Source organism: Paenibacillus glycanilyticus (genome assembly GCF_023715145.1).
Taxonomy (GTDB): domain Bacteria; phylum Bacillota; class Bacilli; order Paenibacillales; family Paenibacillaceae; genus Pristimantibacillus; species Pristimantibacillus glycanilyticus_A.
The window spans coordinates 229,531-287,201 of sequence record NZ_JAMBNP010000007.1 but is presented as its reverse complement, the minus strand read 5'-3'; the positions used below and the strand labels follow the sequence as shown (position 1 = coordinate 287,201).

56 protein-coding genes (2 of these 56 only partly in view) are annotated in these 57,671 nt (G+C 50.3%); 43 read left to right on the top strand and 13 right to left on the bottom strand.

Annotated features, from left to right (window positions below; genetic code table 11):
• The 4 genes from M3194_RS20580 to M3194_RS20565 form a co-directional block, all read left to right on the top strand.
• A protein-coding gene (locus tag M3194_RS20580; protein ID WP_251655961.1) for a molybdopterin-dependent oxidoreductase crosses the window boundary here: on the top strand, positions 1-561 show its 3' portion. Its footprint begins 690 nt before the window's first position; 561 of the gene's 1,251 nt are visible here — the last part of the coding sequence; the start codon falls outside the window, past its left edge; its stop codon occupies positions 559-561.
• Positions 562-788: 227 nt separating this feature from the next.
• Positions 789-1,580 (top strand): hypothetical protein, encoded by a 792-nt coding sequence (locus tag M3194_RS20575; RefSeq protein WP_251655960.1) that lies wholly within the window; start codon positions 789-791, stop codon positions 1,578-1,580.
• 50 nt (positions 1,581-1,630) lie between these two features.
• The gene (locus M3194_RS20570) at positions 1,631-2,209 is read left to right on the top strand and encodes a hypothetical protein (protein WP_251655959.1); all 579 of its coding nucleotides are present in this window, start codon (positions 1,631-1,633) and stop codon (positions 2,207-2,209) included.
• A 250-nt stretch (positions 2,210-2,459) separates the two neighbouring features.
• Positions 2,460-3,473, top strand: a complete 1,014-nt coding sequence (locus M3194_RS20565) for a hypothetical protein (RefSeq protein ID WP_251655958.1) — start codon at positions 2,460-2,462, stop codon at positions 3,471-3,473.
• A 52-nt stretch (positions 3,474-3,525) separates the two neighbouring features.
• Here the strand turns inward: M3194_RS20565 and M3194_RS20560 are convergent, their stop codons facing one another.
• The 4 genes from M3194_RS20560 to M3194_RS20545 form a co-directional block, all read right to left on the bottom strand.
• Positions 3,526-4,206: a DUF4386 domain-containing protein gene (locus tag M3194_RS20560; RefSeq protein WP_251655957.1), complete on the bottom strand. Its 681-nt coding sequence runs from the start codon at positions 4,204-4,206 to the stop codon at positions 3,526-3,528.
• Between the two features lie 17 nt (positions 4,207-4,223).
• Positions 4,224-4,448 carry a helix-turn-helix transcriptional regulator gene (locus tag M3194_RS20555; protein WP_251655956.1) on the bottom strand — a complete coding sequence of 75 codons (225 nt, stop codon included), beginning with the start codon at positions 4,446-4,448 and terminating at the stop codon, positions 4,224-4,226.
• A 3-nt stretch (positions 4,449-4,451) separates the two neighbouring features.
• Positions 4,452-4,898 carry a hypothetical protein gene (locus tag M3194_RS20550; RefSeq protein WP_251655955.1) on the bottom strand — a complete coding sequence of 149 codons (447 nt, stop codon included), beginning with the start codon at positions 4,896-4,898 and terminating at the stop codon, positions 4,452-4,454.
• Positions 4,899-5,069: 171 nt separating this feature from the next.
• Complete coding sequence (locus tag M3194_RS20545; protein ID WP_251655954.1) at positions 5,070-5,933, bottom strand: hypothetical protein; 864 nt, start codon at positions 5,931-5,933, stop codon at positions 5,070-5,072.
• Positions 5,934-6,118: 185 nt separating this feature from the next.
• Between M3194_RS20545 and M3194_RS20540 the strand changes: the two genes are divergently transcribed.
• The 5 genes from M3194_RS20540 (at position 6,119) to M3194_RS20520 (ending at position 11,878) form a co-directional block, all read left to right on the top strand.
• On the top strand, positions 6,119-6,955 hold the full coding sequence (locus M3194_RS20540) for a sulfurtransferase (RefSeq protein WP_251655953.1): 837 nt from the start codon (positions 6,119-6,121) through the stop codon (positions 6,953-6,955).
• A gap of 312 nt (positions 6,956-7,267) precedes the next feature.
• Positions 7,268-8,152 (top strand): GNAT family N-acetyltransferase, encoded by an 885-nt coding sequence (locus M3194_RS20535; RefSeq protein WP_251655952.1) that lies wholly within the window; start codon positions 7,268-7,270, stop codon positions 8,150-8,152.
• Positions 8,153-8,566: 414 nt separating this feature from the next.
• On the top strand, positions 8,567-9,418 hold the full coding sequence (locus tag M3194_RS20530; protein WP_251655951.1) for an SDR family NAD(P)-dependent oxidoreductase: 852 nt from the start codon (positions 8,567-8,569) through the stop codon (positions 9,416-9,418).
• The gene (locus M3194_RS20525; RefSeq protein WP_251655950.1) at positions 9,415-10,938 is read left to right on the top strand and encodes an AMP-binding protein; all 1,524 of its coding nucleotides are present in this window, start codon (positions 9,415-9,417) and stop codon (positions 10,936-10,938) included. The genes M3194_RS20530 and M3194_RS20525 overlap by 4 nt, the downstream gene beginning before the upstream one ends.
• A gap of 91 nt (positions 10,939-11,029) precedes the next feature.
• Positions 11,030-11,878 carry an AraC family transcriptional regulator gene (locus M3194_RS20520; protein WP_251655949.1) on the top strand — a complete coding sequence of 283 codons (849 nt, stop codon included), beginning with the start codon at positions 11,030-11,032 and terminating at the stop codon, positions 11,876-11,878.
• Positions 11,879-12,012: 134 nt separating this feature from the next.
• Here M3194_RS20520 and M3194_RS20515 read toward each other — a convergent pair whose 3' ends face one another.
• Complete coding sequence (locus M3194_RS20515; RefSeq protein ID WP_251655948.1) at positions 12,013-13,077, bottom strand: YheC/YheD family endospore coat-associated protein; 1,065 nt, start codon at positions 13,075-13,077, stop codon at positions 12,013-12,015.
• Positions 13,078-13,230: 153 nt separating this feature from the next.
• Here M3194_RS20515 and M3194_RS20510 point away from each other — a divergent pair, with 153 nt between their 5' ends.
• The 5 genes from M3194_RS20510 to M3194_RS20490 all read left to right on the top strand — a co-directional run bounded on the left by M3194_RS20510 (position 13,231) and on the right by M3194_RS20490 (position 21,423).
• Positions 13,231-14,568, top strand: a complete 1,338-nt coding sequence (locus M3194_RS20510) for a YheC/YheD family endospore coat-associated protein (protein ID WP_251655947.1) — start codon at positions 13,231-13,233, stop codon at positions 14,566-14,568.
• A 2-nt stretch (positions 14,569-14,570) separates the two neighbouring features.
• A complete protein-coding gene (locus tag M3194_RS20505) occupies positions 14,571-15,929 on the top strand; it encodes a YheC/YheD family endospore coat-associated protein (protein ID WP_251655946.1) in 1,359 nt (452 codons plus the stop codon).
• A 318-nt stretch (positions 15,930-16,247) separates the two neighbouring features.
• Complete coding sequence (locus M3194_RS20500) at positions 16,248-17,288, top strand: NADH:flavin oxidoreductase (RefSeq protein ID WP_251655945.1); 1,041 nt, start codon at positions 16,248-16,250, stop codon at positions 17,286-17,288.
• A gap of 153 nt (positions 17,289-17,441) precedes the next feature.
• The gene (locus tag M3194_RS20495) at positions 17,442-18,821 is read left to right on the top strand and encodes an MATE family efflux transporter (protein ID WP_251655944.1); all 1,380 of its coding nucleotides are present in this window, start codon (positions 17,442-17,444) and stop codon (positions 18,819-18,821) included.
• 496 nt (positions 18,822-19,317) lie between these two features.
• A complete protein-coding gene (locus M3194_RS20490) occupies positions 19,318-21,423 on the top strand; it encodes a GMC family oxidoreductase (protein ID WP_251655943.1) in 2,106 nt (701 codons plus the stop codon).
• Between the two features lie 116 nt (positions 21,424-21,539).
• Here the strand turns inward: M3194_RS20490 and M3194_RS20485 are convergent, their stop codons facing one another.
• A complete protein-coding gene (locus M3194_RS20485; protein WP_251655942.1) occupies positions 21,540-22,346 on the bottom strand; it encodes a helix-turn-helix domain-containing protein in 807 nt (268 codons plus the stop codon).
• A 121-nt stretch (positions 22,347-22,467) separates the two neighbouring features.
• On the opposite strand from M3194_RS20485, the gene M3194_RS20480 reads away from it, so the two are divergent.
• The 8 genes from M3194_RS20480 to M3194_RS20445 all read left to right on the top strand — a co-directional run bounded on the left by M3194_RS20480 (position 22,468) and on the right by M3194_RS20445 (position 30,863).
• Positions 22,468-23,295 (top strand): phytanoyl-CoA dioxygenase family protein, encoded by an 828-nt coding sequence (locus tag M3194_RS20480; RefSeq protein WP_251655941.1) that lies wholly within the window; start codon positions 22,468-22,470, stop codon positions 23,293-23,295.
• A 363-nt stretch (positions 23,296-23,658) separates the two neighbouring features.
• Positions 23,659-24,840 (top strand): ROK family transcriptional regulator, encoded by a 1,182-nt coding sequence (locus M3194_RS20475; RefSeq protein ID WP_251655940.1) that lies wholly within the window; start codon positions 23,659-23,661, stop codon positions 24,838-24,840.
• Between the two features lie 21 nt (positions 24,841-24,861).
• Complete coding sequence (locus tag M3194_RS20470) at positions 24,862-25,869, top strand: asparaginase (protein ID WP_251655939.1); 1,008 nt, start codon at positions 24,862-24,864, stop codon at positions 25,867-25,869.
• A gap of 73 nt (positions 25,870-25,942) precedes the next feature.
• A complete protein-coding gene (locus M3194_RS20465; RefSeq protein WP_251655938.1) occupies positions 25,943-27,280 on the top strand; it encodes an ABC transporter substrate-binding protein in 1,338 nt (445 codons plus the stop codon).
• A 78-nt stretch (positions 27,281-27,358) separates the two neighbouring features.
• Entirely contained in the window at positions 27,359-28,288 is a 930-nt protein-coding gene (locus M3194_RS20460; RefSeq protein WP_251655937.1) for a carbohydrate ABC transporter permease, read from the top strand.
• Entirely contained in the window at positions 28,288-29,127 is an 840-nt protein-coding gene (locus M3194_RS20455) for a carbohydrate ABC transporter permease (RefSeq protein ID WP_251655936.1), read from the top strand. Before M3194_RS20460 ends, M3194_RS20455 begins: the two co-directional genes overlap by 1 nt.
• A gap of 40 nt (positions 29,128-29,167) precedes the next feature.
• Positions 29,168-29,851, top strand: a complete 684-nt coding sequence (locus M3194_RS20450; RefSeq protein WP_251655935.1) for a copper homeostasis protein CutC — start codon at positions 29,168-29,170, stop codon at positions 29,849-29,851.
• Between the two features lie 13 nt (positions 29,852-29,864).
• Positions 29,865-30,863 (top strand): ROK family protein, encoded by a 999-nt coding sequence (locus tag M3194_RS20445; RefSeq protein ID WP_251655934.1) that lies wholly within the window; start codon positions 29,865-29,867, stop codon positions 30,861-30,863.
• Positions 30,864-30,944: 81 nt separating this feature from the next.
• On the opposite strand, the gene M3194_RS20440 is transcribed toward M3194_RS20445, so the two are convergent.
• Together M3194_RS20440 and M3194_RS20435 are read right to left on the bottom strand one after the other, a co-directional pair.
• The gene (locus tag M3194_RS20440) at positions 30,945-34,058 is read right to left on the bottom strand and encodes an amidase family protein (protein ID WP_251655933.1); all 3,114 of its coding nucleotides are present in this window, start codon (positions 34,056-34,058) and stop codon (positions 30,945-30,947) included.
• Positions 34,059-34,436: 378 nt separating this feature from the next.
• Positions 34,437-35,264, bottom strand: a complete 828-nt coding sequence (locus tag M3194_RS20435; protein ID WP_251655932.1) for an AraC family transcriptional regulator — start codon at positions 35,262-35,264, stop codon at positions 34,437-34,439.
• 201 nt (positions 35,265-35,465) lie between these two features.
• On the opposite strand from M3194_RS20435, the gene M3194_RS20430 reads away from it, so the two are divergent.
• The gene (locus M3194_RS20430) at positions 35,466-35,702 is read left to right on the top strand and encodes a hypothetical protein (protein ID WP_251655931.1); all 237 of its coding nucleotides are present in this window, start codon (positions 35,466-35,468) and stop codon (positions 35,700-35,702) included.
• A 32-nt stretch (positions 35,703-35,734) separates the two neighbouring features.
• Here M3194_RS20430 and M3194_RS20425 read toward each other — a convergent pair whose 3' ends face one another.
• The gene (locus tag M3194_RS20425; protein ID WP_251655930.1) at positions 35,735-36,097 is read right to left on the bottom strand and encodes a DUF1304 domain-containing protein; all 363 of its coding nucleotides are present in this window, start codon (positions 36,095-36,097) and stop codon (positions 35,735-35,737) included.
• A 175-nt stretch (positions 36,098-36,272) separates the two neighbouring features.
• Between M3194_RS20425 and M3194_RS20420 the strand changes: the two genes are divergently transcribed.
• Positions 36,273-36,479 carry a YiaA/YiaB family inner membrane protein gene (locus M3194_RS20420; protein WP_251655929.1) on the top strand — a complete coding sequence of 69 codons (207 nt, stop codon included), beginning with the start codon at positions 36,273-36,275 and terminating at the stop codon, positions 36,477-36,479.
• A gap of 4 nt (positions 36,480-36,483) precedes the next feature.
• On the top strand, positions 36,484-36,747 hold the full coding sequence (locus M3194_RS20415) for a YiaA/YiaB family inner membrane protein (protein WP_251655928.1): 264 nt from the start codon (positions 36,484-36,486) through the stop codon (positions 36,745-36,747).
• A 72-nt stretch (positions 36,748-36,819) separates the two neighbouring features.
• Here the strand turns inward: M3194_RS20415 and M3194_RS20410 are convergent, their stop codons facing one another.
• A complete protein-coding gene (locus tag M3194_RS20410) occupies positions 36,820-37,512 on the bottom strand; it encodes a Dph6-related ATP pyrophosphatase (protein ID WP_251655927.1) in 693 nt (230 codons plus the stop codon).
• Between the two features lie 128 nt (positions 37,513-37,640).
• Here M3194_RS20410 and M3194_RS20405 point away from each other — a divergent pair, with 128 nt between their 5' ends.
• The 4 genes from M3194_RS20405 to M3194_RS20390 all read left to right on the top strand — a co-directional run bounded on the left by M3194_RS20405 (position 37,641) and on the right by M3194_RS20390 (position 41,424).
• Complete coding sequence (locus tag M3194_RS20405) at positions 37,641-38,615, top strand: MraY family glycosyltransferase (RefSeq protein ID WP_251655926.1); 975 nt, start codon at positions 37,641-37,643, stop codon at positions 38,613-38,615.
• A 117-nt stretch (positions 38,616-38,732) separates the two neighbouring features.
• Complete coding sequence (locus tag M3194_RS20400; protein WP_251655925.1) at positions 38,733-39,503, top strand: DeoR/GlpR family DNA-binding transcription regulator; 771 nt, start codon at positions 38,733-38,735, stop codon at positions 39,501-39,503.
• Between the two features lie 171 nt (positions 39,504-39,674).
• On the top strand, positions 39,675-40,517 hold the full coding sequence (locus tag M3194_RS20395) for an SMR family transporter (RefSeq protein WP_397334369.1): 843 nt from the start codon (positions 39,675-39,677) through the stop codon (positions 40,515-40,517).
• Between the two features lie 40 nt (positions 40,518-40,557).
• Positions 40,558-41,424, top strand: a complete 867-nt coding sequence (locus tag M3194_RS20390; protein WP_251655923.1) for a metallophosphoesterase family protein — start codon at positions 40,558-40,560, stop codon at positions 41,422-41,424.
• 74 nt (positions 41,425-41,498) lie between these two features.
• Here the strand turns inward: M3194_RS20390 and M3194_RS20385 are convergent, their stop codons facing one another.
• The gene (locus M3194_RS20385; protein ID WP_251655922.1) at positions 41,499-41,951 is read right to left on the bottom strand and encodes a VOC family protein; all 453 of its coding nucleotides are present in this window, start codon (positions 41,949-41,951) and stop codon (positions 41,499-41,501) included.
• Positions 41,952-42,177: 226 nt separating this feature from the next.
• Between M3194_RS20385 and M3194_RS20380 the strand changes: the two genes are divergently transcribed.
• A complete protein-coding gene (locus M3194_RS20380) occupies positions 42,178-42,318 on the top strand; it encodes a hypothetical protein (RefSeq protein WP_251655921.1) in 141 nt (46 codons plus the stop codon).
• A 74-nt stretch (positions 42,319-42,392) separates the two neighbouring features.
• On the opposite strand, the gene M3194_RS20375 is transcribed toward M3194_RS20380, so the two are convergent.
• Complete coding sequence (locus M3194_RS20375; protein ID WP_251655920.1) at positions 42,393-43,637, bottom strand: mechanosensitive ion channel family protein; 1,245 nt, start codon at positions 43,635-43,637, stop codon at positions 42,393-42,395.
• A gap of 260 nt (positions 43,638-43,897) precedes the next feature.
• Here M3194_RS20375 and M3194_RS20370 point away from each other — a divergent pair, with 260 nt between their 5' ends.
• Complete coding sequence (locus M3194_RS20370) at positions 43,898-45,049, top strand: enolase C-terminal domain-like protein (RefSeq protein ID WP_251655919.1); 1,152 nt, start codon at positions 43,898-43,900, stop codon at positions 45,047-45,049.
• A gap of 233 nt (positions 45,050-45,282) precedes the next feature.
• Here the strand turns inward: M3194_RS20370 and M3194_RS20365 are convergent, their stop codons facing one another.
• The gene (locus tag M3194_RS20365; RefSeq protein WP_251655918.1) at positions 45,283-46,101 is read right to left on the bottom strand and encodes a serine hydrolase domain-containing protein; all 819 of its coding nucleotides are present in this window, start codon (positions 46,099-46,101) and stop codon (positions 45,283-45,285) included.
• A gap of 146 nt (positions 46,102-46,247) precedes the next feature.
• Here M3194_RS20365 and M3194_RS20360 point away from each other — a divergent pair, with 146 nt between their 5' ends.
• The 12 genes from M3194_RS20360 to M3194_RS20305 form a co-directional block, all read left to right on the top strand.
• Positions 46,248-47,159 (top strand): helix-turn-helix transcriptional regulator, encoded by a 912-nt coding sequence (locus M3194_RS20360; protein WP_251655917.1) that lies wholly within the window; start codon positions 46,248-46,250, stop codon positions 47,157-47,159.
• 70 nt (positions 47,160-47,229) lie between these two features.
• Entirely contained in the window at positions 47,230-47,748 is a 519-nt protein-coding gene (locus M3194_RS20355) for a DinB family protein (protein ID WP_251655916.1), read from the top strand.
• 151 nt (positions 47,749-47,899) lie between these two features.
• A complete protein-coding gene (locus M3194_RS20350; RefSeq protein ID WP_251655915.1) occupies positions 47,900-49,141 on the top strand; it encodes an MFS transporter in 1,242 nt (413 codons plus the stop codon).
• A 344-nt stretch (positions 49,142-49,485) separates the two neighbouring features.
• Positions 49,486-50,736 carry an urea ABC transporter substrate-binding protein gene (urtA, locus tag M3194_RS20345; protein WP_251655914.1) on the top strand — a complete coding sequence of 417 codons (1,251 nt, stop codon included), beginning with the start codon at positions 49,486-49,488 and terminating at the stop codon, positions 50,734-50,736.
• A 103-nt stretch (positions 50,737-50,839) separates the two neighbouring features.
• Complete coding sequence (urtB, locus tag M3194_RS20340) at positions 50,840-51,745, top strand: urea ABC transporter permease subunit UrtB (protein ID WP_251655913.1); 906 nt, start codon at positions 50,840-50,842, stop codon at positions 51,743-51,745.
• Between the two features lie 18 nt (positions 51,746-51,763).
• Positions 51,764-52,858 (top strand): urea ABC transporter permease subunit UrtC, encoded by a 1,095-nt coding sequence (urtC, locus tag M3194_RS20335; RefSeq protein ID WP_251655912.1) that lies wholly within the window; start codon positions 51,764-51,766, stop codon positions 52,856-52,858.
• The gene (gene urtD / locus M3194_RS20330; RefSeq protein WP_251655911.1) at positions 52,830-53,606 is read left to right on the top strand and encodes an urea ABC transporter ATP-binding protein UrtD; all 777 of its coding nucleotides are present in this window, start codon (positions 52,830-52,832) and stop codon (positions 53,604-53,606) included. The genes urtC and urtD overlap by 29 nt, the downstream gene beginning before the upstream one ends.
• Positions 53,584-54,285: an urea ABC transporter ATP-binding subunit UrtE gene (urtE, locus tag M3194_RS20325; protein WP_251655910.1), complete on the top strand. Its 702-nt coding sequence runs from the start codon at positions 53,584-53,586 to the stop codon at positions 54,283-54,285. The genes urtD and urtE overlap by 23 nt, the downstream gene beginning before the upstream one ends.
• 379 nt (positions 54,286-54,664) lie before the next feature.
• A complete protein-coding gene (locus tag M3194_RS20320) occupies positions 54,665-55,147 on the top strand; it encodes a GIY-YIG nuclease family protein (protein WP_251655909.1) in 483 nt (160 codons plus the stop codon).
• Between the two features lie 261 nt (positions 55,148-55,408).
• A complete protein-coding gene (locus M3194_RS20315; RefSeq protein ID WP_251655908.1) occupies positions 55,409-56,038 on the top strand; it encodes a 2OG-Fe(II) oxygenase in 630 nt (209 codons plus the stop codon).
• A 195-nt stretch (positions 56,039-56,233) separates the two neighbouring features.
• On the top strand, positions 56,234-56,680 hold the full coding sequence (locus M3194_RS20310) for a hypothetical protein (RefSeq protein WP_251655907.1): 447 nt from the start codon (positions 56,234-56,236) through the stop codon (positions 56,678-56,680).
• Between the two features lie 248 nt (positions 56,681-56,928).
• Positions 56,929-57,671, top strand: the 5' end (the start) of a protein-coding gene (locus M3194_RS20305; RefSeq protein ID WP_251655906.1) for an ABC-F family ATP-binding cassette domain-containing protein. The gene runs 814 nt beyond the window's last position; the window shows 743 of its 1,557 coding nt (coding positions 1-743); its start codon is at positions 56,929-56,931; its stop codon lies off the right edge, out of view.

Sequence of the window (57,671 nt, the reverse complement as noted above, 5' to 3'; positions counted from 1 at the left end):
GTGCCGTTGCCGCAGCCTATGGCCGCGTCTGCCCCTCCGATGGGCGGGGGAGCTAAGGGGGATTTCCGGATCTATTCGGTAACGCCGATCCCGTCGTTCTCGAATGCGACATGGTCCTTCAAGATCGATGGGCTGGTCGACAGGCCGATGACCTGGAATTGGGAACAGTTCGTGAAGCTGACCCGCAAGGTTCAGGTGAGTGATTTTCACTGCGTGACGGGCTGGTCGGTGTACAGCAACACCTGGGAAGGCATTCCGCTGAAGCAGTTTCTGAAGGAAGCGGGGGTTAAAGCAAACGCGAAGACCGTGAAGTTCTATTCGGGAGACGGCGTATATACGGACTCGCTCACTCTCGAGCAGGCAGAGATGGACGATATTATGGTCGCCGTGCTGCATGACGGCAATCTGATCCCGAACGATCTCGGCGGCCCGGTCCGTCTGATCGTGCCGAAGATGTACGCCTACAAGTCGGTGAAGTGGCTGAACCGGATCGAGCTCATCGATACGGATTATGTGGGCTACTGGGAAGAGCGCGGTTATGATATAGATGGTTGGGTGTAGGGTGACAGCACTAGAAATCTTAGTATTAATATTTAGTATTAATATGATAGGGACCACGTAATACGTGGTTCTTTTATTTTGAGTAGAATGTCGAAATTTGTATGTTTATCTGTGACAAAATAAAATATATGTGATATATTCTAAAATAATACAGTGTAATATATACCAATTTTAATAGATAATATTTACTACTGTTTTTATTAATTTGATAAAGGAAGTGTAAAAAAATGGAGGATATAATAAACAACATCTTAAGTAAGCTAGGGATACCTTCAATGCTTATTTCTCTTGTGTTATTTGTAATTAGAATTAGGCTAGTCACTTTGATAACTTCAAATTCAATTGAACGAAAAATGTTTTCGAAAGAAAAGCAATTAGTGATAAAGGTCATGAAGCTTTTCTTTGAAATTATGATGACTGTACTTTTTCTTTTTATAATAACGGATAACCTATTTAAGTATAAATCAATTTATAATAGTAGCTTAGCTATAATCGCGGTAGTATCACTATTAATAATATTTATAGTAGTTTTAACATTAAAAGAAGTCATGAACAAAAACTTTAAAAAACTACTTGGTAAATCAAGGAATTGGATAAGAATCCCCGCTTTTGTTTTATGTTCACTTATAATTGTATGTTATTACCTATTACCTGCCTACTATGTAGGAACCCAGATTTATTCAGAATTCTATCTTAAAGGAACTACAACTTCGGAAAAAAATATCATACTAATTGCTGTGTTTATTCTTTATTTTATTATTACAATTTGTGTTTTAGTTCCAATATCAAGAATCATGTATCAATTTATGGGCTTTGATGAATTAAATCCGAATAAGTTGAATGATAAGCCAGTTTATATTGAATACGAAGGTGAAAGATGGTATTTATACCATCCTGTTAACAATACTTTATACTATTTAGCAAATGAAACTCATTTAACTGAGAGTACTAAGTTTAGGTATCTTCAACGGGAAGAACTTATTAAACAAATTTTAAGGATTGATAAGCCCGTTAACTAAATTAGGCGTAGTTATTCGCGGCTCTAACTCTGTTATTAGGTAGGTGAATTATGTCCGGAAAATCATCTTCTAAAGCTATAACGATCGTAGGAATATTAGCTGTTTTTATTATTCTAAGTGGGGCTATATTATTGGTTGTATCTTTGATTAATCTTTTTTCTTCTCTTCAGAAAGAGGTGTTTGCCGCTATAGTAGCGGCGACCGGAACGATTTTAGTATCTGTTTTTTCAGTGATATTTACAAAATATCTTGAAAGAAAAAGAAGTATTGAACAGGAATTAAGAGATAAAAAGATCCCAATGTATGAATCCTTTGTAGAATTCTGGTTTGATATACTTTATAAAAAGAAGATAACAGGGGAAGCAATGACTGAGAAGGAAATGTTGGATTTTTATAAAGAATTTACACAAAAAATTTTAGTCTGGGGATCAGACGGAGTGATTAAAAAATGGTCTCAATATAGAAGTAAAACTGTAAATATAGAGCATAAGGGACTTGATCGTGAGTTGCTTTTTGAGTTTGAAGAGCTGTTGCTTGAAATTAGGAAAGATACAGGCCATAAAAATAAAAGTATTAATAAAGGTGATTTATTGGGGCTGTTTATTAATGATATTAAAGAACACCTTTAATCTCGAGGTGAAAATCAAGTCACTAAAAAATATTAGAGTAGAGTCAATCTCTTTTAGTCGGAGGAATGATTCACTCTTTTTTAATTTAGTTTTTTATTAATTGCGTTCAACTCTTAATTCATACATGAAAGAGTTTTATGATTGAAAAAATAGACGTTTGGCTCAGGAACAAACATCGTGCCGTGACAGGTTCCCACCCAATACACTGTTAACCATATACAAGATCATGCTGCAGGAAGGGATGGAGACATTGCCAAGAGCAAAAAGGCTTACCATTGCACAGCGGGTCAGCAGATTGGAGCGGCCCATTACGGCTCAAAGAATTGCTCCTAGAGCCATAACGACAACCAAGCTGGCAAGAAATGCGGTCACTTCGGGCAAAATCTCTTCAAACGCCATTCCGGCCTTAATTGCCCGTCCGGAATTTAGCCGAACAATCGTTCAGGCATTGCCGCAAGTATTAGCGACTCCCGCATTCGACAGAGTTGTCCGTACGGTGCTGCCGCAGGTGATTGCCCATCCCGTATTTGATAACGCGGTGCGTTCCGTATTGCCCGGGCTTGTAACAACCCCGGCTTTCGTGGAAGCCATACAGGCGGCAAATATCCGGGGAGCTGAAGTCACGATAACGCCGGATGTCGCTGGACTGCAAAGAGAAGCGATACAGCGTGAGGTGCAAAGTCCACAAGGAGCGCAAGGAGCGCAAGGAGCGCAAGGTGCGCAAGGTGCTCAAGGGGTTCAAGGTGTACAGGGAGTTCAGGGTTCGGTTGGAGCCGAGGGGGCAGCAGGTGTTGAGGGACAACAGGGAATGCAGGGTCCATCGGGACCTCCAGGTATCGTAGATATCCGGTTCTCCGGGAGCAATGAACAGGTTCCTCTAGTGAATAATCAAGTGACGGCAGAGTTAACCCTAACGCCAATCGTTCTTCAAGCCAACCAGGTCGTAAAGCTGGATGCTTTTGCAAATGTGGATTTTACGGTTATTCAGAGCTATACGGTTAACAGCATCCTGTCCAGAAATCCGGCGGATGTTATCACTATGAATAACGAAGCTATTGTGCAGCAGGCGAACCAAACGGATCTCTCTCAAGCAACCGCAACAACGAGTCTCACTTGGGTAGACAATCCGGGACCGGGAACATATATTTATTCGTTTACCGTAACGGGTTCTGTCACCTCACAAGTGCAAGCCGCCGGAGGCTCCATTCATACCCGGGGGTTAACGGCTACGGTTATTAATATTAGCGCAAGTGGAACGCTCTAAGTTGTAGAGGCCGGGATTCCTCGTTGGAATCCCGGCATTCGTGGCGTGGGTGCTAAAGTGCTGCTTTATTAAATCCCTTTACGATCAGCCAAACGGCGAGAATCATTTCATTCGCAGCTACCGGCAGCGACAGGAGAGCACCCCATACCGACAGCTGAGGGAATACGCCGAACATTTCGAACAGGGAGGCACTGAATACGAGCACGGCACCCGTCATGCCAAGGATCGGGATGAACCGCGGGACAAGCCCGGACTTGTAAAAGATATAGCTGTACAGCATTGTATTGATGCCAAGCAAAAAGTTAGGACCAAGCATAAACGTCCACTCATGTACTCCCAGGAACAAAGTGCCGGCAGCTTCATAAGCAGTTGGATCTGGAGCGCCAGCGGAGACATATTGCCTGCTCAGGGTTACGAGCGACAGCATGCCAATGACACCAACCGTGATGACAACGGCCTCTAACAGGCGGAAGCAGACATGACCAAGGGCGATGCTTTCGTTGTATTTTTTCAGGAAGGGATACATCGTGACCGCAGTTCCGACGGCTGAAGCAACAAGGATCAGCTCCATGAGCGCACCAAGAATGATCTGGTTGTCATGCCCGGAGCCATTCGTCAGGTAATTCGAGCTGTTAAGGATAGGATCATACAACAAAAGACCAAATACGGATGATACGGCTGCAAGTATAAACAGGATGCCTGTTATTTTTGGAGTTCGGATAACGGAAATCATATATTTCCTCCTCTTGGTTATTGGCTCGTATCATCCCCGTAAAAGAATACCTCTTCGAGCGGCAGGCCGAAAGCGTGAGCAATGCGGAAGGCCAGTTCGAGAGACGGGGAGTAGTTGCCCTTTTCCAACGCGACAATCGTTTGTCTTGTTACGCCAACCTTGTCAGCCAATTGCTGTTGCGTCATTTCATTATGATTGAACCGTAATTTGCGGATGTGATTGCCGACAAGTATTTTGCTCATTGCTTAGACTCCTCTCCGGTAGTGATACAGCTTCGTGACGGAACCGGTCACGTCGGACAAGAAGCCGGAGGCGATCAGAATCACGAACATGACGGTAAACGGCTGATCCGTGGCCAGAGATCCCATTGCCAGAAGAAATCCAAGGACAAACAGGAGGAATGAATTTCGGTGAGCCTTCAGTTCAATGAGTTTATCCAGCTCGTCGGCAAAAGCCGGTTCCTTCTCCCCGGTGGTCATCCGGAAGATAATATTGAAGATAATACTGATTACGATATGGGCGACGATGGATACCACCGTCAGAATGAGCACGAATGAGCCCCAATACCGGAAGCTTTCTTCGAGCTCCAGCCCTTCCTCGGGGTACTGCACATACATGTACAAGCAATAGGATGCAAAAATGAGTACGGCGCTAATTAACGTGGTAATGCTTTTCTTTTCCTGATAGGTCAAGCTAACACCTCCCTGATTGGAAAATAATAGTTAAGTTTTATATACATAATGTAATTCAAACTATACTTAGTGTCAAGTTTACTTTACATAATGGACAAGCCTATTTTTAGCTAAAAAAGCTCTCCAGCGAATGAAGACCTGCGCGGAAGAGCTTTTGGGTAAATTATTGATTTAGTAACGATCCATAATTAATTGCGTTTTCAGCGAGTCTTGGGCGAGGAACCAGCCTTTGCTTTGCAGGTAAGTAACCAGTTCATCGTGCTTGGCGGAAGCCGTAGTTGCGCTGTTGGTTTTGAAGGAAGCCTCAACGACATATTCCGTGCCTGTGCCGGCAGCGTTCTTGATTGGCCATACTTCGATGTAGATTTCCATGCCGCTCCATTTGCCAATCGAACGTTTGGCGAGTACGGGGCCGAAGTAACGGGAAGCTTGAAGCTTGTTCGTGCCCCAGTCATTGGACAGCCAGTCGTTGAATTTATCCGGTGCGTTGTTGACCATCAGACTGCGTGCGTCGCTGATCGACGGGAGATCCATGCCGCTGTAGCCGGACTTGCTGCCGCTTTTGGTGCGGGTGATGCTGAGCGTTTTCTTCTGGTAGCCCCATTCGACCTGTGCTTCGTAATTGGAATCGCCGGAGTTAAAGCCCTCATTGTTCGCTTGCGTCAAGGCCGCAGTAATATCGTTATTCGTAATCGTGTAACGCTTCTTGTAGGATAATTCGAAGTCGTCTTCGCCTTCCGTCTTGCGGATACGGGTGCTCCAACCGTTGTTGTAGATGTCTTTGGCATTGGTGTCGAGGAAAGCGACGTTCATCTTCGTTACCGTCGTTGGCATCGAGAAAGCGCTAAGCACGGCGCTGGTCAGCTTGAAATCCGAGCCTAGCGTCGTGCTTGGATTCATCAGCAGCTTAACCTCGTAATCCGGAACCATGTTGCTTGCCGCATGGGCCGGTGAAGGCGCGATTCCGGCTTCGGTAACGAGCGCCGCACCTAAGGCGATAATGACGGCTGCCGTACCGATGACGCGTTTAAACATAAATTCATCTCCTTTGATAAAATGTTGGAATAATCCTTCCGAAGAAGATAATATCTATGAAGTATTTCTGCATCATTATGGAAATATGCGATCTTTGTAAACGGGAAGCTCCTTGGTTAGAAGATAGGGGCTTGAATCATGTATAATGCAGATATACATAGACAAGAGAGAGGCGGTAATTCTACATGAATAATATCGTATCGTTGAAATGGCTTCTTGCCCGCTTATATGAGACAGACATCGTTATCGTTGACTGCAGGTTCCAGCTTGGCAAGCCGGACTTCGGCCGCGAGGCTTATGAAGCCTCCCACATTGCAGGCGCCGTATATTTGGATCTGGAGAAGGATCTGTCCGCTCCGGTGGACGAGCATGGCGGACGCCATCCGTTGCCGGACATTACGGATCTGACCATTGCGCTCAGCAAGGTTGGCATCAGCAATGAAACCCGCGTTATCGCTTATGACGACCAAGGCGGCGCATTCGCTTCCCGTCTGTGGTGGCTGCTGAAATACCTGGGCCATGAGCAAGTATTCGTGCTGGACGAAGGGTTCACCGCTTGGCAAAACGCCGGCTTCCCGGTGAATGCCGAGCAGAAGGTGCTTATTCCTTCGCGTTACCTGGCGACGGTGCAGCATAACATGCTGGTTGAGATGGATGAGGTGAAAGAAAAGCTTAACGATGAGAACGTAACGCTGATCGATTCCCGCGACGGCGCGCGCTACCGCGGCGAGGTTGAGCCGCTAGACAAGAAGGCCGGCCATATCCCAGGCGCCATTAATCGTCTTTGGTCGGAAGCCAAGGGTGAAGAAGGCAAGTGGAAAAGCGCGGACGAGCAGGCTGCAAGATTCGCGGATCTGCCGAAGGATCAAGAGACGATCGTGTACTGCGGTTCGGGCGTAACGGCTTGTCCGAACGTGATCGCGCTGCAGGAAGCGGGCTTTACGAAGGTACGGCTGTATGCGGGTAGTTGGAGTGATTGGATTTCGTATGAGGGGAATCCGATTGCGGTTGGGGAAGAGTAAGAGCATAGCAGTATGCAGAAAACATCGCCAAGTGGCTTATAGGCCCAGGCGATGTTTTTTATGCCTCGAAACTAACACGAAGCAAATAATTGGCTTTAGGAAAATTTTACTTCATAAACGTACAAAATATATCCTCATATTTTTTGGTTTATAACATTGCTTGGATTGCTAAGTTCTGTTATCTGGACTATAGTTTTGATTAACGATTAAGGGGGCGGTATCATTGGTAACCATGAATATGAGGACAGATATTAGAAGGATAGCGCCTACTCGTCCATAAACTGCGTGTTTCCTACTCAATGAGGGCACAAGATGCAAGATTATCAATTTATTAAAATGAAAGATTTTTCAAATCATCAGATTGATCAAATCCGAAATTTAGAACAGCTGTGCAAGACATTCGACAGGTCCAGTTTGAGGGTAGGCATAGAATGCCTTAAGGAGATCGATGGAGATGAGGCATACCTGTGCAACAATGATGATAATCAGTTAATTGGTTTTCTCAGTTGGCATACCTCGGATGGTATTGAAGCTAATATTAACGGTATGGTTCACCCGGACTTTCGTCGACAAGGCATATTTCATGGCTTACTGAAACGAGCAGCATCGGACATACAAACATATGGCATTCAAACCTGCTGCTTTAGAATACCATCGGATTCTGAACAAGGGAGCGACTGTATTCGGCATTTAGGGGCTAGCTTAACTTTGTCGCAGTTTTCTATGCTTCTGAATCAGTTGCAAACTACTGGTTCGTCATCTCACCCTGACTTAGTGTTGCGAGTAGGAGATGATCAGGACTTTGAGTTTATGGTAACATGTTTCTCGCAGACCTTTGGTAATTCGGAGTCTTGGTCCGGAAATTATTTGATTCGTACACAAGGGCCCGAACGGGTTACTTACGTAGCTTTGGACGGTATGACCAAGGTTGGGATGATCAGAGTCAATTATGTTAGCGCAGAGACTGCTTTTATTCATGACTTTTGTGTGCTTCCATCATGTCAAGGCAGAGGATACGGCCGTGAAATTCTTTCGGGGACAGTAAGATTTATTTTAGATCAGAAGTGTTCGCAGGTTCGCCTTGGAGTGGTCACTCAAAACAGACGTGCGTTAAACCTCTATCAATCGATAGGCTTTGAGGTGTCCGCTGAATTTAATTATTATAATATGCCTCTCCATACATTTCTAAGGGAATAGGTACAATTTATGCGTCTTTTTCAACATGCCGTTAAAGACAGCGTGAAGACCGTGCCATAAGTTATTCTACAGTTGGAGCGATTGGATCTCCTATAAGGAGAACCTGATTACGGTTGGGGAAGAGTAAGGCGAAGAAATGAATATTAGTATGTGAGGATGAATACAGAGCACGGTGTGAGGGATGCCGTTGCTCTGTATTTTTTTATGTACTTGAAATCAACGTGGAATTCATCAATTGAATGCAGAAGCTGGTTGATTCAGCCTGGGCAGGCAAAATCCGCGAAGGCAATAAATCGCGTGAGTCAAATACTCAGCAACCAGATTTGAACGCTCAAAAGGAATTCCCTCTTCAACTCGCGAAGAACTTGAAAACAGGTTTTTCACCACCGTCCAACAGGGAAGAGAGGAGCTCTTATGCATACCTACAGCCTTTTCGAACGCCTTATATTCCCGCAAACGCATTTAAATAAACGGAGGCTGGGACGTGAACTTAAGGGCAAGACCGTTCTGATTACGGGCGCAAGCTCTGGAATTGGAGAGGAGCTTGCCTATCTGCTGGCCGATATTGAGGTTCACTTGATACTAGTGGCTAGACGAGCGGACAAGCTTGCAGCGATGAAAACGCTAATCGAATTGAAAGCCGCCCAAGTCAGCGTGTTCCCGGCCGATCTTCGAATTGAGAAGGAAATGATCGAGCTACTCGCCTTTCTCCAGCAGCTTCCGGATGGGCTGGATGTTGTCGTGAGCAATGCTGGGCATTCCATTAAGCGATCGATTATGCAGTCTTTGGACCGCTATCATGATTTTACTCGTACGATGGCAATCAATTATATGGCACCTGTTCAACTGCTCTTGTCTGCCATTCCTTTGCTGACCCAGAAACAAGGTCATATTATCAACATCTCGACGGTCAACGTTTTGTTGCTTCCGACTCCTAATTGGTCCGCTTACCAGGCATCCAAGGCTGCCTTCGACTTCTGGTTCCGGTCCGCCGCTCCCGAGTTGAATGCGAAGGGGGTCTTCACGACATCGATTTATCTTCCGCTAGTTCGAACGCCCATGATTGAGCCGACTACCGCTTATCGCAAAATGCCGGCAATGTCGCCGCAGCATGTTGCGAGGATCATTGGCCATTCCATGTATAGCAAAATGAAAATATACAAACCCTGGTGGCTGATTTTCGGGCAGTTGGCTTCCATCCTATTCAGAAGGTATTGGGAGCATTCTACCGCGAGAAAGTTGCGGCAAAAGGGGAGGCGCCCATGAAGCTTCTGAAATTGATCTACGTGTTGTATAAAATTCGGCTGCTGTCTCCTGTCGTTTTGTTTCGGTTAAGCGCTGCTATCTACCAATATGGAATTAATCTGATGGCGCTGCTCCGTTTTTCTGCTAGAATGCACGGAGGAAGAACAGCGATAGTGGATGAACGGGAAACTTTAACCTATCAAGAGCTGCTTGTACAATCCGAAGCGTTATCGGCTGTTTTGAGGGACAAGTACCGGCTTGCGAGTGGCACAAAGGCAGGGGTATGGTGCAAAAACCACGTTTCGTTGGTGAAAGCGATTTTTGCGATTTCTGGGGCGGGTGCGGACCTGTACCTGTTGAATGCGGAAATGAGCGGGGAACAGTTGAAAAACATCCTGGAACAGAATGATTTTGACCTTCTGATCTATGATGAGGAACGAAGCGATTTGCTAGAGCCGTTCATCTATCCCAAAACGAAAATGCTGAGCGATAGAGAAGCGTTGTCGATAATCAGAAACGAGCAGCATACAAAGCCAAAAAGACACCGGTCTTCCTCGGGGAGACTGGTGCTTCTAACCGGCGGAACGACCGGAAAAGCCAAAAAGGCTTCTCACAAGCCGTCCTTATTTAACTATTTGGATCCTTTCTTCGCCTTTCTTACTCGATTGCAAATTCTAAACTATCGCAATGCGTATATTGCTACTCCGATCTATCACGGTTACGGAATCGCGGTTCTGCTCTTGTTCTGCGCTTTAGGCAAGAAAGTAATCCTGCACCGGGGATTCGATCCGGAGAAAGCCTGCCAAATCATTCGCGAGCATCAGGTGGAAGTGGTAACGGTTGTCCCTTTAATGCTGCATAAAATGCTCAAAGCCAATGCGGAAGATTTGAAGTCCTTGTCTTGTATTGCTTCAGGCGGTGCGGAGCTTAGTCCCAAACTGGCAAAAGAGTCTTTAGAGAAATTGGGCGAGGTACTCTACAATTTGTACGGCACCTCGGAAACGGGATTAAATATGATTGCCACGGCACGGGATTTAACGCTGTTCCCCAATACGATTGGCAAAAACATAAATGGCGGCCGCATTAAAATCATGGATGATCAGAAGAGGGAAGTCGCAATCGGCAGCGTAGGCCAGTTGTGCGTCAAAAACAGATGGTCGATGAGAAACCGTGCTGAAGCATGGATGGAGACCGGCGATCTGGGCTATCGCAATGAGCAGGGCTATTATTTTCTAAGCGGAAGAACGGACAGCATGATTGTCTCGGGGGGCGAGAATGTCTATCCTTACGAAGTGGAGCAAGCTCTGCTCAGCCACCCTCAAGTAGAGGATGCGGCGGTGATAGTAATAAAGGACGAGTATTTCGGGCAGCGCCTAAAAGCCATTGTTGTATTGGTCCCGCAAACGGAAATGTCAAAAGAGGAGCTGCAGCAGTGGCTGCAAGCTAGACTCGCACGGTTTCAGATGCCGAAAGAGATTGTTTTCGTCAATCATTTGCCTTATACCCACCTGGGCAAGTTGGACAGAAAGCTGCTTACATGAAGAGCTATGGCATACTGACTTTTTCGTGCAGCAGATGCACGGCATTCGATATGTATCTCTTATAAGATTGAAATCGAAAGGAGGGAACGCGATGGATTGGCTGGACAGAATGAACAGCGCCATGGATTACATCGAAGAAAACTTAACGGACATTATCTCCTATGATGAAATTGCGCGTAAAGCCTATTGCTCGACGTATCATTTTCAAAGAATGTTTCCTTTTATAACAGGTGTGCAGCTATCGGAGTATATTCGGCGCCGGCGTCTAACGTTGGCGGCGTTCGAGCTTCAGACCACGGATGCGAAGGTTATTGATGTAGCCATGAAATATGGATATGATTCGCCGGAAGCGTTTGCGCGTGCTTTCAAGAATCTACATGGAATTATCCCGATGTCCGCACGCGACCAAGGCGTTACGCTAAAAGCCTATCCTCGCATGTCCTTCCATATTTCAATAAGAGGAGATGTCGAAATGAATTACCGCATTGAACAAAGAGGTCCTTTCGAGATGTTTGGAGTCTACGGTCTCATCAACTCAGACCAGAAAACGGCATTCTCGGAAGTCCCTATGTTCCGAAAACATTGTGATGAAGACGGTAGCGTTGATCTGAAGAACGAATTATTGGGGCGATTTGGAGATACCGTGTTGCATGCGGCCTTATTTGATCACACGAGGGAAAATTTCAAATACATGGTGTGCTACAACTTGCCGAAGGGACTTGAGGTTCCGGAGAGATTTACAAAGCTTTCTGTTCCGGCATTAACGTGGGCGATCTTCCCGGAACCGCAATGCGATCTGCAACGATTATGGGAACGAATCTATTCCGAGTGGTTCCCGACTTCCGAATACGAACAGGTTGAAGGACCAAGCTTTGAAATGTATTATGGGATGGCTATAAATGTTACGGGAGAAATTTGGATACCCGTTAAGAAAAAATAACTTTGCCGTTGGATATAGAGCATGGCGTGAAGAACGCCAATGAAAAAACACCTCCAAAGCTGTCTCCGGATCTTACGAGATGGAGACTTTCACTTGGAGGTGCTTTCCTATTATCTTGACAATGCCCTTCATTCCTATCTCCGAACCCTTCCCCCCGACAGCCTATTATGCAGAAAACCCGCATAATAAATCGGAAGCTGTAGGCTTTGTTTGAACACTTTTGGAGAAGCGGCCTTCTTAAATACCTCTTTGCCAGGTATGGCGTTGGCCTCGATGATCCAGATATGGGACTGGCGATCAATGCCGAAATCCAGTCCAAGCTCGACCAGCCGTTTCTGATAGGACCGCTCTAGCTGTGTAGCAATTTCGAAGGCAAGCTCCCGAAGCTTCTGCTCCAGCCTTAATGCCCGCGTATGACCGAATTGTCCGGATAGGAAAGAGATGATTTCCTTCGCGCTGCCTTCCGTGGCTAGATTTGAAGTAATGTTACCCGCTTTCCCTAGACGTACGCCCATCCCGGTCAGATGCCATTGTCCAAGGGCATTTTTCTGAATGAGCACGCGAATATCGTAGACTCGGTTTGCGGTATCGGTTATGTCGACCCATTGTTGAACGAGATAATTCCTTTTGCTGCGCAGCTGAGCAAGCTTTCCATTCAATCCCTCTTTGGATAAGGGGATTCGCTTCCTCTTATTTTCCTCTATCACATATTTCCCTTTCATATAGGACAGCTTCAATATGCCTTTTCCTTTATGGGTGCCCAGGGGTTTAATAATGACTTTGTTATACTTTTGCAGCATCGTATGCACGGCCTGATTATGGCTTAACAGCAGAGTAGGGATGAGATAGGGACGGAGTCTGCTATTTACCGCCAGCTTCTTATGAATGTTCCATTTATCGCTCTCCAGCCAATCCCCGACAAAAGGAATGCCTGCGTATTCTTTCACTTGTCTGGCTTCCCGAAGCATTCGTCCGCTATAGATGCCGCGATCATAGATGATAGCGGGATACGGGGAATTGGGCTCATAGCGCCAACGATTGTTCTCATATACCCATCCGGCAATGGTTCGATAGCGTGGATTGACATGGTCGGGCTTAAACAATAATAACTTGTCAAATCCGGCTGCCCGAATGGCCTTGGCCTGCCATTTGAAGACGCCCGTATTCATCCGGTCCCACATGATTCCGAGAGTTGCCACAAATAAAGCCTCCCCTCTTTGATTTATTTTCAGTGTATGAACGTATGAGCAAAAGGACACAAAGCCCATTTATGATCAACCAAGTAACACTGCAGAACACGAATAATAGACTAATGCATAGCTGATTTTTGATGGAAGGAAAGGTTCCTAACCATGATCAAGATTCGCAGTCGTTCCTCTCTGCCGTCCGATACGGTCCTGGTCGCCCCTTCATTTCTGGTGAAACATAATTTCTCGCGGAATCAAATTCTCCTTCTCCAATTCGGCATTACGACCTTTCCAATCCAATTGACGACCTCAGAGAAGGCGCCGCAAGACCAAATGCTCGTCTCTGACGCGTGCATGAACCAATTAAAGATACCGGCAGAAGGACCCTTTCAAGTCCGCAAGGATGGAAATAAGCTGATCGTAGGTCCTTATATCGGCATTCTTGTAGATAAGATAAAAGGCAAGCTGCCCTTTCGGAATTTGATCCACTACACGAAGATGTACCGTCACATAAACGGAGCGCTGCTGGCTTTTTCCCCTGAGGATGTTAATCTCCGGACGAAGACGATTCGAGGGTTGATGTATTCGTCCGCAAAGAAGACATGGATACCCGGTCAATACCGATATCCTTCGTCCGTATTCAATAAATCGTTAACCAGTACGCCATTAATAACCCATTTACGGTACAGCCTTGGCAAAACCATATTTAATGACTTTCGGCTGGATAAATGGAGCATGCACAAGCTTCTCTCCCGGAACACGGGCGTCAGAACCCATCTGCCCAGAACCATTCTGTATCAGAGGCCGCAGGATATTTCCCGAATGCTTGAGCACAGTAAAGAGCTATATATGAAACCTGTCCAAGGCTCGTTTGGGAGTCATATTCTCAAGCTCTCCAAACAAAACCATAAAATAACGGTTACGCATAAAGGCTCGCTTAAGAAGCAGTTTCGCCATGTGCAGGAGCTGGGCTATTTTCTTCAGAGACAAACGCATCAATCCGGCTATTTGATACAAGAAAGAATAAAGCTGGTTTCCTCCAAGGAGCGTCTAATCGATTTCCGGTTAATCCTGGTGAAAGACGGGCACGGGAAATGGAAGCGGATGGGGATTATCTCGAAGCTTGGACCACGGAGATCGATTGTAAGCAACATATCCGCAGGCGGAACGGCAATGGAAGGCAAACGAACGCTTCGAAGAATCCTTCATAAGGGAGAAGCTGAAGCTAATGCCATCTGCCGCAGAATGGAAAAGCTTGCTCGAACGATTGCCAAGCAGCTAGCTTCATCGGGCTATCATGCGGCTAATTTGGGCTTTGACTTTGCTCTGGATACACAGAACAAATTATGGATTATCGAGGTTAATCATAATGATCCCAATCCTACCATCGCACTCGACGCAGGGGAGAAGCAAATGTTCCACCAAACGATTAAGGCAAATATGCTGTACGCCAAAAAACTAGCCGGCTTCGGCACAAGCCATCCATCGAAAGGAAGGCCGTGATTATGGCTATGTATGTGAAAAGGCTGAATCATGCAGAGAAAGACAGCTTACATGTAAACCAAGCTTTTTTGCGGAAGTTTGCAGGCAGGCCATCAACCGTTCAGGTGCATTTCGGAGGCTGGAGCCGGCAGCTTAAGCTGAGAGTATCTCAAAGCCTGCCAAGCCATACAATCGGCATTTCATCGCCGTCGCTGGAAGGGTACAGCCTTCCGCCTTTGCAATATAAAGTGTTGGTCAAGGGGAAAAACGTCCACATCGGTCCCGTGCTGGCCATCGTCGCATTCAAGCCAGGGGCGGATATTACCATAGAGAAGGTCAAAAATTACAATGATTATTTGCGTTCCTATTCTTCTATTCAGGGATTAATCTATGTTTGCGGGGCGGACGATATTTCCTTGCAAGCGAGGAGGATTCGAGGGTATTACTATTCTCCCAATGGCACAAAATCGAATTGGGTTCATGGTACTTTCCCGTATCCATCCGCGTTATACAGAAGAGCAGCGCTGAATCCGCCTACTTACAAAGCTCTCAAGCGTGTGCTTGGCAAGCGTCTGTTTAATGGTTATTTCCTGGGCGACCATTTTAACAAGTGGAAATTATGGAAATGGCTTTCCCCAAATCCGGCGATCCGCAAGCATCTGCCCCATACGAGAAAGCTGCAGAGCCGCAAAGAGCTGGATGACATGTTATCCAGATATAACGCCGTCTATCTGAAGCCTACGATGGAATCCATGGCGAGGGGGATCATAAAAGCGGTTCGTTCGGGGGATGGCTACCAGTTCATTTACCCTGAAAATAATAAAAAGGCTAGCGCTTATCGAATGGTATCGGTCGGAACTAAGGAGGTAGCCGGTTTTCTGGCGAATCTCCTGCGAGAACAACAGTATATCGTGCAGCAAGGCATCGAAATGAAACGAAAAGACAGCAGGGGCATCGACTTTAGGGTCATTATGCAAAAGAACGAACAGCTTCAGTGGTCCTGTACGGGGGTCATTGCAAGGTTCGGCAAGAAAAACGGCATTGTTACCAACTTTACCTCGGCCGGCTTTGCCTCCAAAGGTCTGAATGCGCTGCAAGGCACTTACGGCTATAGCCGAAGTCAGGCGCTGCAGACGCAGCAACGGATGATCGGGATCTGCACCAAGGCCTGCAAAGTATTTGATGCCAAAGGCGGGAATTATGCCGATATTGGCGTCGATGTGATGGTGGATAAGAACGGTCATATTTACGTGTTGGAAGTGAACATTTTACCCGATCATCATCTGGCGTTGTATGCCAAGCAAAGGGACCTATACCTTAAGCAAGTGGCTAAGCCATTGCTGTACGCCAATGCGCTTTCCGGGTTTAAAGCCTCTAATTAAAGCGATGCTAAATTGGCGAGCACGACACCCAGCCGCTCGAAAGACCCAGCGGACTAACGGAAATCGCGTAGGCGACGCAATAATCTTTATAAGTAGCTTTGTGGACGGCTTTGACAGCCGTCCTTTTTATACCCTGCTTAGTGCCTTTATTGAGCTTTGGCCCAAGCTTGTGGCTGGCGGCTAAGATAGACACTTGAAAAAGTGCCCATCTTGCGGGTGTTGATCACTCACGAGAATGTTATGATAGATTTGCGCACACGCATTTTGTCGGCTTGCTCATTTTAATGGCATTCAACTTTTTGATTGGAGGTTAAAACATTGTCAACTTCAACAGCCGTACAGTCCTTGTTCCGTCCGTTTACTCTTGCACAACTTACATTGGCCAATCGCATTGTAATGGCGCCTATGACGCGCGCTATGTCTCCGGATGGGGTACCCGGAGCGGATGTGGCCGCTTATTACCGCCGGAGAGCCGAGAATAATGTCGGCCTTATCATAACCGAAGGAACGGTGGTGAATCATCCCGATTCCTCGAACTCTAAGAATGTGCCTCACTTTTACGGTGAAGAAGCTTTGAAGGGCTGGGCTAACGTCGTAGCCGAGGTCCATGCTGCGGGCGGAAAAATCATGCCGCAAATCTGGCATATGGGCACGAAGAAGCAAGTGAATGACTATACCGAAGCCGAGATCACCGCTATCGTTCAAGCATTCGCCGACTCGGCCTTTGAAGCAAAGCGGATCGGCTTCGACGGCATAGAGCTCCACGGCGCGCACGGCTACCTGATCGACCAGTTCTTCTGGGAGAAAAGCAATCAGCGTACCGACCGCTACGGGGGCAGTCTGATAGCCCGCACCCGGTTCGCCGAAGAGGTCGTCCGGGCTTGCCGCGAATCCGTTGGGCCGGATTTCCCGATTGTGCTGCGGCTTTCGCAGTGGAAAGAAAGAGAATACAACGTGAAGCTGGCTTATCATCCGGAAGAGCTGGAGCAATTTCTGAAACCGCTGGTGGATGCAGGCGTGGATATTTTCCATTGCTCGACCCGCCGGTACTGGGAGCCTGAATTTGCCGGATCGGATTTGAATCTTGCGGGCTGGGTGAAGCGGATTACCGGCAAACCGACGATTACCGTCGGCTCGGTTGGACTCGACAGTGATTTCATGACCTTCTTCACCGAAGGAAAAAGCTCTGCCAATACAGGAATTGAGGGGCTTGTTCAAAGGCTCGAAAATGATGAATTTGATCTGGTGGCGATCGGCAGGGCGCTGCTGGTTGATCCGGCATGGGCCGGCAAAATCCGCGAAGGCAAATTGGCTGAATTGGTGCCGTTCACGCCTGAAGCGCTCAAGACCCTATACTAAACAGCATATGTGAATAGAAGCCCGGAGGACCGCGATTTGCTCGCGCGATCTTTCGGGTTTTCTTCTTATTCTCATCCTCCCCATAGACGTATCAACTAACGAGCGCTACACTAGGGAAGGCAATAGAGAATAACATAGTAGGAGCTTGTAGACGTGACCTTATCCGATAGTACTCCATCGTGGAAGAAACTTAGTCTTTATGCCGTGACATGGCCCATATTCGTAGACTTCGTGCTGCGGATGCTGCTGGGCACCGTTGACGTGTTTATGTTAAGCCGCATCTCCGACAAGGCGACAGGGGCAGTAGGCTTAGCCAATGAAATTATTTATTTCTGCATTCTGATGTTCGGCTTTGTTGGGGTAGGCACCAGCGTTGCGGTTGCCCAGTATATCGGCGCAGGGCGGGCGAAAGAGGCGAGCCGTATATCGGCGCTGGCGATTACGATGAACCTGATATTCGGCATCCTGGTCAGCATCGTTCTCGTAAGTTTTGGGGAGTCTCTGCTGCAGCTATTGAAATTAAATCCCGAACAAATTGGAATTGCTAAAAATTATTTGAAAATCATTGGCGGTTTTATTTGGATCGAGGCGCTTTCTTATGCGGTTTCGTCGGTCATCCGTTCAAGCGGTAACACGAAGAGCGTTATGTATGTAACGTTAGGTGTCAATATTATTCATATCGCAGGAAACTATTTGCTTGTCTTTGGCAACCTGGGCTTTCCGGAATGGGGGGTTACAGGAGCCGCCATATCAACGGTCGTGAGCCGTTTGCTTGGCATTATCGTTCTATTTATCCTATTGTATCGCCGGATCTCTGCACCCATACATCGGAGGGATTACTTGAAATGGAACGGTTCTTACGCGAAAAAGATCATGAGCATTGGCTTGCCTGCCGCGGGGGAACATCTCTCTTATCAATCGCAGTATCTGATGATTATCAGTTTTGTTAATATGATTGGCATCACGGCGTTAAATACGCATGTCTATGTGATGAATATAACGAACTATTTTATGGCGCTGGGAATAGCGGTCGGGGTAGGGACGGAAATCATTGTCGGACAAATGGTCGGTGCTGGGGAAATGAAAGCGGCCTACCGGAGACTGATGAACAGCTTGAAGATCAGTTTCCTATTAACGCTTGCTATTGTTGGCGTGGCAGTGATATTCCGACATGAACTGGTTGGCATGTTTACCAATGACCCTGAGATCATTGCTGCCGGATCGGGTATTTTTTTGCTGTCCATCATACTTGAGCCAGGCAGAACCTTCAATACGGTCGTCATTAATTCGCTGCGTGCCGCTGGGGATGCACGGTATCCTGTCTTGATGGGCACCATCTCCATGTGGGGAGTGTCCGTACCGCTTGCCTATGTGCTGGGCGTTCATTTCGGAATCGGATTGCTTGGCATATGGATTGCCTTTACGGTTGACGAATGGCTCCGTGGTCTCATGATGCTGCTGCGCTGGAGAAGCCGAGTCTGGGAGAAGAAAGCGCTGGTAAAGCCGGCTTCCGTTTCGGATATGGGAGCATAGTACCCGCCAAAGCGTGAACGACAAGGCCAGCACCATACCTTGAAGAATGGGGACGCCCAGCAAGGAGGCGGAGATCAGCATAGCTGGGATATAGTAGATAAAATAAGAGCAATAAGGATAGCCAAGCGACGCTTGCATATAGTCGGCAGGCTTCATTCGCATGAGCTTTACGGCAATGTACTTCTCTCGTTTCGTCTCGAGCACCTTGATGCTTGCCAGCAGACCGTATATTTTACCTTTCTGAAAATGGAACCCTGCGTTCTGGAGCACTTTCTTATCCCCAAAGCTTTTCGTAATTCCTTGTAGGATTCCATGCCTTTTATCCCCACCTCTTTTGTGCTGTTATTTTTACTCGTCTACTACGCAATCGCAGCCTGACCGTTGCGGAGATTTTCAGTTGATGCTGACATTTCTTTATTAGATAGAATAGGTCTTGAAAAACTATAAGAACAGATTAATATGGAGAGGTAGCTAGAAACAGGGAGGGATCAGGGGAATGAGTCAAGATCAAGCAGATTCTCTATTGAAAGCGGTTACCGACCGGATGATTCCAAAGGATGATTGGCATTCGGCAAGCGATGCGGGAGTCTTAACTTATTTGGAGCGTTATGCCGCGCAAGATGCCGATCTCTGGGCGGAGGTGATTGAACCCGGACTCCTTTCCTTGCAAGAGGAAGCCGTAAGGCTTTATGGAAAGCCGTTTTCTGATCTGCCCGACAATGAGCAAGATCAGCTGCTGGAAGAGGCGGAGTCCGATGCCTTCCGGAACTGGCCTGTTTCGTCGAAGCTATTTTTCGATACGTTATTGAATCTAACGGCAGACGGTTATTATGGAACTCCGGAAGCCGGAGGGAATAGAGAAGGACAGTCATGGAAAATGATAGGCTTCCGTCCTGGGATCGTGACGGGTACCGCGCCGGCTCCTGAAGCCGATTTGCCGCAAAAATCGCTTGAGCAGCTGCGGGACCGGTATGATGCTGTCGTGATTGGAGCCGGAGCCGGGGGATCGGTGGCAGCGGCTGTTCTGGCCGAAGCGGGAATGCAGGTGCTTGTTGTCGAGCGCGGCAGCTGGCTGCCATACGAACAGGTTGGCCGGGATCATCTGCGGAATCACCGGATTAGCAAGTATGGGCATAACACAGGGCCGGATATGGAAGGGAACCCCCGCACGATTGTGCTGGCGAACGGCGACGAGAGGATTACGCGGCCGATTGATGGCGATTACCACAACAATGCGATGACGGTTGGAGGCGGGACGCGGGTATATGGGGCGCAAGCGTGGCGTTTTCATTCGGAGGATTTCCGCATGGCAAGCCGTTACGGAGTGCCGGAGGGCAGCTCTCTCGCCGACTGGCCAATTTCGTACGAGGAGCTTGAGCCCTATTACCAGCGTGCGGAATGGGAGGTTGGCGTATCCGGCGACGGGAATGCCCATCCCGGGAGAGGCAATCGTCAGAAGGATTATCCCATGCCCGCTATACCACTGACGCTGGAGGCACAGCGTTTGGCTCGTGCTGCCGGGCAGCTGGGCTGGCATGCCGGCGCGGTACCGCTCCTTATCAACTCCGTTGAGAGGGATGGCCGGCAAGCTTGCGGCAGGTGTGGGCAATGCGTTGGATTTGCTTGTCCGACCAACAGCAAGAACGGCGGTCAAAACACGATGCTGGCAAAAGCATTAGCGACGGGCAATTGCGATCTGATCTGCGATACTTTTGTGGAGTACATCGATACCGATAGAGGAAAGCATGCGACCGGCGTGCGCCTTGTTCAGGAATCGAAGGGCAAGGCTCAACGCCGGCAAATACGGGCAGGGCATGTGGTCGTGGCCGCTGGGGCGATCGAAAGCGCGCGGCTCCTTCTAAATTCCGCAAGCGATTCGGAGCCAGGCGGAATCGGCAACCGGACCGGCCAAGTCGGAAGAAACCTGCAAGGCCACGTTTATACGGGCGCTTATGGGCTTTTTGACGAGGTGGTGCAAGACGGCCTTGGTCCTGGGGTGAGTATCGCGAGTTTCAGCGCTGAACATAGCCATGAGGGCATTATCGGCGGGGGACTGCTCGCCAACGAGTTTACCCGGCTGCCGCTTATTCATTGGTATCGGGCGCTTTCGCCCAATGCGGCAAGATGGGGGTTGAAGGGCAAGGAGACGATGCGCGATACCTTCTTGCGCACGAGCCAGATTCAAGGACCTATTCAGGAGATTCCTAACGCCGAGTCGAGGGTGCTGCTGTCGAAGTCGGTGAAGGACCGTTTTGGCATGCCGGTCGCCTCCCTTTCGGGAGGCGTTCATCCCGAGTCCCTTCGATCCGCGGCCGTGCTGGGAGAGCAGGCCGAAAAGTGGCTGTGGGCAGCCGGGGCGCGCGAAGTCTGGCAGACGAAGCCGGGCGGAGGGCTAAGCGGAGGGCAGCATCAGGCAGGCACGCTGCGCATGGGGAACGATCCCGCGACATCGGTTACCGATCCCTATGGCCGCGTGCATGGATACGACAATCTGTGGGTTAGCGACGGATCCGTTCATGTGACGAACGGCGGCGTTAACCCGGTGCTCACGATTATGGCCTTGGCTTTCCGCACCGCGGATAACCTGGTGAAGCTGGGTTAAGCGGCCTTAGTAGATGCGGCGAAATGTTCATGCTATTTATCATTTATAGCATTAATGATAAGGACCGGCATGCCACTAGCTAGAGGGTCTGCCGGTCCTTATAGGTTTATATTGGCTTAAGGGGCTTGCCGGTAAGCCCGGGGAGACAAGCCGTATCTCTTCTTGAACAGCTTGGAGAAATGAAATTCATCATAGAAGTGCAGGGCGGCGGCGATTTCTTTCACCGATGCATGGGTTGTCTCCAGTGACGTCTTGGCCGCGGCCAGCTTCAGCTCCTGCATATACCGGTTGGGAGACATGCCCGTTCTCGATCGGAAGCGGGTGAAGAAGGCGTTGCGGGACAATCCGCTTAGCCGGACCCAGTCCTCGATTGAAAAAGCTTGTCCGATCGTTTGGTGCATGCGGTACAGAATATCGTCCAATTCGGGATGCCTGTCGGAACGATCGGCCTGCCGTTCTCTGGCAAGCAGCAGCAGAAGCTCTTGCAAGGCCAGGTGAGAATCATAGGCATAACCCGTAGGCTTCATAATGAGATTGTTAATCAGCCGCTCGTTCATTCGGGCGGCTTCCGCCATTTTGGCGGTGGATACGGGAATGCCTACGGGAAGGTCCAGAGCCAGGGCCATGTCCAGCGAATCGAATTCATGAAAATAAAACTTCCAATTTCCGTTCAGGCAGCGGTAGGCAGCGGGGACATCCGAAGGTACGATTATATAGGTTCCGGCATCCAGCTCATGCTGCTCGCTTCCCAGCGTAATGACGCCCTTGCCTTCCCAGGTTGTGAATATGCCGGGAATAGAGAAACCGGCTGGCTTGGCGACTTGATAGGCATTATTCGCTTGTACCTTCCATATCAACTGAAATTGGCATGGCGGCGGCAGCCGCTGCTCTTGCAGCTCGTAGGGGATATTCATAAAAGACATGGCAAGCACCTCTTTTAACAATTTAGTACGATTATACATGTTTTTGCAAAGGGTCTCCATGGCGCGGCTAAAAGACCGGTACTACAATGAAGCTAATATCGGATGAAGGAGTGGTTCGCATATGCTGCTGAAGGTAGGAAGCCGGGAGCTAGAGCTTGGAGGGCCTCATTTAACGGAGCTGAGGGATTCGAACGACCTGTTGCAGGATGCCGGCGCCTTAAGGGAGCGCCTTGCGGAGGACGGTTATTTGCTGCTCCGGGGCTTCCATAATCGGGAGCAAGTGTTGAAAGCGCGCCACGCCGTCCTGGAGAAAATGGACAAGATGGGCAAGCTGGACCGGGATACGCTGCTGGAGGAAGGCGTCATGGCTGACGGCAGCAAAACACTCTTCATGGGCGGCACGAACGAGGACTTGCCGGAGCTGCTCAGCGTGTTGAACGGGGAGCATATTATGGGCTTCTTTGACGAGCTGCTTGGAGAGCGGTCGCTGACGTATCATTACAAGTGGCTTCGCGCCGTCGGAAAAGGAGATTTCACCGGCGCGCATTACGATATTGTGTATATGGGGCGCGGCACGCATAACCTCTACACGGTATGGTCGCCGCTTGGCGATGTCGATTATGCCTTGGGGGGCCTTGCGATCTGCCTGGATTCCCATCGTTTCGAGGAGCTGAAGAAATCCTACGGCACGAAGGATTCCGACCGCGATCCCGGCATCGGCAGCTATACGGATGATCCGCTTGTCATTACGGAGAAATTCGGAGGCAAGTGGGCTACGACCGAGTTTCGCGCGGGGGACGTATTGATCTTCGGCATGTTTCTCATGCATTGCTCGCTCGCCAATACGACGAATCAATATCGGCTCAGCGTGGATACGCGGTATCAATCGAGCCTCGAGAAGGTTGACGAACGGTGGAGCGGCAAGAAGCCGCGAGGCCATTTCAAATAAGCGAAAACACATATTTTAGATAACAACATCACCATGCAGCCGAAGGCTCAGGTGATGTTTTTTTATGCCGCAAATTCGTAAACGGCAAAGCGTCGGGTCCTTTAACGGCATGAATGGCTAGGCCATTCGTATGCGGAATAACAGGCACTCTATGAAAATCTATGTAATATTACCTAACATAAAATCACTATTTGTGTTGACAGGATTCTACTAGTCTCCTATTATAATAACATGATGGTAGCAAATATGACATTTATAACTCGTTAAAAGATGGAAAAAGAGAGAGTATACGCATTTAACTTAAGTTTAGTCATTAGTTAATTACACCAGTTTATTATATAGGTAAGGTTGGTGTTATGTTTCATGTCGGAGAAGCATGATCAGGAATATATCAAAAATAAGAATCGGATATTGGTGCTGGGTAAAATCAGGAAACACCGCCCGGTATCGCGAGTGGAGCTGGCTAAGCTGACGGACATGAGCGCTACCGCGATCGGAAGAATCGTCGGCGATCTTATCGAAGCGGGTCTCGTTAAGGAGACGGATCAGTATTCCACCGGCGTAGGCCGCAAGGCTACCATGCTGGATCTCGACGGACACGCGATCGTATCCGTTGGCGTGGAGGTGGACAGGGATTGGGTGCGCATCGGCCTTGTCGATCTCGAGGACAGAATCTTTGCCCGGTCGGAAACGCGCCTAGATCGCAGTCTAACTGGCTCCGAGCACGTTGAAGCAACTATAGAAAACGGCGTGAGAGCTTTGTTTGGCGAGCGTGGAATCGACTTCGCGCAATGCATTGGCGTAGGTATCGGAATGCCGGGCGTCATCGACCAGCGAACCCGAACGGTTGTATTTTCCGCTCAGATGGGATGGTCGAACGTAAGCGTGGCGAAACGCCTTGAAGAGCGCCTGGGAGTGCCCGTCATGCTGGACAATGATTTGAAGGTTAAGGCGCTCGGCGAAAGCGAGACGGCGGACGCGGCCGACAAGGGAGTTACGGTGCTGATCAGCATCGGCAGCGGCGTAGGCTCGGCAGTCGTGATTGACGGCCGGATCTATCGCGGAGCGAGCAATATCGCGGGGGAGATCGGGCATTCGACGGTCGATCCCAATGGGAAGCTGTGCGAATGCGGCAAGAGAGGCTGCTTGCAGACCTACATTACGGATCTTGCGATGCTGCAGGAAGCGAACCAGATTAAACAAGTGGACAGCGTAGAAGAATTGTACGGCTACATGCGCAAAGGGGAGGGCTGGGCAGCCAATATCGTGGACCGGGCCTGCACGTACATTGCGATTACGATTAATAACGTCGTGTGCACGTACAATCCCGACTCTATTATTCTGACGGGCAACTTCATCGACCTCGATCCGGACATTATGGACCGGGTACGGGGCAAGCTGAAGGAATTTATATGGGAGCCGTTCGTCGGCACCTTCGAGCTGACGCGTTCGCGCCTTGGCGATCAGGCCGTCTTGCTCGGATCAGCCAAGCTTGCGCTGCAAACGTATTTGAGCAACGGCTTGCAAGCGAAAATTCAATCTTAATTCGTAAGGGAGGGGACGGTTATGTCTGTTGCGTTAGTCAGGGAGTATAGAGGAGATATCGAGGAATGCGTCCATTACGGTCATATATGCGGCGTAGACGATAGAGGGAAGATCGTCTACTCAGCGGGCAATCCCGAGGCGGTCAGCTTCCTAAGGTCGTCGGCCAAGCCGTTTCAGGCCATTCCGGTCGTCCGGCACGGCGCGGATGAGCATTTCGGTCTCACCGACGAGGAGGCGGCCATTATGATGGGCTCCCATCGGGCGGAGCCGTTCCATGTGGCCGTGCTGGAATCGATGCTGCGCAAAACCGGGTTGTCGGAGGAGCAATTGATTTGCCATCCCACTTACCCCTTAAGCGTGTACGCAACCGAAGCGCTTCTGCGGGATCAGAAGCCGAAACGGTCCATCTACCACAACTGCTCGGGCAAGCATCTTGGCATTCTGGCGTTATGCAAAGCCATGGGCTACCCGATGGACAGCTACGGCAGTCCGGAGCATCCCGCGCAGAGAGAAATTCTGGACACGTTAGCCGAACTGGCCGAGGTGCCGCCGGAGAGTATCGGCCTCGGTACGGACGGCTGCGGATTCCCTGTATTCGCCTTGTCCCTGCACGCCCTCGCAGTCGCTTTTTTGAAGCTGGCATGCCCGGATCTGATTGCGAAGCCCGACTTGCGGGAAGCGGTCGTCAAGATTGCGAGCCGCATGAACGCGCATAGCGAGATGGTTGCGGGTACGGACCGGATATGCTCCAGTCTGCTGCTTGATTCCAATATCGTAGCCAAGGGCGGCGCCAAAGGCGTATACGGCTTCAGTCTAAGGCGGGAACGGCTGGCTTTCTCCCTGAAGGTCGAAGATGGCTCGGAGGATGAATGGCCGTTAATCGTGGCTTCGATTCTGGAGCAGATCGGGTACGGCAATCAGGAGACCATCGATCGGATGTATGAGCTTGCGCCGCTTGAGATCCGCAATGACAACCGGCTTGTCATTGGCCATAACAAACCCGTATTTACGTTACATTCCAATATATAACGTAAGGAACGGTCCGAAACGCTGGGCCGGTAGAGACAAAGAAAAGCAAGAGATATGAGGAGGAGAGAAAAAGATGAAGAGAAAGTGGCTATTGGGAATGTCGGTTTTATTGCTCATGACGGTGCTTCTTGCCGCATGCGGAGGGAACAAGGAGAACGAAACGAACGGCGCGAATGAAGGCGCCGCAAGCGGCGAGAAAGTAAAGCTGACCTATTTGGATCCGATTCCAAGCCCCGAACGTACCGCGTTTATGCAGGATATGATCAAGAAATTCGAAGCGGAGAACCCGAATATTACGGTCGAGTACATGTCGGTTCCGTGGGACGAGGCTAACAAAAAGTGGATGACGATGGGCGCTGCGGGGATTCTTCCCGACGTCATCAGCATAGACGACACATCGCTCGCCGGCATGGCGTCGGCAGGCTACATTCAAAGCCTCCAGCCTTTCTATGATAAATGGGATCAAGTCGGCAATCTGACGGAAGCGGCCAAGCAGGCCCGGAACAAATTCAAAGACGAGGTATACGCGATACCGGACGCGTTCCTCTTGCAAGGTCTGTTCATTCGCACGGACTGGTTCAAGGAGAAGGGTCTGCCGGAGTCGATTGACACCTGGGAAAATTACTTCGATTACGCGAAGCAGCTGACGGACGACAGCAAAGGACAATACGGCATCTCCTTCCGCGGCGGCGCCAACGGCATTATCCGCGCCATGGAATACGTGATGGCGGCAACGCATTCGGACAGCTGGTTCGACGCGGACGGCAAGTCCATTCTGTATAAGCCGGAAGGCAAAGAAGCGTTCAAGCGCTTCTACGATCTGTATCTGAACGGCAACTCGCCGGAGGAATCCATTAACTGGGGCTTTAACGAGATGGTGCAAGGCTTCATGACCGGACAAGCCGGCATTCTGAACCAAACGCCGGAAGTTATCGCGGTTGCTCAAAAGAATATGCAAGAGGGTACATGGAACGTCGTTCCGATGCCGAAGGCCGATGACGGCAAACGCTACATCTTCTGGGGCTTCACGGCTGCTTACGCGATGTCCTCGAACACGAAGCATGAAGGAGAAGCGTGGAAGCTGATCTCCTTCATGAGCTCGCCGGAGAACAACCTGGCCTACAGCAAAGCGAACACGAGTATCCCAATCTACGCCGAGAACCTGAAGGATCCGTTCTTCAGCGAAGGACCAATTGCGGGCTATGCCGGTTCGATGGCCGATTCCAACATTGTTTTCGCAGGTCCTCCAAGCTATCTGACCCGTCTTGGCGAATTTACGGGCACGTATTCGGTACAGGAGACGCAATTGTATTTGACGGGCTCACAGGATTTGGACACAACGGTCAAAAATCTTGCGGACTGGCTTACGACCGAGCAAACGGCTTATTTGAAGGATAATCCGAAGTCGTAATTCAGGCGCACGCCATGGCATGCATGATCGCCGTTAGATTATGCATGCCATGCAACTTCATCAAGGTGGTGCTATCCTATGTCAGCCGCGAACCTATCCGCTAATCGGCAGTCCGGTAAACGAAAGAAGTTATTCCGCAGATTCGAACCCTATTTGTTATTGCTTCCCGCGTTATTGATCGTCGTTGCTTTTTTTGCCTACCCGCTTGGCTCCTCTCTGCGACTTGCCTTTATGCACTATGTCTTGTTTGAGCCGCAGAACATCAAGTTTTCGGGTCTGGACAATTTCAAGTCGCTGCTATCGGATTCCGTGATGCCGAAGGTGTTGCTCAATTCCGCTCTGTGGATCGTATCGGTGGTCAGCCTGCAATTCGTACTGGGCTTTGCCTTGGCAGTAGCTCTCAACAAACCGTTTAGAGGCAAGGGAGCCTATCAGGCGGTTGTCTTCCTGCCATGGGCCGTATCGGCCTTTCTGATCGGCATGATCTTCAAATGGATGTTTAGCCAACGTAACGGACTCATCAATGAATTGCTCATGAACCTAGGCATTATTCACAAGCCTGTTGCCTTTTTGGCGCTTTCCGGCACCTCTATTATTCCGGTCATTATCGCGATGATCTGGTACGGCGTTCCTTTCTTCGGCATTATGATTCTGGCTGCTCTGCAGTCCGTCCCGCACGAAATGTACGAGGCTGCCGACATTGACGGCGCCGGCCGCGTACGCCAGCTGTTTCAAATCACCATTCCGTACATCAAACCCACGATCGTGCTTACCTTGCTTCTGCGGGTCATCTGGGTATTCAATTCCGCGGACCTGATCTACATTATGACAGGGGGCGGACCGGCGAACAGCTCGGACAATCTTCCGTCTTACATGTTTAATAAAATCGGCTATTCCACGGACTTCGGGCAAGCCTCCGCGCTTGGCGTATTCATGCTCGTCGTTCTGACGCTATATACGATTTTCTTCTTGCGCATTACAAAATTTAGGGAAGCGGGGGATCTGTAATGGCGAATTTCTTGCGCGCGCGCTTTCCCGGCTGGATCCGGTTTGCCGTTCTCCTCTTGTTCCTGGCTGCCGCGCTGCTTCCGTTCTATTGGCTGTTCGTCACTTCGCTGAAGGACAGACAGGAAATATACGGGGATGTACTGACGTTGTGGCCGGCTAATTTGACATGGAACAATTATATCGAGACGTTCCGGACTTCGGATTTTCTGGGCTATTTCAAGAATAGCCTGATTGTAAGCTTGTCGAGCGGGCTGCTGGTGCTTATCGTGTCCATCTTCGGAGGATATGCGCTGGCCCGGTACCGGTTCAGAGGCAAGGGAGTTATTCTGCTTATCTTCCTGACGACGCAGATGGTTCCGGTAATGATTCTGCTCGTTCCTCTGTTTATTGTGTTCGGCAAGCTTGCGCTGCTTAATACGCTGGGTGCTCTGATTATCACGTATACGGCGCTTAACATTCCTTTCTGTCTCATTACGATGTCGGGATTCTTCCAGCAAACCCCCGTGGCGCTGGAAGAGGCGGCAATGATTGACGGCTGCAGCCGATTATCGACCGTTGCCCGCATTACGCTCCCGATCATGCTGCCCGGACTTGTCGCCACGTTCGTATTCGCGTTTATGGGAGCGTGGAACGATTTGTTCTTTGGCGTCATGTTTACGACAAGCGAGCATGTGAAGACGGTGCCGGTGGGGCTTAACGGCTTCGTTCAGAAGTTCGACGTCAACTGGGGCGAGATGAGTGCCGGGGGTATGGTGTCCCTGATTCCCGTCGCCATCCTGTTCGCGCTTATCCAAAGGTATATCGTGTCGGGATTGTCCCAAGGCGCGGTCAAGGGCTAGAGCGGGCGAATAACGGAAGAAGGATAGGAGAAGAGAATTCATGATCATAGAGGTTATTGCTACAAGCGTGGACGACGTGCTGCAGGCGGAAGCGGGCGGCGCGGATCGCATCGAATTGATAACGGGTCTTCAGGAAGGCGGCATGACGCCAAGCATTGGTCTTATTCGGGAGGCGCTGGCCGCTACGACGCTGCCCGTGCATGTTATCGTCCGTCCTCATAATCGCTCTTATATGTACGATTCCTTTGATATTCGCGCAATGGTGCATGATATTCGGGAGATTCGAAGTCTAGGCGCAGCCGGTGTGGTTATTGGCTCGCTTTCTCCGGACGGTCGCATAGACAAGGAGATTTTGGCGCCTGTGCTGGAAGCGGCTCAAGGCATGAATATTACCTTCAATCGGGCTTTCGACGATGCAAAAGATTTGGATGAGGCACTGGAGGATGTGCTTCAGCTTAACGGCGTTAATCGCCTGCTGACCTCCGGAGGACAGGCTAGTGCCCTGGATGCGTCCGCTAAGATTAAGCAGCTTGCGAATAGGTTGGAGGGCACGCCGGTTATCTTGATGGCGGGCAGCGGCTTGATGCCGGAAGGCATCGCTCAATTCGTCGAGGCGACCGGCGTTTCGGAAATTCATTTCGGACGCGGCGTCCGAACGGTTATGGACGGGATCGTCAGAGTAGATCCGGAGAAAATCCGGCAGATTAGAGGAGCTTTCGGCTAGTGAGGTGGCAGCTATGAATAAGACTACAATGATAGATATCGGAATCGATCTCGGCGGCACGAAGATGCTGGTTGTTCTGACGAACGAGAGCGGATCCGTTATCGCGCGCAGCAAGAAGCCGACGTTTCCTGAGCAGGGCGTTGAAGATACGGTGGCAAGGCTGATCGAGATGGTTGAAGGACTGCTTGATAATGTGTTCCCTTACCGTGAAGCCTGCCGTATCCGCAGTATCGGCGTTGCGGCGGCGGGCATTCTGGAGCCAGCCTCGGGAACGGTCGTGCTGGCGACGAATTTGCGCTGGCGGAATGTGCCGATCAGCTCCATGCTGGAGGAGCGCTTCCGCGCTCCGGTGCGGCTGCTTAATGATGCGAACGCCGCCGCGCTTGGCGAATGGCGGGCGGGGGCGGGAGTCGGAACGAAGGATATGGTGTTCGTTACGGTCTCGACCGGAATTGGCGGCGGGATTGTAAGCGGCAGCCGTCTTATACTCGGGGCGAGCGACAGCGCCGCGGAGCTGGGACATATCAGTATCGACCGCTCCGGACCGTTATGCGCCTGCGGCAATCGCGGCTGCATCGAGATGTACGCGGCAGGACATTCCATTGCCCGAATTGCCAGGGAAGGGATTGCCGGGGGACTCGCTAACGGCGAAGCCATATTGAAGGAAGCTGGAGGAGCTGCGGAAGCGCTGACGGCGGAGCATGTTGCGGCAGCGGCGATAAAAGGCGATAAGTACGCCGGATCGGTTATAGCAAGCGCGGGAAAAGCGTTAGGTCAGGGGATTGTCTCGATTATCCATTTGATCAATCCCAAGCTCGTGGTTATTGGTGGCGGCGTCGCCCGCAGCGGCCGCTTGCTTCTGGAGCCTATGCAGAAAGCCATTCAGGAGCAGGGGATTCCCGGTTTGGTTGGGCAAGTAACGGTTGTACCGGCCATGCTCGGGGAGGATGCTGGAGGAGTGGGGGCTGCCATGTGGCGGCGGTATGAAGAGGAATGTCTGCAGCTGCGCTGATTGAATGCGATAGCGATGAAGGATAGGTATATGAAATAAAAGAAACGGGCGCTGGTTCTATCCAGCGCCCGTTTCTTTGGTTTAGCGTTGAAGCACTCTGGCGATCATCGTTGCAAATTCGGCTCTGGTTATCGCATTGCCAGGTCGGAAATTGCCGTCCGCATACCCCGTGACAATCTTGTTGGCAATCAAGGCGTCGATATAGGCGCGTGACCAGGAATCTGCCTCGACATCCGGGAAAGAGGTATTGCCGCTGCCGCTAAGCTGGAACGCTCTGGCGACCAGGGCAGCCATTTCCGCCCGGTTGAGTTGATCGTCCGGCCGGAATTTGCCATCCGCATAGCCGTTCATGAGTCCCGACTTCTGCGCGGCCCCGATGTATCCGGCAGCCCAGTGCTTGCTAGGCACATCGGCAAAGCTGCTTGTCTGCGATTCTAGACCAAGCTGCAGTGCCAGTACCTTCAATGCCTCGGCACGGGTAATGCCAAGGTCTGGACGGAAGGTGCCATCCGGGTAACCGGACAGAAGTCCCCTTTGAACCAGATAGTCAATGCTGGACTTGGCCCAATGCCCTTCTGTATCGGTAAACGAAATCTCTTCCGGAGTAGGATCCGGTGTTTCGCTGCCTCCCGAAGGCGCTCCGTTGTTATTGCCCGGCGGAGGCGTTGTTGGAGGTGTTGTCGGAGGCGTTGTTGGCGGCGAATAGCTCAGTGCCGGCGCAAAGGTTGTTACCGTGCGGGCGGAGGTTTGCTGCTCCAAGGCGTACCCCATGGCTAAAACATTAGCGTCATCCCAGGCTTTGCCGACCAGCTGCATAGAGATCGAATAACCATTTGGATTCTTGCCTACGGGCACGATAACGGTTGGCAGTCCGACGTTGGAGGTTAACACGCCGGTGCCTCTGTCGGAGCTGAGCTGAGAGGCCGCGCCGTCGTTGTTATATACGTCGCTTATAAAACCTGCATATACAACGCTGTCTACGTCGTATTGATCCATCCAGTCTGCGATGATCCGTTTATAGTTCGTTCTGTAGGTGATGTAATCCTGTACCTGGCTTTCCGTCATGCGCGGACGAACTTGCAAGCTTCTTTGATTGTATAGCAGCACTTTAGGCGAGGCGAGCAGCTCATCGCCATTGGCGTAAGGGAAATTGTCGTGCAGCTCGATGTAGCGTGCCCAGCCCTCGGATCCCGCATTTCCGGCAGGCCTTGTTCCGCCGCCCGGAGGCTCGCTCATTTCGACCATGGTAGCTCCGGCTTTCACCAGATCGTCAAAGTGCTGCTTAACGGCCTCGCCCGTACCGTCATCGGCATAGGAGGAGTTGAATGAGGACGGAATATAGCCGATGCGCTTGCCTTTCAAAGCATCCGGACTGAGAGCGGTCGTCCAATCTTCCGGCCTTTTTGCGTCCGCTTCCTGAGTCAGCATATCCTGCGGATCGGTGCCTGTCGTTGCATTCAGCAAATAAGCCAAGTCGGTAACGGTGCGGGCGATAGGTCCCGCATAATCCTGCCCCCATGTCAGAGGGATTATGCCGCGCGTGCTGGCCATGCCGTCCGTGCCGCGGAAGGCGGTCAAGCTTGCGCCCGTGGTTGGCGCGTAAAGGGATACGCCGGTTTGTGTTCCCATGGCTGCTGCCGCAAAGCTTGCCGCAACGGATACCGCGGAGCCGCCGCTGGAGCCAAACGAGGTTTTCGATGGATAAAGCGCGTTCCAGGTTTGCATCCAGCCGCTTTCGCTGAAGCTGCCGCTGTTGGCGAATTCCGATGTATTGGTCTTGCCGATAATGACGGCCCCTGCTTCTCTCAGCTTCTCAACCTGGTAAGCATCCGCTTTGGGCTGGAAGCCTTCCAGCGCTTTGGAGCCGCCGGTGGTCGGCATATCCTTCGTATCATAAATATCTTTAATGGCAATCGGAATGCCTAACAATGGGCCGGTCTTTCCTTCTCTGCGGGCCTTGTCCGCCGCTCTTGCCTGTTGGAGGGCCGTTTCCGAGATGTGAAGGAAGGAGTGGAAGCCCAGCTGACCCGAATCGTATGCTGCAATGCGATCCAGATAGGCTTGGGTGATCGCCTCGGAGGTTGTGATGCCCTTCTCCATATCGTTCTTCAATTGCGCGATGCTCTTGTTAAACACGTCGTAATTGGAGGTTGTGACCATTGGCGGTGCGGCCGGAGCCGCCGGAATGTCGAGACGCGTAACGTCTGCGCAAGCGGCAGAGTCAAATCCGGTCAGGCTGGAAAGATTCCAGTTGCTAACCGTGCATATCTCTGCGGGAGTCAGGTGCGTGAAGTCGGGGGTTTCCGTCAGTTGATTCAGCGAATCGGCGGCCTGGGTTAATCCGGCTTCGCCTGTTCCTCCGGCCAGCACGTATCTGGCCAGCGATTGGGTATGACCCGGCTCTATCGTCAATTTATGAATAAAACCGTAGAAGTTTGCGTCATTGCCTGAGGTGGCGAGCGGGGTGGCGAAGGGGTTCTGCTGCTGATCGCCGGTGCCTTGCAATGCTCCTTCGAACGGAGCCGGCGAACCAAGAACGACGCCAATCGGACGGTCCGTTGGTCTCGAATTGCCTATCAATGCCCATGAATCATCGGAGGTAATTGCGGTATCTCCGCTGGAGGTTGACTTTACGGCGCCGTAATTTGCATCGGATCCGTAGCCAAGCGATCCGCCGAAGGATACATTGACCGTTACGGGAGTGCTTGTTGTATTTGTGAAAGTGTCGAAGAAACGAACGGTGTTGCTTGCGCTGTTAAGGTAAACATCGCGAGTGATAAGCACATTTCCCAGATTGACGGACCTTGTGGTGTCGAATGTATCATTGCCGTCGAACACAAGTCCGAAGTCTCTCATCAGTTGACCGTTCATCCGAGGAGCGGGCGTAGTGGACACTTGGACGAAAATATTGCCAAATCCCTGTATGGGCGTATTGCTTGCACTGCGAATACTGCCGGTGTCTAGGTTGGGAGCGAACGAATCGTGGATTTCCCAAGCTATTCCGTCCTCGGACGTTAGCCTTGTTAACGCAAAGGCGTTGTTGGACGGAATCACTCCCGCGAAAACCATGGAAAGCGCAAGGGTTCCCGCGAAGACGCATTTTTTACTCCAAGATCGCTTCCCCTCGCGGGGGGCTGCCGATTCTTCGGCAGGCTGACTTTTGTTAAGCGACAAAATGTTTCTAATTTTAAACAATTTACTACAACTCCTTCCATTGAACTTGGTAGAGATTCTATCACCGAGTTAATAGTGCGTCAAGTAATGTGACATATAATAATAGAGAAGATAATATTTTGAATGATTTTGTTGGAATATTGTAAATTTAGGTCACTTAATATAACATATACATTACATATGATTGAAGGGTAGTAGAGGGATGGAAGAAGTGCAGGATAAATCTATGTCGACTGAAAGAATTGCGCGAAGAGATTAAGAGAGTAGCTCGGCCGAACGGATTCGCGAGGTTGAAATTCACGGAGGCGATTATTAAGGCCGCTAAACATTAGAGTGTTTATTTAATTGAAAACACATCGGCATGCGTATTGTGCGACATGACGATGTGTTTTTTCATTCCTACACCAGCGGAATATAAATATCGAGTTCTGAATTCGGGTCCCCGTCACGGTATCGGCCGTCATATAATTCGTAATCGAAGCCGCCGCCTTGAGGGGTGCCGCGAAGCTGCTCGCCCGAGGCGGGGAACCACTCCTTGTAAATATAGTCGAAGGTCTCGCCAAGAATTTCGGTGGAGCCCAGATGAGTGAAGACCGCATACCGCCCGCCGGGAATCGTGAAGCTCGCAATGCCGCTGTCTGACTCCGCCGGGGCAATGGAGACTTCTACGCAAGCCAGGTAAGCGAACACGCCTTCCCGCTCAGAAGCCCCCGGTTCGTACATCTCCAGTCCGTAGCAGAGGTGCTCGTTCAGCTTGTTTGTAATGGCGGACCACTTGGAGCCGAAGGTTTTCCATGCCTTGGCGATATTGCGGTCCTGCGAGGTATTCGTATTGCAAGCTACGCCTGCGACAATGCGATCGGCAAGATAAGCGATTTTAGGTTCTTTCACGGTACAATCCCTCCCTATGAATCGGCGGGGAGAGGCGCCAAACATTCGCTCGAAGGAACGGATGAACGATTCATGGCTTCTATAACCGGAATGGAACGCGGCCTGCGTTCCGTTCACTTGCCTCTGGCGAAGCTCCCGCGCTGCGCCCGCAAGTCTTCGGACGCGGACGTATTGCGCAAATGTCTCGCCGGTCCAAGCCCGGAATAGTCGGTGAAAATGAAACGGCGAATATCCGGACTCGCGGGCGGCGGTTTCTAATGACAACGTATCCTCGAATAAATTTGCAGCCACATACTCCGTAATCTTTTGTGCGGATGATAGCTGTTCTTCCGTCATGCCTCTCACCTCCTGGCTTTAGAGTAACGCACTTTAGCAAGCGGAACTTGATATTTCTTGCTGAACAAGCAGGGCAGGAGATTTAAAAGGGCTTCGAGAATATCTCAAGCATGGAAAGTTGCCGTCTGTCATTTTGCTGCATGAATTGTCAGGTCATTGGAACAACGAAATGCTATGCTCCTTATGAAAGGAGGGGTCGACGTGGATTGGCTTCAACGCATGAACCTGGCCATTGATTATATTGAAGACCGCCTAGAGGATGATATTGAATACGAGCAGCTCGCCAAAATCGCTTTATGCTCGGTCTATCAATTCCAGCCCATGTTCTCGTTTGTGCTTGGAATCCCCTTATCCGAATATATAAGGCGCAGATGGCTTGGTATCGTATCGAGGAAGAGAAGTAGCTATAAAAAATACATCGCCATGGGCTATGGATAGCCTGGCGATGTATTTTTTAGTTAGAGCGCTACTTATGCCGCTAGTACGGCAATCAGCGCCAATAATGCAGGCAGTCCCTGAACGAGCAGGATCGACCGCTTCGCCGTCAATCCTCCGTAAATCGCGGCTGCGAGGACGCAGGCGAGGAAGAATAGTTGCAGCTGGTGCCCAATCGCGGCATCGGGATGAATAAGCCCCCAGAAGAGACCCGCTGCCAAGAAGCCGTTGTACAAGCCTTGGTTGGCGGCAAGCGATTTGGTCGCTTCCGCGAACGCCTTCTCCGTTCCGAATGCTTTCCTTGCTCTCGAAGAAGTCCACAGGAACATTTCCAAGATCAAGATATACACATGCTCAATGGCGACAATCGCCGTTAAAATATCTCGGACAATATGCATAGTTGTCTGACACTCCTTTATTAATGAATTGCGCACAATCTATTAGACAAGATTATACATGAATTGCTCCTTTTGCATAAGATATTTTTGGGCGAGATCGATTTCAATCTAGAATGAAAATGAAGTTTCATTGTATAGTGGTAAATAATACAAATAATTGTAGGGGGATTGTCGGATGAATCAAAGATACCGCAGGCGCAACACGCCTGCCTTCACGGCGGCTTCATACCTTGCGCTAGGCGCGGGCCTTTTCCTGTTCTGTCTGGGCATCTATAACGCGGATTGGGAGTTGAACGTGAAAGGGTATTACCTGCTGTGCATGGTATTGATTACGATTAGCTGTATCGTGGTACAGAAGGTTGTCCGCGACAACGGAAGATAAAGAAATGCGATTGGATAACCCCAAGCACCGGATGAGGAATACGCAAGCTTTTACCATTGTGGCTGTTGTCGGGCTGATTATCGGCTATGCGATGTTCTTAATTGGTCTTTACAATGCGACATTCGAATTGAATGTAAAAGGATATTATATTGCCGTCATTTTGCTGATATCCTATAGCGCGATTGGCGTTCAGAAGGTCACGCGGGATAACGCGGAGGACAACGAGATTATTGCGGAGCAAGATGCCAGCCGAGAGATTAGAGGTTAAATAGCTGAATACAATGAAGGGCCAGAATTTCTCGCGAGCGGAGGATTCTGGCCTTTTTCAACGTTGCCTTCTTTAAGTGACGAGCAGCTCTAACGGTAAAAAAGCATAATCCCCGTTCCGGAGTATGCCGCCTTTGCGAACGGGAATGGGATGCTTGAAGAGGGGGCCGTCGATTACGGTGGTATGGAATTCGCCGCCTTCTCCGCACGGGTCGATTCCGCGAGCCTGCAGCTCCTTGATGTAATCGTGGGTTAATATTCGTCCCAAATCCTCTTCCTTCATCCCAAGCGATAAATTCACCGTGACGAGCATGGATATAAATCCGAGATTAATAAACTCATCGACAGCCTCTTGATGATCCGTTTCCCATAGCGGCATTCCGAGCTTTAGGCCGGCGATTCGGGTAACCTTGTCATGCCAGCAGTCTTCGATAGACATATCCAAGTCCCCCGTAACTAATGCTTCCGCGCCTTGCCGTTTGGCCTGTTCCAGGAGGATGATGAATTTGCTCTCGTATTCTTCCCAGCTTGCAGCCGCTGAATAGACGGGCAGGCCGATTGATTCGGCCTGGGCGCGGATAAGCTCCGGAGGCATGCCGTGGGATCTGGAGCGTTTCCCTTCTTCCTCCATCATGACGATAAGTCCAATCGCTTCTCCAACCTTCATTGACTTATACAGCGCCAGGACGCTGTCCTTTCCTCCGCTAAAAGAAGCTATGAATCTATGCCCGTGGGCGCCGGTTTTCCAATTCGCCTTTTCTTCCATTCCGATCGTTCCTCCTTGTTGGTCATGCTGCTCTGTGAATTGTAACATGCGACAGCGTCAGTCGACAGTCAGTGAATCATCAGTCGACAGGCTTCGAGCAGAATGTATAATTTATTTATAAGGTACAGATGGCGGTGATGGATATTTTATACGTAATTGCTTTTTTGCTCTCCTTTGTTACGGTACTCGTGTTAATTCCTCCTTTCAGCAAGCTTGCGTTTAGAATCGATTTTGTGGACAAGCCCAGAAAGGATGTCGAGCGCAAGCTGCACCGGAAGCCAATTCCGCTTACGGCCGGTTACGCGATTTTTATCGGCTTCTTTGTGGCCTACCTGGCCGTGGTTCGGGACTTCTCCATGGAGACGGGGGCTATTTTTCTGGGCGGAGTCCTGCTGCTGGCCATAGGTACGGTTGATGATTGGTACAAGACCAAAGGGAAGGATTTTCCCGCGCTGCCCAAGCTGATCGTTCAACTCTCCGCAGCCGTATTGGTGTACGCCGCAGGTGTTGTGTTTACCGGCTTTGTTAATCCGTTTTCCGGCGAGTATATTGAGCTTCCCGTTATCTTGCAGTTTATTCTGACAACGCTTTGGATCTTTGGGGTCACGACGGTCATTAACTTCTCGGATGGACTGGACGGACTAGCGGGCGGGTTGTCCGCGATATCCGCAATGACCTTGTTTATAGTGGCGTTAGCGATGGGGCAGTCGAACTCGGCCAGCATGGCGATTATTTTGGTAGGCATAACTTTAGCGTACTTAAGATTTAATAAACCTCCGGCCAAAATATTTATGGGCGATGCGGGAGCTACCTTCCTTGGGTTCTTGCTCGCTGTTATTTCGCTGGACGGGGCTTTCAAGCAAGCTACGGCTCTCTCTATTTTCATTCCGATTCTTGCATTGGGCGTACCGATCTTCGACAATCTGTATGTCATGCTCAAGCGGTTCCTGCAAGGCAAGGCCATCTATCAGGCAGACGCGAGTCAGGCTCATTACCGTTTGCTGCGGGCGGGACTTAACCATAAGCAGGCGCTAATGGTACTGTGCTTGATGGGCACTTGCATGGGCTTGTCCTCTATTATTCTGATGCTGGTGCAAATATAAAGGCAAGGCCGGTACGCCCTTCGGGTGTGCCGGCCTTTTTGTTGCGATGTGTGTTTCTGTGTTATTCTGATAGGAGCACTGAAATTTGCAGTCCGTATTCTTATTGGGGGAGTATTCATGCTTGTACATGACCGGCATCAACAAATCATGCAGCTGCTTCATGAATTTCAATCGGTCAAAACGGCTGATTTAATAGCGCGGTTTGGCGTTTCATTCGAAACGATCCGAAGGGACATGGAATATTTGGAGCAGGAGGGTTTCTTGAAGAGGGTTCATGGAGGGGCGACCCTGCCTGCCATCGATTATCGGAAAGAGCTGCCTTTTACCGTGCGGGAGATGAAGAGACATCCCGAGAAACGCGAGCTGGCCGTAACTGCTCTCCGCTATGTGGAAGAAGGGCAATCCCTGTTCCTGGACGTCAGCACCACGAATACCGAATTTGCCAAGGCGCTGACGGGTCATTTCGAGCGTTTGACGATATTAACCAATTCGTTTCAGATTGCTTCGATTCTTATGGCTAAACCGCAGTTCACGATCATCTTTATCGGAGGGGTCATGCGCAATTCGGAACAATGCGCGGTTGGAGATTTCGCGGAGTCGTTCGTCTCCCAGTTCCATGCCGATCTTTTCTTCATGAGCGTTAGCGGCATTTCTCTGACCGAGGGCTTAACGGATTATGGGATAAGCGAGATTCAATTAAAGAAGACAATGCTGGAGCGGACGCGGCGGGTCATTGTGCTTGCGGACAGCAGCAAGTTTGACGCCGTATCCCTTACGCCGGTATGCGGATTAGATAGAATTGAACGGATTATTACGGACTCCGGGCTTGGTCCGGACATCCTGGAGCGATACAAGGAAGCCGGGATCGCCGTTGAGTATCATAGCTAAATAGATGGAAGAAGAGCCTTCTCAAGAAGGTTCTTTTTTTATGCTTCGTTTCAATTGACAGGGTGAATCGCGCATGCTAACATTTGCATAAAGTTGTATTTATGTGTGTTTGTGTGTGTTATTTGAAAGTTTATCTTATATAGGTGAGGAGGGTTAGTCATTTCGCTTGCGGTGCTATTGGTATTGGGATCCGGCGTGATGCACGCCATCTGGAATTTGTTGACGAAGAAGAGCGGAAATAAGCAATTGTTTTTGTTCCTGATCTATATACCTGCCACTTTGCTGCTTCTCCCCGGTTTTATTGCGGAGCTCGTCTCCGCCCAAGTACCGTTGTCGGGGTATCTGATGTTAGGGTTGTCTTTGCTCATACAAGGGGGGTATGCCTACTTCTTATCCAGTTCCTTGACCCATGGCGACCTGTCTCAGGTGTATCCCATGATGAGAGGCATCGCAACCTTCTTGCTGCCTATGTGCGGGGTCGTTTTCCTGAAGGAACGGTTATCGGTCTGGGGCTGGCTGGGGCTTGGATTAATTGCTTTGGGATTCTTTCTGTTAAGCGAGCTCTATAGAAGGAAGCAGCGACTTCAGGTTTCGAAGAAAGTATTGCTGTATGTCATAGCCGTGGGATTCTGCACGATGGCTTATGTCATGGTGGACAAAGTAAACCTGCGGCATTTTTCCCCGAATGTCTTGCTTGAGGTATCGAATATCGGATTTATGTTGGGGCTTGTTCCGTTTATCCCATTCCGGAAAATAAGCTTGGCGGGAGAGGTTAGAGCGCATGGCAAGCTGCTGGCGGCAGGAGCGATTCTGTCCCCCGGCTCTTATTTACTGTTTCTGTTTGCCATGAGCATGTCGCCGCTGACCTACGTGGCGCCGCTTCGGGAGATCGGAACCGTATTTGGCACACTCATGGGAGTGTGGCTCTTGAAGGAAGGGAAAGGCGCTTTGCGGCTCGTATCGGCCAGTATCATCTTTACCGGTATCTTGCTTGTAGGCATGTTGGGCATATAGGTGACGGACATTATTACAGCGAAGGAAGAGGGTCTGGGAGATGCGGGATGAAGAGAGCAAGGAACGGAAGGGGAACGTACGGCTTCAATTTCAGGTGATTACCGACACGCATGTGAGAACGGATTCCGGACATGCGCATAACGCTAATCTGGCAAGAGCGCTTGAGGATATCCGGCGGGCGGCTCCAAGCAGCGACGGCATTATGCATGTGGGCGACATAACGGATCAAGGGCATGAAGAGGAATATGCGGAGTTTAACAAGATATGGAGAGAGCATGGTGCCGGACTGCCAACCGCTTATTATGCTTCCGGTAATCATGATGTCGGCGGGGGGCATTGGCCTTCGCGTCTGAAAGCTTATTTGGATGCTACGGAAATGAATGGTCCCTATCACGAGCATTGGGTGAAGGGGTATCTCTTTATTTTCCTGGGAACCGAGGAGGGGCTGGAGCTGTTCTCGTCCTTATCGGAGAAGCAGCTGTCCTGGCTGGACGGCAGGTTAGCGGAGAGTAGAAGTCTGAAGCTTCCTGCCTTCGTCTTTCTGCATCAACCGCTCAAGGACACGGTCGCGGGCTCCCATGAGTCGCAGAAGTGGTATGGGGTTACACAGGATGAGGCGCTTAAGGAAGTGTTGTCCAAGCACAGGCATGCCGTCCTGTTTACCGGGCATACGCATTGGGAGCTGGAGGCGCCGCATACCTTGTTTGACGATCAACAGCTGCCCAGAATGTTTAACGCGGCATCGGTTGCCTATTTATGGACGGATGAAGACGAGCATAAAGATGGGAGTCAGGGGCTGTTCGTCGAGGTTTATGAAGACCGTATCGTAGTCAAGGGGCGTGATTTCGCCGCGGGCGAGTGGCTCGAGAATGTCCGGTATGAATGGGAAATCCTGGAGCATCCGTAAGTTGAGTATGCCGGTGAAGCTAGACAGAGCGCAGCAGGGTGAATGCTGACGCTCTGTCTTTTTTATGCTCCGGGTTAACAGTCGCGAGTCGCGGCGGGGATGGCGCCCCATGCGTCGGGGCTCACGTCGCGGATATGTGTCGCAAACGTCCAGGGATGACCTTGTGGATCTTGAACCGTGTATTGCCGCTCCCCGTACTCGGTATCGAAAAGCTCCTCCAAGATGACGGCTCCGCCGGATCTCGACTGCTCGCGATGGGCATCGACATTTTCTACAAAAATCATCAGAGACTGCGTGGAGTGTCCCAGCTTGTTCGGACTCGTTGACGTTCTTCCCGGACTTTTAAGCATAACCCATGCCTCGCCGAGATAAATCATTGCTCCATGGAGCGTTCCGTCTGGCAGCTTGAAGCGATAATATTCTGAGAAGCCCAACGTTGATGTCAGCCAATTAAGCGCAGCGGCAACGTCTTCATAGAAGACTTGCGGAAGAAGATGGCTTGGCGGTACGGAGCGGTTTGCAACCATGGCATAAGCCTCCTGCAGATTGGTTTTATTTAAGTATAAATCATGACTTTTAATTCTGCATTACGATAGAGGTTCATATTCTGATCAGAAGAACATTTGAGCTAAATCCTCGGTCCTCCCCCGCTCTCCGTCCTTTACAGTAATCCTTCTAAAATACTAGCAAAATAACCGTATCGGGTAAATGGCAGGCGCGAACCATGAGGCTTATAGAATCATTGAAATGTACATGATGGGATGTGCGTCGGCCCGGCAAAATGGAGCGCTGCCGCGATATGTGGAACGCCTTCAGCAGACGGGGCGCGGCGACGCCGTGCCGGAGCTGATCCGCAGGCATAATCGGGAAATGAAAGAGCAACGCAAGCCGTAAACAGAAAGGCCGCACCATCAGTCAATGAAAGTTGACGATGATACAGCCTTTTTATCTGTCGAGAAACCTCTAATTTAATAAGCCTCGACCTTTGATGCGCTCCTGCTGAAATCATGGCCGGACGGGTTCTGGAAAACCTGCAGTCCGAATTCGGGCGCAACGGCCAGAATATGGTCGAACAGATCGGACTGAACGCCTTCGTACACGGCCCAGTTGATATCGTTTGTGAAGGCGTAAATTTCGAGTGGGAGACCGTTCTCGCCGGGGGCGAGCTGTCTGACGATCCTCGTCATGCCTTTATGGATTTTTGGATGCTGCTCGATATACCGCTCAATATACGCGCGGAACACGCCGATATTCGTCATCGCCCTGCCGTTCACCGGAACGGTATGGTCGATATCGTGCTCCAGGTTGTAATAGCTGATTTCCTTCTCCTTATCGAGAATATAATCGGCCAGCAAATGAATCCTCTTGAACTTCTCGATCATGGCAGGCGTGCAAAATCCGATGCTGTTCATATCGAGGTACACCGCGCGTTTGATCCGGCGGCCGCCGGCATCCTGCATGCCCCGCCAGTTCTTGAACGAGTCGGAAATGAGAGCATATGAAGGGATAGTGGTGATGGTTTTATCGAAGTTTTGAACCTTCACCGTGTGCAGGGAAATATCGATGATATCTCCGTCCGCTCCGTACTTGGGCATTTCAATCCAATCGCCTACCTGGACCATATCGTTGGTCGACAATTGGACGCCCGCAACCAAGCCAAGCAGCGAATCCTTGAAGATCAGCAGCATAACGGCGGACAATGCGCCGATTCCGCTTATAAGAATAACGGGGCTTTCGCCAATCAGGTTCGAGATCGCCAGAATCCCGCCGATAATGAACAGAAAAATTTTGACGACCTGAACGTACCCTTTGATGGGGCGGCTCCTGGAAATGTCGAACGTTCTATAAATATCGTTGACCGCGTTCAGGAAGGCATCCAGCACGAGGAGCGCTACGATAATGAGATAAACGGTTATTCCTTTGTGAATGAGCGATTGGTAAGACGAGAAGCTGAATGAAAAGTAATACAGGATAATGGCAGGGACGATATGGGACAGCTTATGGAAAACCTTGCGCTCCAGCAGGTAATCGTCCCACTGGTAACGGTTGTTCCGGATGTAATGGGTGACGACGCGAAGCACAATCTTCTTGGTTACGAAGTTTGCCGCTACGCTGACGATTCCGACGATGACCACAAGAATGATATTGGCCAGATAGACGGCCAGCTCGGTGTTCATTCCCAACTCTACAAGCAATTCTTTAATGTAATTCATTACTCCTCCTTCATGAAGCAGCGCCCCTTAACGGAGCGTTTCCTTTTAAAGATGGTACTGAAAGCCAGTCTCCCCGTCAACCAAAGCAGCCCTTACAATAAAATACAAACCGTCAGGGAGTGGCCGCTCATGAAGGAATAGGTGAAATTATAATATAATGAATATATTTTATTTTGACATATTAGATTTAAGGATAATATATTGGATGTAGTTGGAATGACTGAAGGCCAGCTGACTACGGGTTAGGGAGTGAATCGTGCATGAATCTATCTATTATTCAACCGGAATGGAAAGTAGAAAAGATCGAGGTTGCAACTCTTACGGGCGAACGCGCAAGAAGCGCGGGATCCAATGGCAGGCTTGGAGATCATGGCAAAAGCTGTTCGGTGCGCATCGCCCGAATGACGATTGACGGGCAGGTTGGCTTTGGTCACTCGGGGGCATTAACGGAGGAGTTGGCGGAAGCGGTTGTTGGGAAAAGCCTGCTCGAGCTGTTCGACGAGAATGGCAGAGTGCTTGAGCCGTACCGCATTCCGCTGGAATACCCGATTCTGGACTGGCTGGGCCGCAGACAGAATACCCCCGTCTATGAATTAGTATCCACATCGAGCCGCGTGCCGGGCTCTCCGCTTGTTGTGCCTTGTTATGATACATCCCTTTACTTTGACGATCTGCATTTGCAAGATGAACAGGACGCGGTGGCGCTCTTGAAGGAGGAAGCCCAGCAGGGCTTCGACAAAGGCCATCGGAACTTCAAGATCAAGGTTGGCCGCGGAGGCAGGCATATGCCGATTGCGGAAGGCACGAAGCGGGATATCGCCATTATTCACGGTGTCGCCGAGGTTGCCGGTCCGGAGGGGCGGATCATGATAGACGCCAACAATGCTTACAATTTGAATCTGACCAAGGAAGTGCTGGCCGCCGTCTCTGATGTGAATCTGTATTGGATTGAAGAGGCCTTTCATGAGGACGATGCCTTGTATGCCGATTTAAAGGCGTGGCTCCGAGAACGCGGGCAAAACGTATTGATTGCGGATGGAGAGGGTCTTGCATCTCCCCATCTCGTTAACTGGGCAAAGAAAGGTCTTGTCGACGTGCTGCAATACGACATCATCTATCCGGGCTTCACGCATTGGCTGGAGCTTGGCGCGCAGCTAGATCAGGCGGGACTGCGTTCCGCGCCGCATTGTTACGGCAATGCATACGGCATCTACGCCTTAGGACATATTGCCACGGCCATTAAGAACTTTGAATTCGTCGAATACGACGATATCGCCATCGAAGGCATGGATGCGTCCGCTTATCAGGTTGAGAACGGCCTGTTCCATGTCCCGAATAAGGCTGGCTTTGGCCTCGATTTTGACGAGGAGCTATTTGCAAGACGGGTTCTGGCCAGCGGCTGGAGCCGTTAAGCTTGCCCTATAGGACACTCAATATCCGAAGCATCAGCTTGTAAGAAAGACTGGGCGGGGATATCTGATTGACTGTTCCGGTTAGATAGATATCCTTCAAAGGCGAATAATAAGCGAAGGCTCCGGATAAGCCGGAGTGTCCGATCAATTCCGGCTGTGCCTTAACCGGCGAGAGGATTCTCGGAAGCTTGAATCTTGCGATGCCTATCCCATACTGCAGCGGGAAGAAGATTTTATTCCAATTGGTACAGATCGTTGAGATAAGACCCGGGGAATAGTTCTCCCTCGAAAAAAGCCCGCAGAAACCGCATCAGCTCATCGGCTGTTGAGACGATGCCCCCGTCGGGGCCGAACGAAGCCATGGCAAGCGGGATATGGAGGGGGGATTCCTTGTAGTAAAGAGGCTGAGGGGTTTGATCTTGCCTGTCTGTGTACATATAGGTACGGGATAAGGACAAAGGCTTGTAGATATATTCCTTAAATACGTCATTTAGGGGATGCTTCGTTACGATCTCTATTATTCTTCCGAGTAATTGATAGTTGGTGTCTGAATATAAAGCCTTCCCTTTTGTGCCGGGCGAGAATCTTGGCTTCATCCGTTTAACCTCTTCAATCACGCTATCGAGCGACCATGCTTGATCGTGTCCGGCCATGAGGCTGTCTTCCAGACTTCGGCCGCCCTTTCCTTTCTGCTGGAAATAATCGGGCAGACCCGTAGTGTGCGCCATTAACTGCTCGATGGTAAGCTCGTCGGAATAATCGATGCCCTGATAGTGATGGATGCCGGAGATCCTATTCTTGTCCAGATACAGGCTGACCTTATCGGTCAGCCTGATTTTGTCTTGCTCTCGTAGCCTCAGCAGCACGGCGGTGATGTAAAGCTTGGTTGTGCTGGCGATAAAGAACGGGCTCGCGACGTTCATATTGCCGGCCGCTCCGTTCCATGAAAGCTGCCGGTTGCCGGCTTCAACCCGCATAACCGCCCCGAAGATCCGCTTGTTATCTACCGCTGATCGAATGAGACGATCCAGATTTTGTACGCGTTGCGTCATTAATGGCGATCCCCCTTTAATCTTGTCTCCTGCGTAACGTAAATATTTATTCTTTGTTTAAATGAGATATGCCGCTTATAGACGCCGTCATGATCTGTGGTATGATATGGGCGGTAATGAACAATGGACGGATAGGCGTTGATCCTATGAAATTAGAGCGTTTAATCTCCATCATCTACAAGCTGCTGAATAACGACGTGCTTCCGGCGTCTGCGCTCGCCGACGAGTTCCGGGTATCCCAAAGAACGATTTACCGGGATATTGACGTCATCTGCGCGGCGGGCTTTCCGGTCGTGTCGTATCAGGGGAATAAGGGCGGCTTTGGCATGATGGACGGATTTAAGATGGATAAAAGTCTGCTTGGCTCGTACGATGTCGATTCTCTAGTCACCGTTCTTAAAGGGCTCTCCACGGTGTTCGAGGACGAACGAGCGCAAGGGACGATCGAGAGACTGCAAACGATTGGAACGGAGCAGCAGACCTCGAGCCTGGCGGTGGATTTCGAAACGCGCAGGATGGATCCCGAGGCTCTTCCGCTATTGCGTTCAGCCATTTCGAAGCGAACAATTATCCGGTTTGATTACATTAACGGGAAGAACGAGCGCACTACCCGCGAGATGGAGCCTGTCAGGCTGCATTTCAAATACGGCAACTGGTACATGTATGGCTATTGCCGGACGCGCTGCGATTATCGGGAATTCCGGTTGTCCCGGATGGTAGAGTTAGTCGTGACGGAGCGTGACTTCGAGCCGCATCTGGAGGTGCCGGAGGAGACGCCCGTTACGTTCGGCGATGAGCGGGATCACGTGGAGGATGTCGTGCTCCGGGTCGCGCCCGAGGCTTTGGCGGAAGCGATGGATCAGTTTGGCCGCGTGGAAAAGTCCTTTCACTCCGATGGCAGCATGACCATGCGGATTCCCGTATACAAGCCGCTTGAAGCTTGCTGGCTCTGGGCTATTCTGCTTGGCTTCGGCAGCGGCGCCGAGGTGCTGGAACCGATCGGGCTGAGAGATATTTTGAAACGGGAGCTTCAAAAAACGCTTGAACTTTATGAGTAGTATGACACACAGCTGTCATACTGCTTTTTTTATACTGATAGCATAACCAGTCAAAAGGAGACGATATTAAATGACAAATCATCCTTCAGAAATGTTTAACTACCATGCTTGGGCAAATCAAACGATCCTCGGGAGAATAAAGGAGCTGCCAACTGCGGTGCTGCATCAGGAGGTGAAGAGCTCGTTCCCGACTATTGCCCATGGGCTGAATCATATTTACGCGGTGGATAAAATGTGGTATCTCGTATTAACGGGTGCCGATATGGGAGAGGCGCTGCAGGAATGCATTCCGTTAAATGGGCGCGTACTCGAGACGGCGGATGAATACGTACATCTATTTGCCGAGCTGGCCGAGCAATTCGGAGAGTGGCTCAGCCATACGCCCGATCTGGAGCGAACCATTACGCTTAACAATCCGTACGCCGGAATCCGCGAGACGCGCCTGTCGGAGATTGTGCTGCATGTGGCTAATCACGGAAGCTACCACAGGGGGAACGTGTCCACCATGCTGCGCCAGCTGGGTCATGCTTCTACGATGAACGATTATGCATTCTTCTGGTACCAAGAGCCTTCGGTATCCCAACGCTAACAATGCAAAACCGTGCGCTTATGCACGGTTTTCTTTATAGCTAAGATGTTAATTGCAGAGAGAATTAGTTGCCTTTAATATGGAAATGACTTGCTAGAGAAGGGTTGGGGAGTCATTTCCATATACTAGTACCTCACGGAAGGGGTAAGAGATGACAATTACGGAAGAAAAGAAGAATTGGAAGAGAGATATTATCCTCTTCTTAAGCAGTCAGACGATCTCGTTATTTGGTTCCGCATTAGTGCAATACGCGATTATGTGGTACGTAACCCTTAGCACCAAATCAGGTCTTATGATGACTCTATTTATCGTATGCGGGTTTATTCCTACTTTTCTGCTATCGCCGTTTGCCGGCGTGTGGGCGGACCGATTCAACCGAAAATATCTCATTATGATAGCGGATTCCATGATTGCCTTCGTAACGCTGCTTCTCGCGATTCTATTTCTAGCAGGTTACGACGAGCCATGGCTCATGTTCGTGATTGCCGCCGTCCGGGCGCTGGGGGCGGGGATTCAGGCGCCGGCCGTTGGGGCGATATTGCCGCAGATTGTGCCGGAGGATCAGCTGACGAAGGTTAACGGGATAAACGGAACGCTTCAGGCGCTTATGATGTTTATTGCTCCTATCGTCAGCGCGACGCTGCTTACCGTGTCCACGATTGAAGCCATTTTCTTCATAGATGTGGTTACCGCTGTCGTTGCGATCCTGGCGTTATTTTTCTTCTTGCGGATCCCTTTGCACCAGAAGGCTTCCGATCAACAAACCACAAGCTACATGGAAGACTTCAAGCAGGGGATAAGCTACATTAAGAATCACAGCTTCTTGAAAACCTTTTTTACTTTCTTCGCCTTTTTCTTCGTATTAATGGCTCCGGCCGCATTCCTGACGCCGCTGCAGGTGACGCGGAGCTTCGGAGACGATTATTGGCGGCTGACCGCGATTGAGATTGCCTTCTCCGTTGGCATGATGGCCGGCGGAGCGATCATCGCGTCATGGGGCGGCTTCCGCAACAAGCTGTATACGATGACGTTCGCCAACCTGATTATGGGCGTGTGTACCTTGTTGCTTGGGGTTATCCCGATCTTCTGGATTTACTTATTTGTGATGGCGGTATTTGGCGTAGCCATACCCATGGCGAATACGCCAACAACCGTCATGCTGCAGGAAAAAGTGGATCCGAACTATATGGGGCGGATATTCGGCGTGTTTGGGATGATCTCTACTTCCATGATGCCAATCGGCATGCTTATCTTTGGCCCGCTTGCGGACGTAATCGCAATTGAATGGCTGCTTGTCGGTACGGGAGTGTTCATTGTGATCCTGACCTTATTCTTTGTCGGCAACAAGCGTTTGCTTGAAGCGGGTAAGCCCGCCGTAAAGATGGAGCAGTAAAGCTGCTCGCGCGCGTAATAGGAAGATGACTCCGGAATCATTCCGGGGTCATTTTTTTGTCCTTGTTGGCAGAATTAAAGTAAATAACATAACATTATTTGTTAATTTAATGCTATTAATTTCTAATTAATCCAGTTAAATATGGATGTGCGTGACGTATTTTATCGAAAAATGCCGGAATGAGCCTAATAAGTGAGACGAATTTCCTCATTTTTTATTTTAAATGTCATATATATTGACACTAAAATTGCCCCCTCCTATAATGATGATGCGAACATTGGTAATGTAATCCAATTAAATGTTCGTAAATAGAAACATAAAAAGAAGAACTGGGGAGTGGAGAGATGAAAAAGAAATGGTTTTATCAAACGGGTCTAGTTGCGGTCGTACTCAGCTTGCTGCTTGCGGCCTGCGGCAACAATGAGGAACCGGCATCCACGACAACAGAGGGCAGTCAGGCAGAAGCATCGGGAGACACAATTAAGGTAGGGGTTCTGCATTCCTTGAGCGGAACGATGGCAATCAGCGAAGTATCTGTTCGCGATGCGGAAATCATGGCCATTGAGGAGATCAACGCGGCTGGCGGCGTGCTTGGCAAGAAGATTGAAGCGATTCAAGAGGACGGCGCATCCGACTGGCCGACCTTCGCCGAGAAGGCGCGCAAGCTGATCTCCGAAGATAAAGTCGCTACGGTATTCGGAGGATGGACGTCTTCCAGCCGTAAGGCGATGAAGCCGGTGTTCGAAGAATTAAACGGGCTGCTCTGGTACCCGGTACAATATGAAGGCCTCGAAGCTTCCCCCAACATTTTCTATACAGGCGCAACAACAAACCAGCAGATCGTTCCGGCGGTCGACTGGCTGCTCGAGAACCGCGGCAAGAAGTTCTATCTGCTTGGCTCGGACTACGTATTCCCGCGCACAGCAAACCTGATTATTAAAGAGCAATTGAAAGCGAAGGGCGGAGAGATGGTCGGAGAGGAATATACGCCGCTTGGCCATACCGACTACAGCACGATCATCAGCAAAATTAAAGAAGCGAAGCCGGACGTTGTGTTCAACACGCTGAACGGCGACAGCAACGTGGCCTTCTTCAAGCAGCTGAAGGACGCGGGCATCTCGGCTCAAGATATTACGACGCTGTCCGTATCGGTAGCGGAAGAGGAAATTCGCGGTATCGGCGTAGACGTGCTGCAAGGCCATCTGGCCGCGTGGAACTACTATCAGACGACGGATACGCCGGCGAACAAGACGTTCGTTGAGAATTATAAGAAGAAATACGGCGAAGACCGCGTAACGGCTGATCCGATTGAAGCGGGCTACACGGCGGTATATCTCTGGAAGGCCGCGGTAGAGAAAGCGGGCTCGACCGACGTGGAAAAAGTGAAAGCGGCGGCGAAGGATCTCGAGTGGGACGCTCCTGAAGGCAAAGTGAAGATTGATGGAGAGAATCAGCATATTTACAAAACGGTCCGGATTGGCGAAGTACAGTCGGACGGACAATTCAAGGAGCTGTGGAACTCCGGCGACGCGGTAATGCCGGATCCGTTCTTGAAAGGCTACGACTGGGCGGCCAGCATCAAGCCGACGGACTAACCTTGCGGCATAAGCGGCATGGATGAAGGAGGGAGAGTATTCGACGGATGGCTGCTTCGGATACTCTCTCTTTTTTGCATACGAATGAAGGAGATGAAGGCTTATGGAGGTCATTACGCTGCAGTTGTTTAACGGGCTGAGCGTCAGCTCGATCTTGCTGCTGATTGCGCTTGGCTTAGCCATTACGTTTGGATTAATGAAGGTCATTAACATGGCGCATGGCGAGCTCATTATGATTGGCGCGTACTCCACGTATTTGACGCAAAATATATTTAACGACTATTTGCCCAAGTCGATGTTCGACTGGTACTTCGTGCTCTCCATACCGGTCAGCTTCCTTATTGCTTTCCTGTTTGGGCTTATTCTCGAGGTGAGCCTCATTCGGTTCTTGTACGGCAGACCGCTCGACAGTCTCTTGGCGACCTGGGGCGTCGGTCTGGTGCTGCAGCAGCTCGCGAGATCAATCTTCGGAGCTCCCAACGTTGCGGTAACGAGTCCTTCCTGGCTCGACGGCGGCGTCAACTTCCTCGGAGCCGTACTTCCTTATAAAAGATTGTTTATCATCGGGCTTGTTGCTCTTACGCTGCTTGCGATGTACTTCTATATTTACCGAAGCCTCGAAGGACGCAGAATGCGGGCGGTTATGCAAAATCGCGATATGGCGGCGTGCCTTGGCGTATCCACCCGCCGCGTTGACGCGATGACGTTCGCCATTGGTTCGGGCATTGCCGGCATTGCCGGCTGCGCGCTTACGCTGCTTGGTCCAATCGGACCTTCGCTTGGCACTTATTATATCGTGGATGCCTTTATGGTGGTGGTTCTTGGCGGAGTCGGCAAGCTGGTCGGCACCGTGCTTGGCGCGCTCGGAATTGGCGTGTTTAATACGATGTTCGAATATTGGACGAATGCATCGCTTGGCAAGGTGCTCGTGTTCATCTGTATCGTTGCTTTCCTGCAATGGAGACCGATGGGATTCGTGGCGATGCGCTCGCGTTCGCTTGATTCATAGAGAGAGGTGGAGAAGCAAATGTTGACCCTGCAAAAATTATCTCCCCAGCGTTTATGGCTGCTCGCCGGATATGCTGCGGCCGCAGCGGCGCTTTTCTCCGCTCCGCTCTTCCTAAGCGACTTTCGGCTGAATCTGCTCGCCAAGTTTTTGGCTTTTGCGATTGTCGCGCTGGGGCTCGATCTCATCTGGGGCTACACCGGCATTCTTAGCTTGGGGCATGGCATCTTTTTTGGCCTTGGCGCGTATGCGATGGCGATGTACTTGAAGCTTGAGGCGAGCGGCGGGAAGCTTCCCGACTTTATGGGCTGGAGCGGATTAAGCGAGCTGCCGTTCTTCTGGAAGCCGTTTGAGAGCTTTGGCTTTGCGGTGCTGATGGGAATACTCATGCCGGCCGCGTTGGCGCTTTTTCTCGGCTTCTTCACCTTCCGCAACCGCATTCGCGGCGTATACTTCACGATTCTTACGCAGGCGCTCGTTATTATTACGACCACGCTGCTAGTTGGTCAGCAGGCCTATACGGGCGGAACAAACGGCGTGACGGGTTATAGCAAAATACTAGGCGAATCCATCGCTTCGCCGGATACGAAGCGAATGCTCTATTGGGTGACGGCGGCTGTATTGGTGGCGGTGTTTATCCTTTGCCGGTATGTCGTCAGAAGCCGGTTTGGCAAAGTACTCCGGGCGATTCGGGACGGAGAGAACCGGGTGAGGTTCATAGGTTACAATCCGGCTGTCTATCAGATGGTGATCTTTACTCTGTCGGCCGGTATTGCCGGGGTTGCGGGCATGCTGTTCGTGCTCCATGTCGGTATTATTTCCCCCTCCATGATGGGAATCGTGCCTTCTATTGAGATGGTGCTGTGGGTCGCCATCGGCGGGCGCGGTACCTTGATTGGCGCGGCGCTTGGCGCCGTGCTGATGAACTGGGCGAAGAGCGAGTTCAGCACCACTTATCCGCAAGGGTGGACGTATTTCCTCGGAGGCGTGTTTATCCTTGTTGTTGTCTTCCTGCCAAACGGACTGACGGGGCTTGCCGGCAAGATCAGATTCGGCAAGAAAAGAACGGAAAGGAAGGAGGCCGAGCATGACGGAGCCCAGTATCCTGCAGTGTAACGAGGTGACGGTTGCGTTCGACGGGTTCAAAGCCATTCAAGGCATGAGCTTGCATCTGCGCAAAGGGGAGCTTCGCTTCCTGATCGGTCCAAACGGCGCCGGCAAAACAACGATGCTGGACGTTATCTGCGGCAAGGTGAAGCCCACGTCGGGTACGGTTACCTTCAAGCAGTCCATCGATATCGCGAAGAAAAAAGAGCATCAGATCGCCGAGCTTGGCATCGGCCGCAAGTTCCAGGCGCCGTCGATTTTTCCGTCGATGACGGTGTTCGAGAATCTGGAGATCGCCATGAGCCAGCGGCGCGGCGTGTTTACCGTGTTATTTACCCGGATGAAAGCGGAGGAACGGGAGCGCATTGAGCGGCAGCTCGAGATGATCGGGCTGCAGGATAAGGCGGATTGGCGGGCAGGCGGCTTGTCGCATGGCGAGAAGCAATGGCTTGAGATCGGCATGATGCTCCTGCAGGAGCCGGAGGTGCTGCTGCTGGATGAGCCGGTGGCGGGCATGACGGATAAGGAAACGGATAAAACGGGCGAGCTGCTGATCGAAATTGCCCGTCAGCGGTCGATTGTTGTGGTGGAGCATGACATGGAGTTTGTCCGCAACTTTGCCAGCAAGGTGACGGTCATGCACGAAGGGAAGCTGCTGAAGGAAGGCTCGATGGAAGAGGTGCAGCGGGATGACCGCGTAGCCGAAGTATACCTCGGGAAGAGGAGGGACGCGGATGCTAGCCGTTCGACAGCTTGAGGCCGGGTATGGGGAAAGCGTGATTCTGCGCGATGTCACGCTGCGGGTTGAACCGGGGCAGGTCGTCTGCCTGCTTGGGCGTAACGGCGTTGGGAAGACAACGCTGATGAAGAGTATTATGGGGCTGCTCAAGGCGCGCAAAGGTACCGTTGCTTATAACGGACATGAGCTTACGAAGGCCGCGCCGGGCCGCCGCGCAAGGAGCGGGATTGGTTATGTGCCGCAGGGACGGGAGATCTTCGGACAGTTGACCGTATACGAGAACATATTAGTTGGCCTTGAGGCTTCACGGGATAGCAAGGCGGTCCGTTCCATTCCGGAAGAGGCGATCGCCAAATTCCCGGTGCTGCCCACGATGTATACCCGGCGCGGCGGCGACCTGAGCGGCGGGCAGCAGCAACAGCTGGCGTTCGCCCGGGCGCTTGCTTCCAAGCCGGAGGTGCTGCTGCTGGATGAACCGTGCGAGGGCATCCAGCCCTCCATCGTTGACGATATCCGCGACGTTATCCGCTCGATTAAAGCGGATGGGAAGACGTCGATCCTGCTGGTGGAGCAGAGCCTGGATTTCGTGAAAAGCGTCGGCGACTATTTCTATGTGCTGGAAAAAGGTGCAATCGCTTGGGAAGGCGGCTTGGAGGATTTGAGCGACGAAGTCATTAAGAAGTATTTGACGGTGTGAATCCCAGTAGCAGTTATGACTCCTTGATGTCAATTACGTTGGATTATATCCACTAAAATCATAATTAAATAAGGCCATTGGGCATCTACGTTGGATTTACTCCAGTAGAATAACCGATAATAGGCGGTAGAGGCATGTAATCGGATGATTTTATTGGATAAATCCAACCTAGTAGCAGATTCAGGTGTAATTTTAGGCGATATACTGGATAAATCCAATGTAAGAAAAGAAGCAAAGCAGACAAAAGCGGCTGGTATCAGGTTTCAACCTGTACAGCCGCTTTCTGTTTGTGTAAGGAGCTTTTTTTCTATACATAGGTACAATGGCATGATATATTCGGTTTGAATTAAATGGAAATATCGGAGAGGGCTGGAGTGTCATGATTAAGAGCATTATTGAAAGTTTTGCGATTAATGTTTTTGATCCAATTAATGATAACCCTAAGCAGTTGCCAAGCGACAAAGGACTGTATATGATCACGGTCAGAAATGTGGATGATTTGCCTTCTATTATGAGAGATCTGGAGTACGGTTATTTGTTGGACAAGCCTATTATCTATATTGGCATTTCTAACAGGAGTCTTAGATCGAGAGATTACAGACAGCATTTTAACGGCAATGCCCGTGGGTCGACCTTAAGGAAAAGCTTAGGCTCAATCATGCAGTTAACCAAGCTTAGATCGGAGCAATTCTCCTGGAAATACAGGTTTGAAAAAAACGATGAAGCAAGGTTGTCTCAATGGATGAAGGATCATCTATTCCTGCATTATTGTGTTTCGGAAAGTCCCGATGAGATGTTACGGCCCATCTCTTTCCCCGAAGGAGTTTTACGGAGGAACAATGGGGGCATTTTCAGAAAATAACCAAGGACCGCATAAAACGGAAAAAGAGCTTCAGATGGTTAAGGAGCCTGATTATCTATCTAATCCTATTCGTGGTTACCGTCGGGGTGGTTCAATTTTATCTGGCAAAATAAACTTTACGGATCTAGCTGTTTATTCTTAGCGGGAATCGAACTTGCTGCCATTAAAGGTATTCCGGGTAAGACGGGGAATACCTTAAGTGACTGATTTAATGCCTAATCGAATACGTCCTCAGTATTCTGTATTGGAGGAACTAAGACGATGACCATTAAAGAGCAGACGATCGTAACGTCTACGGGAAACAAGATCGTAACCAAGGATAAAGAGATTCGTATCGTTGGTAAGCTGGAAGAACCGCTTATTTTGATCCTGGAGAATGTGTTAAGTTCAACGGAATGCGACTTGTTGATTGAGCTCGCCGCAGCTAGAATGCAACGCGCCAAGATAGGGAACTCTCGCGATGTCAGCGACGTTCGAACAAGCAGCAGCATGTTTTTTGAAGAAAGTGAAAATGAAAGCATTGTGCAAGTGGAGTCGCGAATTGCCGAGCTGATGAATATCCCCGTCGCTCATGCCGAACCTCTGCAGGTACTGCGGTATCAACCCGGAGAACAGTATCATCCGCACTATGACTATTTCACGTCCGGAAGCAATATGAATAACCGGATAAGCACGCTTGTCATGTATTTAAATGATGTGGAAGAAGGCGGCGAGACGTATTTTCCTTCCCTTCATTTTTCGGTAACGCCAAAGAAGGGCAGCGCGGTGTACTTTGAATATTTCTACAACGATACCCGCCTGAACGAATTAACGCTACATGCCGGCCATCCCGTTACAGCCGGGGAGAAATGGGTGGCAACCCAATGGATGAGAAGACAAAGATACCGCTAAGCGCTAAGTTTACGAATAGACAAGAAGAGCCGGAAATCCTCTGAGGATTCCGGCTTTTCTGCGAAAAAGCAGATGGATGAATCCTGTTCCCGTGCGTATGCAAATAATCGTGAATAATAGGGAGGGCTTGAGGAGAGGCTAGTTATGTTTGTTTGGATGAATGAATGAAAGAATGAATGAATGGGGGCATTTAAGATGGTAGGTATTAAAAAAGTGATAGGGCTGATGGCGGTTATGTTCGTCTTGGCATCGACTTCGGCGCATGCGGCGCCTCAGACGATACCCATGCTTCAGTCGGCGGCGCAATTGTCTCCGAATCAACTTCAAATTACGTATGACCGGACCGTTGACGAGGCTAAAGGCGTTAACCCAACGAACTACTGGGTGCAGAGCACAACCGAAGCGATGCCGTCGGGTATTGCCACATTGGGCAAAAACGACACGGTAGGGCCGCAGAATGCCCTGACTTCCAGCAAGGTCACGATCCGACCGGTAGACGCGCAGAACAAGAGCTTCATACTCACGTTTATGCAGCCGATCACCAAGGGAATGTCCTACAAGCTCATTATTTGTTACGTTACCGTTCCCGGGGACCCGCCTTACTCGGGAGACAACGGTTCTGCTGTGTTCGTGGGGCAATAGAGAAGAGCCTGCCATAAAAAGTCTCCGCTACGCGCGGAGGCTTTTTTTGCGCGCGCAGCCACACCGCAAGGAATGGCTTGAATTATTTGAAAGCCGCAAGCAGATAGAATTTTTGTCGCCTAATGATTGGTCATTTTCATATAACTTTACGTATTATAAACTTGAATAGATGGTTTTATGGTACAATGACGAATTAAGAGATTTGTCGTGTTCAACGGTAGTGTATACATGAATGGAGATAAAAGAAAATGAGTTTGTTGACAGTAGAGCAGTTATCGCATACGTTTGGCGACCGGGTATTGTTTAAGGATGTGTCCTTCCGTCTGCTAGAAGGGGAGCATATCGGCCTGGTTGGCGCGAATGGCACAGGGAAATCGACGCTTATGAATATTTTGACGGGCAAGCTGCTGAAGGACGAAGGCAAGGTGGAATGGACGCCTCGCGTTCGTTACGGTTATCTGGACCAGCATACAAAGCTTGAAGCGGGAAAAACCATCCGTGATGTGCTTAAGGATGCGTTCCTCCCGTTACTCGTGCTGGAAGAGGAGCTTAACGAAATCGCCGCGCAGATGGGCGATGCCGATTCGGATACTTTGGAGCAGCTGTTAGTGCGGATGGGAGAAATTCAGGAGGAGCTCGAAATCGGCGATTTCTATTTGATCGACGTGAAGGTCGATGAAATGGCCAATGGTTTGGGTCTTAACGCCATCGGGCTTGACCGTGACGTGACGGCGCTTAGCGGCGGACAACGGACGAAGGTTCTGCTTGCCAAGCTGCTGCTGGAGAAGCCGGGCGTCTTATTGCTTGATGAGCCTACCAACTATTTGGATGAAGAGCACATTAACTGGTTGACGAATTATTTGAAGAACTATCCCCATGCGTTTGTTCTGATTTCTCACGAGACCGGCTTTATGAATCAGGTTGTTAACGTGATTTATCATCTTGAATTTACGAGGCTGACGCGCTACACCGCCAACTATGAGAAGTTCCT

Bases quoted from the DNA above. Each gene is read 5' to 3' on its own strand.
- M3194_RS20530 (WP_251655951.1), top strand. From the start codon at position 8,567: ATGCATACCTACAGCCTTTTCGAACGCCTTATATTCCCGCAAACGCAT.
- M3194_RS20450 (WP_251655935.1), top strand. From the start codon at position 29,168: ATGATCATAGAGGTTATTGCTACAAGCGTGGACGACGTGCTGCAGGCG.
- M3194_RS20575 (WP_251655960.1), top strand. From the start codon at position 789: ATGGAGGATATAATAAACAACATCTTAAGTAAGCTAGGGATACCTTCA.
- M3194_RS20540 (WP_251655953.1), top strand. From the start codon at position 6,119: ATGAATAATATCGTATCGTTGAAATGGCTTCTTGCCCGCTTATATGAG.
- M3194_RS20360 (WP_251655917.1), top strand. From the start codon at position 46,248: ATGAAATTAGAGCGTTTAATCTCCATCATCTACAAGCTGCTGAATAAC.
- M3194_RS20460 (WP_251655937.1), top strand. From the start codon at position 27,359: ATGTCAGCCGCGAACCTATCCGCTAATCGGCAGTCCGGTAAACGAAAG.
- M3194_RS20485 (WP_251655942.1), bottom strand. From the start codon at position 22,346: ATGTCTTTTATGAATATCCCCTACGAGCTGCAAGAGCAGCGGCTGCCG.
- M3194_RS20355 (WP_251655916.1), top strand. From the start codon at position 47,230: ATGACAAATCATCCTTCAGAAATGTTTAACTACCATGCTTGGGCAAAT.
- urtC (WP_251655912.1), top strand. From the start codon at position 51,764: ATGTTGACCCTGCAAAAATTATCTCCCCAGCGTTTATGGCTGCTCGCC.
- M3194_RS20510 (WP_251655947.1), top strand. From the start codon at position 13,231: ATGATCAAGATTCGCAGTCGTTCCTCTCTGCCGTCCGATACGGTCCTG.
- M3194_RS20315 (WP_251655908.1), top strand. From the start codon at position 55,409: ATGACCATTAAAGAGCAGACGATCGTAACGTCTACGGGAAACAAGATC.
- M3194_RS20455 (WP_251655936.1), top strand. From the start codon at position 28,288: ATGGCGAATTTCTTGCGCGCGCGCTTTCCCGGCTGGATCCGGTTTGCC.
- M3194_RS20385 (WP_251655922.1), bottom strand. From the start codon at position 41,951: ATGGTTGCAAACCGCTCCGTACCGCCAAGCCATCTTCTTCCGCAAGTC.
- urtB (WP_251655913.1), top strand. From the start codon at position 50,840: ATGGAGGTCATTACGCTGCAGTTGTTTAACGGGCTGAGCGTCAGCTCG.
- M3194_RS20480 (WP_251655941.1), top strand. From the start codon at position 22,468: ATGCTGCTGAAGGTAGGAAGCCGGGAGCTAGAGCTTGGAGGGCCTCAT.
- M3194_RS20370 (WP_251655919.1), top strand. From the start codon at position 43,898: ATGAATCTATCTATTATTCAACCGGAATGGAAAGTAGAAAAGATCGAG.
- urtA (WP_251655914.1), top strand. From the start codon at position 49,486: ATGAAAAAGAAATGGTTTTATCAAACGGGTCTAGTTGCGGTCGTACTC.
- urtE (WP_251655910.1), top strand. From the start codon at position 53,584: ATGCTAGCCGTTCGACAGCTTGAGGCCGGGTATGGGGAAAGCGTGATT.
- M3194_RS20420 (WP_251655929.1), top strand. From the start codon at position 36,273: ATGAATCAAAGATACCGCAGGCGCAACACGCCTGCCTTCACGGCGGCT.
- M3194_RS20310 (WP_251655907.1), top strand. From the start codon at position 56,234: ATGGTAGGTATTAAAAAAGTGATAGGGCTGATGGCGGTTATGTTCGTC.
- M3194_RS20350 (WP_251655915.1), top strand. From the start codon at position 47,900: ATGACAATTACGGAAGAAAAGAAGAATTGGAAGAGAGATATTATCCTC.
- M3194_RS20445 (WP_251655934.1), top strand. From the start codon at position 29,865: ATGAATAAGACTACAATGATAGATATCGGAATCGATCTCGGCGGCACG.
- M3194_RS20320 (WP_251655909.1), top strand. From the start codon at position 54,665: ATGATTAAGAGCATTATTGAAAGTTTTGCGATTAATGTTTTTGATCCA.
- M3194_RS20410 (WP_251655927.1), bottom strand. From the start codon at position 37,512: ATGGAAGAAAAGGCGAATTGGAAAACCGGCGCCCACGGGCATAGATTC.
- M3194_RS20435 (WP_251655932.1), bottom strand. From the start codon at position 35,264: ATGACGGAAGAACAGCTATCATCCGCACAAAAGATTACGGAGTATGTG.
- M3194_RS20390 (WP_251655923.1), top strand. From the start codon at position 40,558: ATGCGGGATGAAGAGAGCAAGGAACGGAAGGGGAACGTACGGCTTCAA.
- M3194_RS20505 (WP_251655946.1), top strand. From the start codon at position 14,571: ATGGCTATGTATGTGAAAAGGCTGAATCATGCAGAGAAAGACAGCTTA.
- M3194_RS20490 (WP_251655943.1), top strand. From the start codon at position 19,318: ATGAGTCAAGATCAAGCAGATTCTCTATTGAAAGCGGTTACCGACCGG.
- M3194_RS20380 (WP_251655921.1), top strand. From the start codon at position 42,178: ATGATGGGATGTGCGTCGGCCCGGCAAAATGGAGCGCTGCCGCGATAT.
- M3194_RS20415 (WP_251655928.1), top strand. From the start codon at position 36,484: ATGCGATTGGATAACCCCAAGCACCGGATGAGGAATACGCAAGCTTTT.
- M3194_RS20525 (WP_251655950.1), top strand. From the start codon at position 9,415: ATGAAGCTTCTGAAATTGATCTACGTGTTGTATAAAATTCGGCTGCTG.
- M3194_RS20400 (WP_251655925.1), top strand. From the start codon at position 38,733: ATGCTTGTACATGACCGGCATCAACAAATCATGCAGCTGCTTCATGAA.
- M3194_RS20465 (WP_251655938.1), top strand. From the start codon at position 25,943: ATGAAGAGAAAGTGGCTATTGGGAATGTCGGTTTTATTGCTCATGACG.
- M3194_RS20555 (WP_251655956.1), bottom strand. From the start codon at position 4,448: ATGAGCAAAATACTTGTCGGCAATCACATCCGCAAATTACGGTTCAAT.
- M3194_RS20560 (WP_251655957.1), bottom strand. From the start codon at position 4,206: ATGATTTCCGTTATCCGAACTCCAAAAATAACAGGCATCCTGTTTATA.
- M3194_RS20425 (WP_251655930.1), bottom strand. From the start codon at position 36,097: ATGCATATTGTCCGAGATATTTTAACGGCGATTGTCGCCATTGAGCAT.
- M3194_RS20535 (WP_251655952.1), top strand. From the start codon at position 7,268: ATGCAAGATTATCAATTTATTAAAATGAAAGATTTTTCAAATCATCAG.
- M3194_RS20545 (WP_251655954.1), bottom strand. From the start codon at position 5,933: ATGTTTAAACGCGTCATCGGTACGGCAGCCGTCATTATCGCCTTAGGT.
- M3194_RS20475 (WP_251655940.1), top strand. From the start codon at position 23,659: ATGTCGGAGAAGCATGATCAGGAATATATCAAAAATAAGAATCGGATA.
- M3194_RS20405 (WP_251655926.1), top strand. From the start codon at position 37,641: ATGGCGGTGATGGATATTTTATACGTAATTGCTTTTTTGCTCTCCTTT.
- M3194_RS20365 (WP_251655918.1), bottom strand. From the start codon at position 46,101: ATGACGCAACGCGTACAAAATCTGGATCGTCTCATTCGATCAGCGGTA.
- M3194_RS20570 (WP_251655959.1), top strand. From the start codon at position 1,631: ATGTCCGGAAAATCATCTTCTAAAGCTATAACGATCGTAGGAATATTA.
- M3194_RS20520 (WP_251655949.1), top strand. From the start codon at position 11,030: ATGGATTGGCTGGACAGAATGAACAGCGCCATGGATTACATCGAAGAA.
- urtD (WP_251655911.1), top strand. From the start codon at position 52,830: ATGACGGAGCCCAGTATCCTGCAGTGTAACGAGGTGACGGTTGCGTTC.
- M3194_RS20375 (WP_251655920.1), bottom strand. From the start codon at position 43,637: ATGAATTACATTAAAGAATTGCTTGTAGAGTTGGGAATGAACACCGAG.
- M3194_RS20470 (WP_251655939.1), top strand. From the start codon at position 24,862: ATGTCTGTTGCGTTAGTCAGGGAGTATAGAGGAGATATCGAGGAATGC.